The sequence below is a fragment of the aff. Roholtiella sp. LEGE 12411 genome (assembly GCF_015206995.1).
Lineage (GTDB): Bacteria > Cyanobacteriota > Cyanobacteriia > Cyanobacteriales > Nostocaceae > Komarekiella.
In genome coordinates, this window is the sequence record NZ_JADEXR010000028.1 from 1 (window position 1) to 55,580 (window position 55,580).

Genomic DNA, 55,580 nt, shown 5'->3' on the forward strand with positions numbered 1-55,580 from the left:
CCTAGGTGCGCTATTACCACACCTACTAGCTAATCAGACGCGAGCTCATCTTCAGGCAGCAAGCCTTTCACCTCTCGGCACATTCGGTATTAGCCACCGTTTCCAGTGGTTGTCCCGAACCTGAAGCTAGATTCTCACGCGTTACTCACCCGTCCGCCACTCACCCCGAAAGGTGCGTTCGACTTGCATGTGTTAAGCATACCGCCAGCGTTCATCCTGAGCCAGGATCAAACTCTCCGTTTTGAACTGGAAAGCTTTTTAGCTCTATATCATTAGCTGCTCTTTTTTAACTTCAGCTTAGTTATCTGATTTTCTTGACGCACGCCACTTGCTCTATAATGGCTTTCAAACTATAATGTTTTCAAGGTTCGGCGTCCTTATCACGTCGCTCTTGGCGCTCGCTTTTCAGGCACTTATTCAATATAGCGAGCGCACATCACTTTGTCAACTACTTTCTCCTTTTTTTCTTACACACTCTTTTCAGCCTCTAAAAATGCTCACAGTGCTAGGTTTAAGCAACAATGGTTTATGCACTGTGCTGACTAAGGAAGGGTAAAGCGTGAATTTTCAGTCGGTAATAGCCATATTGCATCAGTTTTGGAGCGATCGCGGTTGCCTTATTGCCCAGCCCTATGACATGGAAAAAGGGGCTGGAACTAAGAACCCCCATACTTTTTTAAGAGCACTGGGACTGGAACCCTGGGCTGTAGCTTATGTTGAACCTTGCCGTCGCCCTACAGACGGGCGCTACGGTGAAAACCCCAATCGCTTTCAACACTATTATCAGTATCAAGTTTTAATTAAACCTTCACCAGATAATATCCAGGAGATTTATCTCGATTCGTTGAGGGCTTTAGGTATTCGTCCCGAAGACCACGATATTCGCTTTGTTGAGGACAACTGGGAAGATGCGACTGTGGGAGCTTGGGGTACTGGCTGGGAAGTATGGTTAGACGGGATGGAAATTACTCAATTTACTTACTTTCAACAATGCGGAGGCATTGATTGCCGTCCTGTGTCGATTGAGATGACTTATGGACTGGAGCGACTGACAATGTATCTCCAGCAAGTGGAGGCAATTACTAAGATTCATTGGACAGACAATATTACTTATGGTGATGTTCACCTCCAGGGAGAGATTGAACAGTGTACGTATAACTTTGAAGCGTCTAATCCTGAATTGTTGCTGACGCTATTTAATTTGTATGAGCAGGAAGCTACGCAATTAACGGAGCGCGGACTGGTGTTACCCAGCTTGGACTATGTAATTAAGTGTTCGCATACGTTTAATTTGCTGGATGCTAGAGGTGTGATTTCAGTCACGGAGCGAACTCGTTATATTGCCAGGATTAGGCATTTAGCACGGAAAGTTGCTCATTTATATGTTGAGCAAAGGGAGAAGTTGGGTTTTCCGTTGCTCAAAAACACCGTAGTTTGAACGGTAAAGACTAGCGTTGAATATCAATAAGACTTGATTTGATTCCCTTAACCCCCTAAAAAAGGGGGTTAAACGTAAGTATATCTAGCAAATTTATTGATGGTGTGTGAGAGATGGTGAATTGGAGTGAAGTTTTAGAACCGATCGCAGATTGGTTTCGTTTTATGGGAATTCCCGAACCGATTGTACATTGGGGACATCCGTTAATGATGGCCATCGTTGTTTTTGTAATGGGCAGCTATGTGGGACTAACAGGTTGGAGAGGAAGACTGACTAAAGATAAAGATTCTGTAATTAAAAGTCGAAGCGACCATCGTCAACTAGCACCGTGGCTATTTGTTTTTATGGCGGCTGGTTACACTGGCGGGGTGTTGTCTTTGGTGATGCAGCATCAGCCAATTCTTAAAAGTCCTCATTTTTGGACTGGTTCGCTGGTGCTCTTACTATTACTTATTAATGGTGCAATTGCGCTGAGTGGATTTGCAGGGAATAAAACAGTGTTACGTGCAGTTCATGCTTACATGGGTAGCATTGGACTTGGTATCCTATTTCTCCATGCTGCACTTGGGTTGAAATTGGGAACAGCTTTCTGATGCAGCTGTTGGCGAGGGTGATAAATGTAGTTAGCAATTCATCCTAGATAAGCTAAGCCTATAAGAATAAAGCCCGGTTCTATGGGTTTTGTTTGTATAAAGTTGATGAACTATACTTCACCACAAGCATGAAAATTTTTCTTTCGTGTTCCTCTAGCTATTTTTTAAGTCAGCTGCGAATTCTATTCGCTAGGTGCTTTTACAAGAAGTCTTATGATTCAAACGAGTGGTGTAATTATTTGTCTTGGCTACATTCTGGGTTTGCTATTTACAGCAATTCCTTGGGGTGGAGTATGGATTTTGGTTCTAGGGGTAGTAGGAGCGATTCTATTTAGAAAACGCTACACTACTCCACAACAAGTTGCTCAAAAACCAGAAAACACTCGAAGCAAAATCAAGTTCGTATTTAATACCTGGCAAGCTGTTCCCCATCCAAGAATATGGATAGTTGCTGGCTTGGTGGGGCTTTTGGCAACTTTGTATTTTCAATTACGAGTGCCACAACCAGGGGTAAAAGACATCAGTCAGTTCGTCCCCCTTGGAAATAACAGCAATCAAGAACAACTTGTAATTGTTCGTGGTGAAGTCGCCAGTACTCCCCGTTTAACTCGCAGTCAGCGAGGACAGTTTTGGTTAGAAGCGATTCAGGTAGATGAGGTCAAAAATGAAAAGGGATCAGCAGGTGTACCGAAAGGGGTGACAGGTAAATTGTATGTGACTGTACCTTTACTTCAGGTTACTGGATTATATCCAAGTCAACAAATCGCTGTAACTGGGGTTTTGTACAAACCGAAAGGGGCGTCAAATCCTGGTGCTTTTGACTTTCAGAAGTTTCTTAAGCAAGAAGGAGCATTTGCTGGTTTGATTGGGCGACAGGTAAATATTCTAGATGTAAATGCAAAACGGAAATGGGGATGGTGGCAAGTTAGAGAGCGAATTGTGCGATCGCAAGTTCGTTGGTTAGGTGTTCCAGAAGGGCCACTTGTAAGTGCAATGGTTCTAGGCAGCAAAGCTATTGATTTACCTTATGATATCCGCGACTTGTTTGTACAGGCGGGATTAGCTCATGCTTTGGCAGCTTCCGGGTTTCAAACTTCTTTGATTTTGGGTGTGATCTTACAGCTAACAAAACGTTTCAAAAAGCGAACACAATTTACTTGTGGGTTGTTAGCTTTAATTATTTTCCTAAGTTTAACAGGTTTCCAGGCTGCGGTACTAAGAGCTGTAATTATGGGTTTTGCAGCATTAGTTGGTCTGGTATTAAAGAGGAAAGTAAAACAGTTAGGTTCACTGCTGTTAGCGGCAACTGTGTTGTTGCTGTTTAATCCTCTATGGATTTGGGATTTAGGTTTTCAACTAAGTTTTTTAGCAACACTAGGGTTAATCGTTACAGTACCCCCGATAGTTGAGCGTTTGGGTTGGTTACCGCCTGCGATCGCTTCTTTAATTGCTGTTCCTTTTGCTGCTACTATTTGGACTTTACCTGTACAACTGTTTGTCTTTGGAGTTGTGCCATCTTACAGCCTGCTACTGAATATCCTTAGCACTCCATTAATCTCTATCATTAGTATAGGTGGAATTATTAGTGCGATCGCAGCATTAATTTGGACTGATGCGGGAACCTTTTTGGCTGGAATATTATATTTTCCTACTGATTGGCTAGTAGAGTTAGTAGAATTTTTTAGCAAGCTGCCGGGAAACTCCGTTGCTGTGGGTAGTATATCTGGTTGGCAAATACTAACAATTTATGCGCTGATTATATTAGTTTGGTTGGTGCGTTGGTGGCAACAGCGATGGTGGTTTGCTAGTTTAATTGCGGTTAGCTTGGTACTAATTCCAGTTTGGCATTCTGCAAATACGTTATTTAGGATAACTATACTAGCAGCAGATACGGAACCAATTGTAGTTATTCAAGATCGAGGAAAAGTAACTTTAATTAATAGTGGAGATGAGGGTACAGGACGCTTCACAATCCTACCGTTTTTGCAACAGCAGGGTGTGAATCAAATAAATTGGGCGATCGCTAATAATTTCCAAGGCAATCATAGTAATGCTTGGCTGGAACTGCTACAACGTTTACCCATTAAAAATTTTTATGTATATTCCTCTAAGCCAGAAAATTCCATTGCTATTCAGGCTATTCAACAAGAGCTACAGAAGCATCAAGGTATCTACCAGCCTTTGGCAATTGGTCAAATTGTGAATACTGGTTCGATGGTGACGCAATTAATTAATGAGCAATTGCCTATCTTACAATTACAAGTTTTCGAGCAGAATTGGTTATTAGTAGGTAATATCAAGTCGAAGGAAGTGCAACAGCTAGTTAAGAATGGAAATTTACCTCACCCACAAGTGCTGTGGTGTTCCTCTGAGTCCTTAAAAGATTTAGTTTTAGCTCTGCAACCAAAAGTGGCGATCGCTTCTTCTGACAATTTTGATGAAAAAACTTTGTCTCAACTTGATAAAAGCTCAACACAACTTTTTTTTACAGGACGAGATGGAGCAATTCAATGGACACCCAATGGTCAATTTGAGACGTTTATTCAAGCAACAGAAAATAAATCTTCTGTCCTATAAATAACTCATAAAAAAGAAATAAAAGGCAGAATTTTTAATTTCCTGCCTTTGGAAATGACCAGATGAATAGGTCTGTAGCCAGATCAAGTATCACACATCTGTTTGACAGAGATATGAAGAAGTTGTGACGAAAGTATTACTAGTGAATATTTTTTAAATCATGGTAATTTGTGCAACATAAAAATTATCAGTATTACTAAAATTACCCTAGAAATAAAAAGATCTTCAGAATGATAACTCTGCAATCAGTCTTATTACAATTATTGTTGCGTGCAATATATTCTAAGACGATCGCTTTATTGCTCAAAATGGTATGATGGCTAAAAGAAGGATGCGATCGCAATTTCCTTAAACTCACGAGATTTGTGCATACTGAATGTATAGTCAAATTCGCGAATGAATAGCTGGAGAGGTGGCAGAGTGGTTGAATGCGACGCACTCGAAATGCGTTTTGGGGCAACTCAACGGGGGTTCGAATCCCCCCCTCTCCGTTTTAAGAACATTGTAGTAATTCATATAGCAATTATATGCTCATCATTACGTAGTATACTTTTTTTACATAATACTAAAATACACACTTAGAAGAGTGATTTTTGGGATAAACTAATGCCATCGTGTAAGGAGTGAACGATGGCAAATCAAAGATTAGTACAATTATTATCATTAAGTTTTATCAGTTGTTGTTTTTGTCTAGGCATTGGTATTGGAATCTTCATTCGCTTTGGACAATTGCAACCATCAGATGCCGCTACCACATCCACTGAGCCTGAGTCATTTCCGTTTGCTTTTCCAGAACCCACGCCACCGCCAGGAAAAGAAGAATCCTTTGCAGACACCATTACCATCAAAGCAGTTGGAGATATTATTCCTGGTACCAATTTTCCTAACTATAGATTGCCACGCTTAGGTAACAATCTGTTGCCAAAGTCTGTGAGAGCATACTTGCAAGGATCTGATATTTTATTTGGTAACTTTGAAAGTAGCTTAACTAATTATCCATATACGACTAAAGACATCAGTCGAGAACAAGTTTTTGCCTTTCGCTCCCCACCTGCCTATGCTCAGGTGTTTGCTAAAGCTGGGTTTAATGTGTTCAATATGGCTAATAATCATGCAATGGATTTTGGTAAGGTGGGGTTTCAAGATACAAAGAACAATCTTGCAGCTGTAGGCATTGCAACGTTAGGTCATAAGAATCAAATTCTTTATCTAGAAGCTAATAATATTCCAATTGCAATGATTGGGTTTTCTCCTTATAACATTTATAATTCTATTCACGATTTAGCAGCAGCCCAAGCACTCATAACACAAGCCAAAAACAACGCCAACATTGTAGTTATATCAATGCACGCTGGAGCCGAAGGAACAGAGGCGCTACACCTAAAGAATCAGACGGAGTTCTTCTATGGAGAAAACCGAGGTAATTCGATCAAGTTTGCTCGGACAATGATTGATGCAGGAGCAGACTTAGTTCTGGGACATGGCCCTCACGTTCCCAGAGCTATGGAAATCTATAAGGGAAAACTCATAGCCTATTCTTTAGGAAACTTTTTAGGATATCGGACTTTATCCACAAATGCCCAAACTGGTGACTCGATGATTTTAGAAGTCAAACTTAATTCAGCAGGAGATTTAGTATCGAGTAAAATTATTTCCATTCGCATGGATAAGCAAGGAATTCCTCACATCGATCAAAGTTTCCATACTGTTAAACTTATGCGTTATTTGAATAATCAAGCTTTTCCTAAAAATCCGGTGAAAATTAATAACAAAGGAGAAATTATTGTGCTTAATAGCAAACAGGAAATTTAGCTAAAAGATAAAAAAAAAAATAAAAAGTTGTTATACTCGCAAAAATTAAAAGCGGTAATTGACTTAATTAATCGTTATCATCTAGTGGCTTTTCCTGTAACTTCTCATCCTTATAGGGTTGACTCTCAATAGGCAAATTTTGCTTTTCCTCCAAGGTTGGCACTACCACATCAGAAGGCGCTGACTGCTTGGATTCCCCAGGTGACGACGGCGCTGCTGGTATAATCACAGGATTTGACGGGCTAACAGGTTGGGGCAAGGCAGAATCCTTATTCAAAGAGGGGAAATTACTGCGTGGTGATGAGATGGGTGAAGCGTTACGAGACGATCGCAATGCTCGCAATGCCCGCTCTGCCCGTAACTTATCCACTACCGAAGGCGAAGAGGAAACTTTAGGCGAAGGTATAGATTGGTCAAGGTCGCGGCGTTGCGATTTTTGTGTAGAACTGTTACTGTTACTCGGAGATTCTTCTTGGGAGACACGACGGCGCTGACGCCGCTTGGAAGTAGAGACAGGTGCAGATTCAGCTTGGGAAGTGGTATTCGTCTGTTTATCTGAAGATTTACTATCGATATTGGGTACTTCTGTAGCAGATTCTTGAAGTGGTTGCTCAAAAATTGGCTTTGAGGTAGATGGCGGCTGAGATTTGGGGAGCATACTAGTGATGCCAAAACCTGCTGTAGCAGCAACAAAGGCTATACATACGCCAATAAATACTTTAGACGATCGCAATTTCTTAGCCAGTACAGTTCTATTCTGTGCTGATGCTTGATGAATATAATTTTGGGCAGTTTTCCTAGACAACTTCGCTGACTGCTGGATAGATAAATCAATAGTAGGTAAAACTTGCGGTGTCGCATCCTGCTGAATTTCAGGCAGCAGTTGCAGCCACTCAGCAACTGTCGCTGGACGAAAGCGAGACTCAACAGCCATGCCATGCATCACTGCTTGATTGACAGCAGCACTCAAATGTGGTTGTAGTTCACGGGGTGAGGGCATTTTTTCGCGATCGCGCAGTAGTGCTGGCATGGGAACTTGAGCTGTCAACAGCGCATACAAAGTTGCTGCCAAACCATAAACATCCGTTGCGGGTGTGCGCGGTGCTTGCGACAGATACTGCTCAATTGGGGAATAGCCCTCAGTAACTAAACCCGTGTGAGTCTGCCTGACGCCGCCATTAAATTCCCTGGCTATGCCAAAATCAATCAGCACTACCTCCTGAGTTCCCTGGCGGAGGATGATATTATCTGGTTTGATATCCCGGTGCAGCAAACCATTGTTGTGTACTACCTGCAACGCTGCCCCAATTTGGCGGATGTAATGAATTGCTTTGATTTCTGGTAAAGCTATCCCTGGCAATACAAATGCGTCTCCCAAGGTTTCGCCAGGAATGTATTCCATCACCATGTAAGGCAGCCCAGCTTCAATAAAAAAGTCGCTGACTCGGACAATATTTGGGTGGATACAAGTGGCTAATCGTCTAGCCTCATCTTGGAATTGGCGCTCGAACTTAGCAAAATCGGGATTCTGCCGCAGCCGTTCATTGATGGTTTTCATTACCACCTCATGGCCTAAATACTGATGAGTAGCCTTAAACGTAATGCCAAAGCCACCCCGCCCTATTTCTTGAATTAGGGTATATTTTCCACCTTGCAAAATTGTGCCTGCTAACATAGAAAATTTTCAGTCGTGAGTTCTTAGTGAGCAGATAAGCTGATGCGCGTCTAGATCGAATATTTTCGCGCTTAGGCTGTCCCAGGTCAAGAGTCAAAAGTACAAGCTAGCCTTTGACTGTGGACTTTTGACTTTTGACAACCTAAGTGCGAAATATACAAGTTTATTTGCGTAACAGCTTAAATACTGAAGTCCTGAGTCTTAAGGGATTTCTAAAAAAGTTTTCCCAGATTTATTTTAAGCAGGAGCCTCGCCCGCTAGAGACTAAGCTGGCTTGCCTATGCTACGGGATAATTTTAGTTGTTCAATTACTCTAAATGATAAAAACCTCCCCATAAGCGCAACAGCTTTGCCTTTTTCATAGGATAGCGCGGACGTGCCGAAAACCAAAGTGAGGACAAGCTTCGGCTGTCTATACTGAGTTGCACGATTGTTAGGGAGAAAACATGGCTTGGCACGCTACCTGTTACCTTTGTAGATCAAGCAGATTTAGAAGCGATCGCTTTCAAGCCATACCACTAGGAAATGTAATATTACTTAAGTGAATGTTAAAAATGTTAAATTTACTGCCCTCTGCCTAAATGCACTCGACCAGTATTCTGCGTAAGTCCTGACATAAGTGCGACCACTACTTACATTCCTAGCGTCATAAGTACATAGTGAGTTGGAACCACCTAAATTAAAGTAGGACTTACCCACACTCTACAAATTCTTCTAAGGGTGAAAAAACCTTTTTTTGAATTTTGACACTTGACTATGGACGACCCTGACGAATTAGTGTGTTTTAATGCGTTACAGCTTAGAATACCTACCACGAGGTTTTATGAGTGATTTATTCCAGTCATCCTTAACTTCTCATCCGCAAGCCGAAAGTTATCGTCTGCGGTTGCTTGTTTTGAGCAATGGTCATGGGGAGGATATAATTGCAATCCGCATTTTGCAGGAACTCCTGCGACAACCAAACCCACCAGATATCTTTGCTTTACCTTTGGTGGGTGAAGGACATGCTTACCAACAGTTGGATATTCCACTTATAGGTTCAGTACGCACTATGCCTTCTGGTGGCTTTGTTTATATGGATGGACGCCAACTGATACGAGATGTGCGTGGCGGTTTACTGCAACTTACTTTCACCCAGATTAACGCTATCCGCCGCTGGGTGAGTTTACAAAAAAAATTAGGTAATAACAGAGCTATCTTAGCTGTAGGAGATATTGTACCACTGCTATTTGCAACTTTGAGTGGCGCTAAGTATGCTTTTGTCGGTACAGCAAAATCAGAATATTACGTACGGGATGAAGTCGGATTATTACCACGAAAATCAAAAGCTGCGCGTTGGGAAAACTTTTCCGGCTCAGTTTACCATCCTTGGGAACGTTGGCTGATGAGTCGCCGCCGTTGTAAGGCGGTGTTTCCTAGGGATGCGCTGACGACGGAAACATTAAAACAATGGCCAATTCCAGCTTTTAATTTGGGTAATCCAATGATGGATGGTTTAGAACCAACGTTTTCATCCCAACAATTTTATAGTAATGACACGCAGCAGCAAGAGAAAGTGCGACCCCTAGTTGTGACTCTTCTCCCAGGTTCTCGTCCACCAGAGGCATATACTAACTGGGAGAAAATCATGATTGCGGTATCTGCGTTGATGGGAAGTTTTCGGGATAAAGATTCAGTATTCTATACTTCTGGTACAGTAGTATTTTTAGGTGCGATCGCACCTGGTTTAGACTGCAATATTCTTGCCCAAAATGTTAAGTCTCAAGGTTGGCAATCTGAGTTGCAATCTCCGATCCAACTTCCTGATTCTAGTGTTTTAATCTTTAAGCAAAGAAACGCATATTTACTACTGACCCAACAAGCATATAACGATTGCTTACATTTGGGGGATTTTGCGATCGCAATGGCAGGTACAGCTACAGAACAATTTATTGGTTTAGGAAAACCTGCGATCGCTATTCCCGGTGATGGGCCTCAATACAACTCTACTTTTGCTGAAGCTCAAAGTCGTCTTTTAGGATCTTCTTTGATTGTAGTTGAACAGCCAGAACAAGTTGCAAAGGTAGTACCTTCTCTATTTAAATATCCCGACAGCTTGCAAACTATTGCTGAAAATGGTATTCAACGGATGGGGAAGCCTGGAGCAGCACAACGTATTGCTGATTGTTTACAACAGCTATTTGGTTAAGCTCATACCTCAATTCAAGTATAGGGGATAGCATTTTGTGCAGTTGACCCTAACGTCACCATAGTATTTGTTACTATGCCCAATTCCCAGATTTCTGTCTTTTATCTTCACCACTCAATATAAGCTAAACGGATGTCAGCTTAATTATGCTACTAACCCAGAACGTAGAGCGCGAACAGCAGCTTGGGTACGGTCATCAGCACATAGTTTATTCAGAATGTTGCGAACATGAGTCTTGACTGTACCAACCGTAATGTAGAGTTTCTCAGCAATCTGCCCGTTGCTACATCCAGCTACAATTAACTCAAGGATTTCCAGTTCTCGTTGAGTCAGAGGGTATGTTTCTAAAACTTGCTCGTATTCGGTCGCTAGTGCTTCAATTTTGACAGTCTTTGGCTTATCAGATGATTGGGTTTCTCCTGGAAAACCTTGTCGCATTTTTTGCAATACCACATTGGCAATTGCCGGATCAATCCAAGAGTTACCGCCGTGAGTTGCTTGAATCGCCTCCGTTAATTTACTGATACTTGTCTCTTTCATGTAATAAGAATCTGCCCCTGCTGCGAAAGCAGCAAGTACTGCGTCCTCTGTATGATCCATTGTGAGGATGAGAATTTTCGTTGTTGATTGCCCAGTTTCTGCTTGGTAGCGCTTAAACTTACGAGTGAGTTCAATGCCATCCATGTCAGGCAAGCCAATATCTACAACCGCCACGTCCGGCTTAGCCGTTTCTAAAAGTTTTAGTCCCTGAGTGGCATTTGCTGCTTCACCAATCACCTTTAATCCGCTGTGAGACTGTAATGCAGCTCGTAGTCCCATTCTTGTTAAGTCATGATCTTCAATTAAAAGAATGCTAATCTCGCTCATTGCTACACTCACTCTTACGCTGTTTGCATCTCTCAAAGTATGACCTTTTGTAAGCGCTACTTCTTATTTTCCCAAACCAAAGATAGATGATAATTTAACAACCTTGCATCCACCAATAGAAAGAAGAAATCTATATCTTTTTTTATATTTAGATAGAGCATAAATCTAGCTGAAGGTATATAGATACTTACACAAAAACTATGAAATATTTAGACGAACGCCAAATTTCTATCGTTTACCCCAATTTAGCCGTCATTTACCATGTTTCATTAGTTGTTTTCTATTATTCTGTACGAAGCTTTGAAAAAGGCTTATAAAAATGGATACATTAGCACAGGTCGAAGTTACCTTCAGAAAAAGTGAGCGATGCTTTCAAACAGTTTTTGACCAAACCTGTGAATTCATTGGACTCATCGAATCGACTTGCACCCTAATTGAACTTAATCAAACGGCGTTAAACTTTAGTAAACTCACCGATAGTGAGGTTATTAGTCATTCGTTATGTGAAGCTCGGTGGTGGAAAATTTTAAAAAAGACCCAGGTGCAACTAATAGGGGCGATCGCTGATGATGTTTTAGGAGTTGATAATACAATCGCGACGAGCAAATTTTCTATTAAATCGGTCTAAGTATAACTAGAAAATAATTGTAGTCTTTCAAACTTTATAAGCCAATGATCGCAATGAAAACACCAGACCTCTTGCATAAATCAAAAATAATAACCTCACCCCGCCTTTGACTTACATCAAAGTCTCCTCTTCCCAAGAGCGCTTAGGGTTGGGGGTGGGGTGTTAGGGACTTTTGCAAGAGGTCTACTGATAGTTATCTGATGAGCGCTAAGAAAATTGTTAAGACCAAGGAGGTACGATTACTTTGGATTCACAAAGTAAACACAGACAGGATTTTTTTCCTTACCTAGTCTAAGCAATGTGGAGGGTAAAACTGCTCAAGCTTATGGTACACGATGTTTGTGTGCAACTCTCACTAATGACTGAGGACGAGTGCGTACTCACTCATTTACAATTGTGTTGAAGCTCAATAAAGTATTCTATTCTACTTTATATTAGCTCTGTGTGCTTTAGCAGATAAATCATTTTCAGTTTGTTAGTTGCTAACTATTTTAGACATCTTGGTTATCAGCCATGATGTGATCACAATTTGAATTTAGAAAGGAGCAAAACCAAGCAGAAGATTACAACTGAAATATTGCTTAATATATACTCAAGACTTTGATCTTTTTTTACTTTGTTGAGATTATAGCAGTGCTAAAAAAAGGTAGAATATTCTATAAAAATACTTTAGTCAATGAAAGTCCAAATTTGAGATGTCCGAAATCCGAGATTCTTTAGTTAGATTATCTGAAAAGAGAAATGTTATACATCAACATATTTTTGGCAGCGAAAATAAAAACCGATGGAACAAACGCTGAGAATTCTGGTTATAGACGATGACGAAGTAGACCGCATGGCAGTACGTCGTGCCCTGATTAAAGCAGGTGTTCAGATGGAACTATCTGAGGTTGGCGATGGACATGATGCGATCGCTGCCCTAAAAAATGCTGCCTACGACTGCGTTTTTCTCGACTACCGCTTACCAGACCAAGATGGATTAACTCTAATCCAACAGATACGTTCTTCGGAAATTAAAGTTCCTTTAGTAGTTCTGACTGGTCAAGGAGATGAGCAAATTGCTGTGCAATTGATGAAAGCTGGTGCTACAGATTATCTATCTAAATCCAGAGTATCTTCAGAAACATTAGCACAGGTTTTGCGGAATGCTATTCGAGTTTATCGTGCTGAAATGCAGGCAGATCTGGCAAACCAGCATCTACGAGAAAGTCATGAACAACTTATTCGTAAAAATCAAGAACTAGAAAGACAACGACAACAAATTCAATTGCAAAATTTGAAGATATTGGAGGCATCACGGCTAAAATCACAGTTTTTGGCTACCATCTCTCACGAATTGAGAACTCCAATGAATGCGATCATTGGTTTTTCGCAGATATTATTGCGCCCCAAGTTTGGTCAATTGACAAATCAGCAAACAGACATGATAGAGCGTATTTTGAATAATGGTAAGCATTTGCTGATGCTGCTCAATGAAGTTCTCGACTTTTCCAAACTAGAGGCAGGACGATTAGATTTCAGACCGGAAATATTTGATGTATTAAAAGTCATCAATACCACTGTATCTGAAATGCGTTCCCTGGCTGACGTAAAAAAGTTATCTTTACTAGTGCAAACAAATTTGCAAAACCCTTTGCTCTTTAATGATCCAGCTCGTGTCAGACAGATTTTAATTAACCTGCTCTCCAATGCAATTAAATTCACAGATTCTGGTAGTATTTGGGTTGAGATTAAAGAAATTACTGGGGATAGAGTGGTAATTTCTGTTCGAGATACAGGTATTGGTATAGCTCCCAGAGATTTCACCCATATTTTTGAAGCATTCCGGCAAGTCGATCAAACTATCACGCGCAAATATCCTGGCACTGGTTTGGGTTTGGCAATTATAGATTCGCTGGTGCGAATGATGAGCGGCAAAATCATTCTCGAAAGTCAATTGGGGGTTGGTTCAATGTTTAAAATTGAATTGCCACGTCAAGTAAGATTAGGAACAGCAACAGTGGATCCTCTGGCTTTAAACTTGGATAGTAACGAGATTCTTTGCTCAGTTCAAAATCCTCATCAGTCACCTTCTCAATTTAGAAAAACACCAATGGGATATCCGAATCTCAAATTATAAATTACTATCAAAAAGTTGATAAAAGTTGATAAATCATGTCTGTTGTGGAAAATTCTAAAATAGATCGTATCCTCGCCGTTGATGATACTCGAGATAATCTCATTTTAGTTCAAACAATTTTAGAGAGTGAAGGGTATGAAATTGACTTAGTTACAGATGGTATAAAAGCTCTACAGCAAGTTGAAAAATCTCCACCCGATCTAATTCTGCTAGATGTGATGATGCCGGGGATGGATGGTTATGAAGTAACACGTCGTATTCGTAAGAACCCTGCTCTCAGCTATATTCCAATTCTATTAATCACTGCTTTTCATGAATCCAGCGTTGTCGAAGGCTTAGATGCTGGAGCTGACGATTTTATTCGTAAACCATTTGATACAGATGAACTACTGGCAAGAGTGCGATCGCTGTTACGCCTCAAGCACAGTCTTGACGAACAACAAAAAATGGCACGTCAGCGTGAAGACTTTGTTTCCCGTCTAACTCATGATTTGCGGACTCCCTTGGTAGCCGCCGATCGCATGTTGAATTTGTTTGAATTGGAAACCTTCTGCAAGATTTCGCCAGAAATGAAACAGGCGATCGCAGTCATGATTCGTAGTAATCAAAACTTAATGCAGATGGTGAATACCTTGCTAGAAGTTTATCGCTTCGAGGCAGGCAAAAAAACATTAAATTACGAAAGTTGCAATCTGCGCGAGATAGCTCAAGAAGTTGTTAGCGAACTAAGTCCTCTGACTAGCGAAAAAGGTTTAACTCTGAAAATAGACATTCGTGAGTTAGATTCACTAAGCAAGAATGCTGGTGTAGTTATGGGTGATCAGTTAGAACTGCGGCGGGTATTAAACAACTTAATTGCAAATGCCATCAAATTCACAGATACAGGAGGCATAACAATCCGCATTTCTGAAATATCAGCTGCTAATAATAAACAAGATTTGGTAAAAATTGAAGTAGAAGACACGGGATATGGTATAGCACCCGAAGACCAAGCAACAGTTTTCGAGCGATTTCGCCAAGGTAGAAATAAACGCTCAGGTAGTGGCTTAGGGTTGCATCTCTCACGCCGAATTGTAGAAGCACATGATGGAACAATCGAAGTCACTTCTGAACTAGGTAAAGGCAGTTTATTCACTGTGCAGATACCTAAGCGCACTTAAATTCTGATTTTTCATAAGTGATATCTTTGTCGGATTTACTAATCCTGACAAAGCTCAAAAACCGAGTGAAAATCAAATTTTCCGCAAAGCACACGGCGAATTATAGCCTCTAAGTCTTCAATCATGTATGGTTTGCTGATGTAGTCATCGAAACCTGCTTTAAGAATACGTTCTCGATCCTCCCTGCTAGCTAATGCTGTGACTGCAATTACTGGAATTTTACAAGTTAGGGGTTCTTCTTTGAGATAACGTACAACATCAATACCACTGTAACCTGGTAACAAAATATCCAACAGGATCAAGTCTGGCTGATATTCTTTAGCCACCAGTACAGTTGCTAAGCTGTCTGCTTGACAAATGAATCTACAGCCCAGTGATTCAAGGGCATAACCAATCAGCAGTAGACTATCATCATGATCTTCCACTGCCAAAATTAAAGGCTGCTGAAAGCTTTGCTTCTTTTCATCACTCATGAATGAATTTGTCAGATACATCTCTTCTCCAGAAGATTATATTGGGATTCATCGTTTTTCTTCATAAAACAGACGAAACATCCCGCTAGAGGTGGGATAGCGCTCACTCAAGATTAGCTCGTGTTTTGCTTTCACCCAGTTGATAATCCTTACCCACGCAAAAAGCGTTGAGGGAAGAAAACCTTAACCTGAGAGGTTTAGCAGATACTTTTTGATTATACGCAAAATTACAGAATATTTTCTCAATAACTTCATATTAACTTTATGGATAAAAATCCGATTATTGGGACAGTGTATCTTCGTAGGAGTTGAAGATACATTGTACTACGTGTTAAAAACTAGATAATGTGAAATTCTGTACTTTTGTTTGCGTACTAAATAGACTTTTAGCAGAATCTTGATTGGTTGTACAAAGGCAATTAAATTTATTTGTACTCTTATCAAATGCGTGGAATACAAATCATTGTAGGGGATATATTATGCCTCTAGGTGTATGGTCTATCCGATTGAAAAGGCGTGTAAACCAAGAGACTAATCTTGTATAGTAATCCGATTTGATTCGTGAACTGACTCGTAGAGACACCGAATGGAGAAGGTGGGGCCCCCTTTGGGGATTAGGGGCGAAGAGGCAATGGGGAATGGGGCATGGAGGAATGGCACTAAGAAAAGCTCTAAGCTTTGCCCTAACTGGTTCCTAGCCTGGAGGCTAGGAACCCATTTTCGGAGGCTCCGCCTCCAGTGGCTTGAGCAGAGGCAGCAGCCCTCTCGGAATACATTCCCAGCCTGGAGGCTGGGAACGAGGCGACACAAGCCTTGGGGCTTTTCTTAGTGCCATTCGGGCATGGAGAAGAAGTAATAAAGATGTACTGAATTTTTTTCAGAAATCAAATATGATTCCTATATATTAATATTTTTTAGTAAATATACTCAGCGATTAGAAATCGCGGCTACACAAACGTCGTAGGTAAAGTCTTGCCGCAGGGTAGTCCGTCTAAGCAGATTTAAAGAATTTAAAATCCGCGTAGTGCGCGTAGCGCAACAGACTTCATTCTTCTAAAAATCGGGTTTTAGAAAAATCTAATCTGATGTTGTTGCAGTTGCAACACTTTCTGGGAACTATAGGGTTGTAAAACCTGAAATTTGTTAGGAAATCCACACTCTTGCTTTCAAAGTTTATGACTGCATCCCAGGCAATCCATCAACCTTCAAAGTTGCTAAAATTAACCCAATAGTGTCAAAGTCGGAATGAAAAAGAGCGCACACCTCAAAATTTAAGCATAATATATTCACTCTCAACGATAGTTGATGTCTGTCAACGCTAGAAAAACCTAGACTCATTTTACTAAAGATAAAAGACTGTAATCTAGCTGCGATCGCCCCGTGGTCGATTACAATTGATGGCGTTTATAAGTATACATTTTTGTTCTCACTCAAGAAACAAATTGGTCAGTCAATTTCAGCAGTTTCTTGGCAAATAATTCAAGTTAAATTCAAATCACTGGCTCTCATCATATTACTAAGAAAACCACAAATAACGATGATTTAATTACTATAAATTCCAAAAAACTTGAAATCTTAATTATAAGATTAATAAAATTTAAATAAGTAATGTAAATGTTTAGTCTTCAAAAAGATAGCTTGATTTTAGTAGTAGATGATACAACTACAAATATAGAAATTGTTTCTGAAATGTTGACTGATGCTGGTTTTGGAGTTTCCATAGCATTTGATGGAGAAATTGCGCTTAAGCAAGTTCAACATAAAATCCCTGATTTAATTTTGTTAGATGTAATGATGCCGAGAATAGATGGATTTGAAACCTGCAAAAGGTTAAAGGAAAATCCATCAACTCGTGATATTCCCATAATTTTCATGACTGCTAATTGTGATACAGATAGTAAGGTAGAGGGTCTAAGTATAGGAGCAGTTGATTACATTACTAAACCATTTCATGAGAAAGAATTACTAGCTAGGATAAAAACCCATCTTCAATTACGGAATTTAACAAAAACTCTAGAAAAACGAGTAGCAGAAAGAACAGCAGACCTTTCAAAAGCATTACGAGATTTACAAGAATCTCAACTCCAACTTGTACAACAAGAAAAAATGTCTGCTCTTGGTCAATTAGTAGCAGGAGTTGCTCATGAAATTAATAATCCAGTTAGTTTTATTCATGGTAATCTTGGTCACGCTTCAGCATATTTCCAAGACATCATTAACCTTATTGACCTCTATCAACAGCATTATCCTAAGCCTGTTCTAGAAATTCAAGAGGAAATTACGGCGATAGATCTAAAATATGTGCGTTCGGATCTACCTAACTTAATTTCCTCGATGAAAGAGGGTGTTCAGCGTATTCGCAACATTAGCACCAGTCTCCGAACATTTTCTAGAGCAGATAGCGATCGCAAAGTTTCCTGCAATATTCATGATGGCATCGACAGTACAATTATGATTCTTAAACATCGTTTAAAAGCATCTGAGAATCGTCCTGATATTCAAGTAATTAAAAATTACGATAATTTACCAGAAGTAGAATGCTTCAGCGGACAACTAAATCAGGTATTTATGAATTTGTTAGCTAACGCTATAGATGCTTTAGAAGAGTCTAATATAGGACGCAACTATATTGAAATTGAGACAAACCCCAATCAGCTTTTGATTCAAACTATTCTCAGCAAAGAAAAAAATAATGTTTTAATCCATATTAAAGATAATGGAGTAGGGATGTCAGATGATGTCCAGCAAAAAATATTCGACCACTTATTTACCACTAAGCCAGTCGGTCGAGGTACGGGATTAGGATTATCAATTGCTCGTCAAATTGTGGTCGAGAAACATGGAGGAAGTCTGGAGGTCTATTCAGCGTACGGACAAGGATCAGAGTTTGTAATTACTCTTCCAACTCATTAGAGGAGGGCACACACATCAAACTCCACAAAAAAATAATATTAGTTAGGCATGGAACAGTTAATTATAAGCAATTTTAGGGAATTCTAAAACTGTATTCAAAAACTACATTTCTAAAATTTATTTATGAACAACCCCCTTAACCACTCAATAGACTCTATCAATATCCCTTTAGAACGTGATCTATTCTTGCGTACATTAATTAGGGAATTATCTGGCACTTTGCAGGACGTAGTTGGATTAGAGGAAGCCTCTGGATTTATCAGCGTAGTTGGTGGAAGAATGGGTAGGCAGCTAAACCAAGATTATAAGTCTGCTTTGGTAGTCTCCCATCTTTCCCATCAACAAGTTGCTGATGTCTTAGTTGATTTAAAAAGACGAATTAAAGGCGATTTTTATGTTATTGAACAGAATGATGAAAAGATTGTATTTGGTAATCGCGCCTGCCCATTTGGTGAGAAAGTGCTTGGTCGCCCTGCTATGTGTATGATGACTTCAAACATCTTTGGGACTGTAACGGCTGACAATTTGGGATATGCCAAAGTCGAACTGCAAGAAACTATAGCAAGGGGTGCTCCTGGATGTGGAGTTGTGATTTACCTAAAACCCACAGCTGAGTCGGAGGATGCAGAAGGTCGAGAATACTTTAGGGGAATAGAAGAGGAGACTTTTCAGCACTAAGCCAACTAGAGGTTATGAGCTTAGTGCAGCTATGTAAAGTATAGTCAAACTCTGAAATTAAAAGCCACATGACTCCCGAACAATTTCTTGAATTTGCCAGAATTTTACCAGAACCTCTACTCCTGGTGAGCAGTGAGGGTCATCTGCTAACTACCAATCAAGCAGTAGCAGATATGCTGGGGTTACGCCGTCAGGAATTACAAGGCAAAATGCTCTTTGATTTGGTAACTGAGTCTTCTCACGAGATTTTAAAGTACTTACAAGCTTGTTCAAGTAGTAGAAAAATGGTTTTGGGTTGCTTGACTTTACGTAAGAATGATCAACAAACGTTAATATGTCGTAGTCAAGGAGCGGTTATTCAACCCTGGTCTACTGAGTCTTCGGCTCTAATTCTCCTACGCTTAGAAAAGAGGGTTATAGCTAATAATAATTTTGTTCTACTTAACAAAAAAATAGACGAATTAGCAAAAGAAGTCCAGAAACGCAAACAGGCAGAGGAAGCACTTTGGAAAGCGAATCAAGATTTGGAAATTCGTGTTGAGAAGCGGACAACTGCTTTACAAGAAACACTAAATGAACTGCAACTTACTCAATCTCAGCTAATTCAAGCTGAGAAAATGTCTAGTTTGGGTCAAATGGTTGCTGGTGTCGCCCATGAAATTAATAATCCTGTAAACTTTATTTATGCTAATCTTCACCACGCAGGAAAATATGCTGAAGATTTAGTAAAATTAATACAACTTTATCAACATACATATCCAAGCAGTTCTTTAGAAATACAAGAGCGAATAGAAGTAATAGATTTGGATTTTTTAATCCAAGATTTAACTAAAATTTTCCAGTCAATGCGAATAGGAACAGAGCGCATTCAGGAAGTTGTTAAATCGCTGCGAAACTTCTCTAGACTTGATGAGGCAGCAGTTAAGTCAGTCAATATCCACGAAGGAATTGACAGTACTTTAATGATTCTGGAACACCGCTTAAAAGCTATACATGAGTATCCAATTACAATTATCAAAAAATATGGTCAACTGCCCAATGTAACTTGCTATCCTTGTCAACTCAATCAGGTATTTATGAATATTATTGCCAATGCGATCGATGCACTTGAGGAATCAGCGATAATAATCAAAAAGCAAAAATTACCAACATATAACCCCCAAATTCAAATTCATACCAAAGTACTTGATGATCAATGGGTAACTATTACTATTACTGATAATGGAGTGGGAATAAATGAACAAGTAAAATCCAAATTATTTGACCCATTTTTCACTACTAAAGCTGTAGGTAAAGGTACTGGGTTAGGATTATCTGTTAGCTATCAGATCATAGTTGAAAAACATGCCGGAGAAATTAGCTGTTCTTCTACTCCTGAAAAATGTACAGAATTTGTAATTAAGATTCCTGTTAACCAAGTCTATTAAAAGTAAAGTAATACTTTAACAGATAATAAATGGTTATAATACTAGTTTATTTACAGATTAAAATTTTATTTTAAATATTTCAGGATATGGTTCAAAGTTTTTTATTTAAGAGTAGATAAATGATGATTAATATGATTACCCTTCTACTAAATAAGGTTCTTGCGTTACTTTTATGGAGAATTAATACTAAAGTGCCAGTTTAATAAACTGCGGAGTCTAAAATTGCTAAAGTTACGAAAGCCATATCCAAGTCTTTTAATCAACTTCAGCTTATTATTAATTCCTTCTACAGTACCACTCGTAGTTTTTTCATCAAAATAACCTACTATTTCTCCAAACCATCTAACCATTGTACCAGAAGTGTTGAATGTTAAGAAAAGTCTGATAAAAATAGCCCAAAATATGGTATTTTTGGGCGTAAGCTTAAACTATATTAGTTTGACTGTGATTATAAATTCATTTCCCAAAATTGTCAAAGATATCTTGAAAAGCCTGCCAAAAAACGATTATCCAGTATTGAATAGTCGTCTATTCTTTGAGTGCTGGCTATCGTATGCTTTGGATAACAGTTTAACAAGTATGCGAGATTTATTTAAAAGATTAAATAACACAGGATTTGATGTAGATATTTCTACTTTTTCTCAAGCAAGTTCTCACAGCCCACAAAAACCTTTCCAAGAAATTTATCATAAATTAAATGAGTTAGTACATAATAAAACTCAGAAGAAATTACATGATAAATATGCTATTTGTCCCATTGATTCAACAATTATTACTTTAACAAGTAAATTGTTGTGGGTTTTGGGACATCATCAAGTTAAACTTTTTAGTTCTTTAAATCTAGCTACAGGTAGTCCATCAGATAATTTCATCAACTTTGGGCATGATCATGATTATAATTTTGGTTCAAAAATGATGTCTAATCTGCCAACAAATGCAGTTGGAGTAATGGATAGAGGATTTGCAGGATTAAAATTTATTCAAGAGTTAACACCAGAAAATAAATATTTTGTTTTGCGAATAAAAAATAATTGGAAACTAGAGTTTGAGGACTCAACTGGCTTAGTCAAAGTTGGTGCATCTGATGATGCTCAAGCATATAGAGTGATTAATTTTTGTGATGTATACACAAAAACTGAGTTTCGCTTAGTGACAAATTTGCCTGCATCGGGAGATGCAGCAGTTAGTGATGATGAAATTCGAGATATTTATCGGTTACGTTGGGGAGTTGAATTATTGTGGAAGTTTTTAAAGATGCACTTAAAACTTGACAAATTAATTACCAAAAACGTCAATGGTATCACTATACAAATTTACATTAGTTTAATAGCATATTTGATTTTACAGCTTTTATCGATACCTAAACAATGGGGATATACACTATTAGATAAATTCCGTTATTTACAATCATGTATGTGTCAAAAAATCAGTTATGTTCATTGGCTTGAGGAGATGATGTTATGTTGACTATTTTTGGCTTTTTAGAATTACTCTAACCAAGTATGTAAAGTTTTGTATCAACATTCAACGTTTCTGATTATTATAATATAATCATTACTTAATAAATAATGTTTAAAAGTTTGTAAGCTTATGCTTGGTAAAATTTTTAGACTTCAATATCGTAAAAAGTATAGGCATGAAATTTAAATTATTTTAATTTTCACCATAAAAGTAGCGCAAGAGCCAAAATTCCTTTAAGGTTGACCACAAGGTTTTTTTAACGTATTGACCGCAGCATAAGGGTTTGAGATGAAAAATTGGCTTTTAAGCAAAACGCTTATGCATGGGTAATTTTGCCAGTTTTACCAAAATTTTTCTAGGCTCTGATTTTGGCTAAGGTATTGATTATTAAGAACATTTATTTTCTAGTAATCGAATAAAGTTGAAATTAAATATTTTTCCATAACTAGCCTTTTGAACAATGAATGAAAGCTGGGAAGTTATCGTGTTTAATTTCTTTTTTTTGAAATTTACATAAATGTCAGAGTTATCATTTTTAGCTTTTCCTAAATGTAATCTATTTATACTACTCTTGGAAGTGCGGAATCTGGGTAATATGATAATTTCAGCTTTGTATCGGATTTTTGCTAAGTTTTTGGCATACTAGGTACTGAAGAACCAAGAAAGTTTTAAAATAATTCAGTAAATTTACAGGAAGATAGCAGAAATCTGTGTAATTTATTGTATTTCAGGCTTCCTCTGCCACTTTACCTACTTAACTTCTGTTGTAATTTGTAGAGTATAAGGGAGATACTCGCCTTGGTTATAGGAACCAACCCAAATTTGGTAACTTCCAGGCAGCCATTCACCAATGATACCGGAATTTTTGCCATCAAAATCGTCATTACACCAAGTACCACCGGGGCCCTTAACAATCATGGTGGTGTCTTCAGGACTTTGTACTTGCAGCCTCAAGTATTCAAATTTACTTGTCAGTTCCAAGGTATGGTCTGGTGTTTCATCAACAAATCCATTACAAGGGCCTGTTGCTGTTTCGCTTCTCCCGGCCACTTGGTTCCCAGATACTAAACCACCACTCATACCGCGAACTATCATGGGGTCTGGAGAAAATTGGCGATCAATGGTGACATCTCCAAATATAGTTGGCATTTCCTCAGCATCAGATGTGGTATTAATTGCCGATGTTATGAAGATTATAAGCATCATGAAAGATATTCTCATTCCTCTATTTAGTGCTTTTTTTCGCATTGTAATTAAGTTCGTTTCTAAGTGTTATTAAAGACATTAATTTTACACACTTAGTTCCCCATACGAGGATAATTGACTACTTGTTGAAAATTGTTCTAATTCAACAATAGGGACGCACAATTGTTTGTGCGTCCCTAAAATCTTAAATATTCCTCAAATCTGGAAGCGATCGCTAATTGGCTTCTGTTATGGCTTTATTCAAGCGTGGCTTGTCTAAACCGATTTGATTGAGTAGTAACCAGGATTGAATTAGGTCAGGGCCATGAACATCTCCGGTTAAGGCTGCTCGGAGCGATCGCATTACCAAGCCTTTTTTAACGTTTTGCTCTTTCACCACTTGTTTAATAATGTCTTGAGCTGAGGCTTCCGATAGTTGCGGCTGATTTTCCAAGGCTGTAACTATACTCTTGAGTGTCGCAGCAGAACCTTCTTGCTTAAGTTGGGTACTGGCTTCGTCACTAAATTCAATGTCGCTGAAAAATAGTTGAGCCATTGGTACAGCATCTACCAGACGAGTTAAGCTTTGGCTAATTAAAGCTACTAACTGCTCTAACCAAGGGCGCTCTCGTCCGCCATCAAATTTATACCCTGCTGCTTCCCAAAAAGGTATGAGCAAATCTGTGAGTTTATCTACTGGCGTATTGTGAATATACTGACTGTTTAACCAATCTAGTTTCGCCCAGTCAAACTTTGCGCCTGCTTTATTCACGCGCTCAAAGCTAAACTCTTTGGCTGCTGCTTCTAAAGTAAATATTTCTTGAGTCGAGTCTGGGGGCGACCAACCCAGCAATGTCATGTAATTCACCAAAGCTTCAGCAGTAAAGCCTAATTGCTTAAAGTCGAAAATGGAAGTGACGCCATCCCGTTTAGAAAGCTTGCGCCCATCCATATTCAAAATTAGTGGCGCGTGAGCGAAATCTGGTATTTTTGCACCCAAAGCTTCATACAGCAGAATTTGCTTAGCGGTGTTGGCGATGTGGTCTTCTCCTCGAATTACATGGGTGATTTGCATATCGATGTCATCCACTACAACTACAAAGTTGTATAGTGGTTGGCCACTACCCTCTTCGGAAGCACGCGCGATGACCATATCACCACCTAAATCGCTACCTCGCCAAGACATGTTTCCCCGTACTAGGTCATTCCAGACAATTTCTCGCCCATCTTCGATTTTGAAGCGAATCACATAAGAGCGACCTTCTGCCTCAAAAGCGGTGCGTTGTTCTGGGGTGAGGTTACGGTGACGGTTGTCATAACGGGGCGCTTCGTTTCTAGCTTTCTGAGCGTCTCGGAGAGCTTCTAATTCTTCGGAGGTGGTATAACAGCGATAAGCTAATCCTTGATCTAACAGTTTTTGTACTGCTTCTTTGTAGAGATCTAGGCGTTGAGATTGAAAAAGTGGCCCTTCATCCCAGTTTAGTCCTAGCCAGCGCAGCCCTTCGAGAATATTTTCGGTGTATTCAGGACGCGATCGCTCTAGGTCTGTATCTTCTATTCGCAGGATGAACTTCCCGCCGTGGTGGCGGGCAAATAACCAGTTAAACACAGCCGTTCTGGCTGTACCAATATGTAAATTACCAGTTGGACTTGGAGCAATACGGACTCTAACAGTCACAGTTGATTCTCTCTTTCGCAAAAAATGATAAATTGAGCTTATAACTAAGCCTAAAGTTCTGAGTCCTTAGAGATGCGATTGATCACGTCTGTACTGAGTTTAAGAACTATAGACTTTACGGCATCACCAATTACCGATTTCTAATTCCTATAATACTCAGGACTCAGCACTTATTAATTTAAAACGGGACTGACGGGGCTCGAACCCGCAACTTCCGCCGTGACAGGGCGGTGCTCTAACCAATTGAACTACAGTCCCTTGTTGGGCAACTTTGCTATTATGCCTGTTTTTTTTTCAATTGTCAAGTGGTTTTTAGTTGAAAATAGGGCATGGGGCATGGGGCATTGGGCATGGGGCATTGGGCATTGGGCATGGGGCATGGGGCATGGGGCATTGGGCATAGCAAGAGAGATTTTCATCTTGCGTTTTGAGTGCAACTCATGGAGTCTGTTGCATAAATCCTTGAAGTGTGATGTAGAGCGTTTGCTTTGAGTGAACAGAATGACATTTTCAAAGCTGGACTGCTGATGCTCCTATGTTGCTACCGCTAACACCAACGCATTGGCTCAGCTAGACAGACAAAACCCGCTTGCGCGGGTTGAAAAGTATCTATTTTAGTTAGTTCACGGAGGTGGACTTAGTTTGTGTAGTAGCGAATCATATTCGCTCAATACTTTTAAAACATCCTCTAAGAGCAATCTTTTGTTTTTTCAAACAAGAGCAATGACTAGGAGAAGTTCGAGGCAGTCAGCGTCAGGTTGCCAGTAAGGCCAATCAGTAGATCAGCATTGGTTACAGTACCTGGGGTGGCATCATTACCTAATACATACGTATTACCACTGAATTGGAAAGCACCAAACTTGCTAGCTCCAATTGCATTAGCAGCAGCACTAACCGCCAGGGTTAAGGTTGAAGATGTACCCACAGCTGTCTGCACAGTTGACTGAGCAACCAAATTAGCGGCACTAAATCCAGTTATTTTGATGACATCATCTGCTACCGCAAAATCAGTAATTGTATCAAAGGTAACAGATCCTGCTAGGCTTCCTGCATTGGATTCAGTCAATCCATTATAGTTAAAGATGTCTTTACCAGCACCACCTGTTAATGAGTCAGCACCAGCGGCGCCTGTTAACGTATCATTACCAGCACCACCTGTTAATGAGTCAGAACCACCACCACCTGTTAATGAGTCATTACCATCACCACCTGTTAATGTATTATTGCCAGTAGTACCACCAGTAGCGGTTAAGTCTGCTTTGAAAACACTAGCGTTGATAGTTATACCAGCGGCTGGAGATGCTGTAATAGTTAGGTTTTTGTCACCCGTCAGGTTGAGCGTTAAGGGAGCAGAGCTACCAGATAGATTATTAGTAAACGCTATAGCCGCGATCGAATTATTAGCAGCATTTAGTACTCCAGAACCTTTCTCAGAAGCTAAATTGAGGGTGGGAGAACTAGTTAAGGTAAGTGTGCTAATTGCTGCCGCGTTTTGAAGCGTTAAGTTAACTACACCATTACTGGTGATAGCGAAAGTTCCAGCAGTAGTTGCGGTGTAGATAAATTTGTTATCTCCAGCTGCTCCAGTAACGGTATTATTTTGTGCCTGGAATAGATATTCTTTAAGGGCAGCTGTCTTGCTAACATCGACTGTTGTACCTGCACTAAAGCCCAAGGCATCAAAATTCTTGGCAGTGTTGATAGCATCATATAAGGCTTGGGTAAAAGTGGCATCGGCTAGCACTAATGTATCTTTGCCAAGACCGCCATCAAGCTTATCGCTTGCGTTGAAATCGTTTGCTGAAAACGCAATGCTATCTTCGCCGCTACCACCTGTGAAGGTAACATTTCCTCCAGTACCCGCTTTTAGTTTGACACCGCCTGTGTTTTTGCTCGCATCAATCGTTGTTATGTTGGCATTGAGCAGGTTAGTAATTTCTAGTCCACCAGCACCGCTAAGATTCAGGGTTTTCACCGCCGTTTGTGTTGTTAATGTCGTAACGCTATTCCCTGAACCCTCAGCTATAAGGTTAAGCGTAGCGACTCCAGCACCATTTTGGATAAGTCCACCCAATTTTGAATCTTTGATAGAAAAGGTCGCACTGGTTGCAACAGTACCAAAATCAGCCGTGACACCCAACCCGGTATTGGTAAGACCTTGAACACCAAGGATAATATCCTTGAGTCCACTGAAGGTATAAGAACCTGTAGGGTTATTTACAAGGGTAACTTTTTCAACCCCTTTGCCAGCAAGGGGAGTAAAGTCAATACCTACTGTCCCATTGACCAATTCTATATTTTCAACACTTTCTAGAGTTGGCAAATTAGCTGTTGAATTGAAGTATCTAAAGGTATCGCTACCTGCGCCCCCTTTGATTTGGTCGGCAGATTGGACAGTAGCCGTAGTAGCGCCAGCACCGTCACCGATGAATACGTCATTATTCGCTGTACCTGTGAGGTTGTCAGTGCCAGTGGTCAGGGTAAAGGTTGAACCTGCGGACGCGAAATCAGTGATGGCTTTATCAACTGCTGTATTACCTGCTGTAAGGGATTCAGGGGTTTCTTTAACCGTATTGAGGATACTTGTTGATTGGGCAAATAAATCTGCGGAGAAGTTTTGGATATTACTGTTGAGCAGTCCAGCAGTAAATCTTGCAGAAATGGCAGACTTATTTTGGAAAGCTGTTTTATCTGTACCCCCAGCATTTAGGGTCAATGTAAGGATAAACGTCGGAACTTGAGCCGAGCCTAAAGTTTTTAACCTATTAACCCAAAAATTTAATCCATCGGTTTCAGCTTCCCGACCAAAAGCATTGAGGTAGATAGATTTGACGAATGCAGTCGGATCGGAGATATCAGGAAAAGCTACATAAGGATATTTATCTTTAGTCTCTTTTGCACCAGCAAAACCTGTGGCGATGTCTTCGAGCGATACGCCTTTATTCGCTTGGGAAACCCAAAATTGTAGACCAGTTGGATCGCCTGCGCGACCGAAGTAAGCCACATAAAGCCCATGAATTGAATTTGCATCTGCCTTAGTCATAGTTCAGTTTTACTCCTCATTTCGGTTTACGCTGGTTCAGATTTTGAATAGCTTGTCGTAGTTTGGCAAATAAAGCATAAAACTAGCTCAGTTTTTATACTGAACTAACTGGATAAATACGGAAAATATTTAAGTAGTTTAACGGTTGTTGTTATAACTTTGAATTTTAGTTTTCTGTAGTTTATTCGTAAATTTAAGTAAAAATTAAGACATGTTTTTACCTTTGATGTCATCTGAGACAAGGGAGATCAAGCAATACGTTCTAGAGTAAGATTTAATCTCTCTAACTCCCTTGTATAGAGAGATTAAAGAAGATATATGAAAGATAAATATACTTAAACTAAGCGTATTAAAATAAGTAATAAGCACAAGATAGTTACGGTGCTAAGTTAAGACTTGTAGGGTAGCAAGTCCTGTTTTTTTCCAACTGAATTGATTTGCTCTTTTTATACCTTGGTTGGAAAGGTGCGATCGCAATCCTGAATCCGTAGCGATGGTTTGCATTGCGGCGGTGATTTCTGCTGTGTTGTAGGGGTTAATGAGAATTGCAGCGTCGCCAGCCACTTCTGGGAGAGAAGAAAGGTTAGAGGTGATTACTGGAGTACCACAAGCCATTGCTTCTAAGACAGGGAAACCAAAGCCTTCCCAAAGACTAGGAAAAACAAGAGCGATCGCACTATTTATAATTGTTGGTAATTCGTTATGAGGTACATAGTTGAGAAACTGCACCTGATGAGTAATACCCAGTTCCTCAAGTTGTGCTTGTAATAATGGGGTATAACGCCCATCAGTTGGGCCTGCTAACCATAGTTGATAGTTGCTTTTATGAGGTAGTGCAGCAAAAGCAGTTATAAGCCTGTGCAAGTTTTTGTAAGGGTCGTGTCGCCCAATGTAAAGAAAATAGCACTGACCTTGACTCCATCTTTTCACCTCTCCATCTTCCCATGTTTTCCACAAGGGGCGAAAATGTTGGCGATCGTAAGCCAGAGGAATGGGGGTAATTTTGCTCGCGGGAATTTGGTAAAAGTTGATGATGTCATTAGCTGTAGCGTGGGAGTTACAGATAATGTGTTGTGCTTGTTGGAGAACTCGAGGGACGTAGTAACGATGGTATGGCGTCAAAGGTGAGAAGCGTTTAGGAAAGCGCAGTGGTATCAAATCGTGAGACATGACAACAAAACGGCATTTACTATAAAGTGGTGCTTCTGGTAAGGGGGAAAATAACAGCCGGGATTTTAACTTTTTATAAATTTGTGGTAGTTGAAACTGTGTCCAGAGCAGTCGGTTGAAATGTCCTTTTGTGCCGCGATCGGGGGTAAGATTATCTGGAACTGTGTAGCAGTTAAATTCTGGATATTCTTGGGTTGTTAATAGGGTTGGGTTGAGAGATTTTAAATAAGGAAAAATATTTTTAGCGTAGTTACTTATACCCGTTGGTTGAGAAAACAAAATTGATAAATTAACAATTAATTGATTAGAGTCAAAAGTGTCTATTGTCTTCATCAAACAAAATCTCTATAAGCCTTGAGCGTTTCTTTTGCTGTTCTTTCCCAGGAAAATAATTTTGCTCTTTCTTGACCTTTGTTAATTAGTTCTTGCCTAAATTGACAATCATTAATTATTTTTAATATAGCTTCAGCTAGTTGGATAAAATCATTGGGATCAATTAATATAGCAGCATCTCCCGTTACTTCTGGAAGTGATGAAGTATTAGCAGTGACAACAGGTGCGCCTAGAGTCATTGCTTCTAGTACTGGTAGACCAAAACCTTCGTAATGAGAAGGATAAACGAAAACATCGGCTTTTGAGTAAAATAGTGCTACTAATTTATCTGACAAATAGTCAAGATGGTGAATTTCGTGTTTCCAGGGAGATGTATCAATAGCCATAAATATTGGTTCATAATTCCATCCTTTCTTACCAATTAATATTAGGTGATGTTCAATTTTATATTTTTGTTTTAAGAAGTTGAATGCTTTAATTATATTATTAATATTTTTTCGTGGTTCTATGGTACTAACAAAAAGTAGATAGGGTTTGGAAAAATCGTATTTAGCTTGCTTTTCAAGCTTCTCAACAATTTCTTCAGATAAGTAACTTAGATGGTAACGACTAGCTAGAGGAGTAACATAGATTTTCTGTGGATCTACTTCTAAATACTCAATAATATCTTTTTTAGAGCTTTCTGAAATTGTTAATACTAAATCTGTCCACTGTAAGCAGTGCTTAACTCTTTTTGTATATGTTTTAACAACTGAGTCTATATAATTAGGATATTTAATAAAAGTCAAATCATATATATTCATAACCTTTAAGCTGTTATTACAGGGATAAACTGAATAATTTGTTCCATGTAATATATCTGGGTAATCAAAACATTGTTCTAAGTAATTCTGAAAAGAGTATAGAAATAAACTTGATGCTTGAGTTGATGTCAAGAATAAATCAGAAATTCTGACAGGTATGGGTAGTATATGATGAATAGAAGAATTTTGATTTAAGCAATCAGGTAAAGCTAGTTTGCCTGAAAGCCAATTTTTAAATCCTGGTTGATAGGCAATCTCCAATTGAAATTTCTCTTGGGATTGTAAAGCGTCAAGTGAGCGGATTAAATTAGCAACATAAAAGCCAACTCCACTTGGTTTTGAATCTACTGGAGTGGCATCAACTACAACTTTTAACATTAGATATTTAAGCTCCGCCGTTGCTTAATTTTTTCAGGTCATAATCAACCATTAACTCAACCATTTGCTGAAAGGGATGTTGAGGTTGCCATCCTAACTCGGTCTTAATTTTATTAATGGAGCCAATTAACTGCACAGGTTCATCAGGGCGGTAAAATGCGGGATCAACAGAGACATAATCTTGCCAGTTTAAACCAACACAGTTGAAGGAACACTCAACAAGTTCTTTGACAGAGTGAGTTTCACCACTGGCGATGATGTAGTCTTCAGGTTGTGCCTGTTGCAACATCAGCCACATAGCGTAAACGGCATCTTTGGCGTAGCACCAGTCACGACGAGCATCTAGGTTGCCTAATTTTAGTTCATTTGCCAGGCCCAGTTTGATTTGGGCAGCTGTGTGTGTAATTTTGCGAAATACAAATTCTGTACCGCGTCGAGGGGATTCGTGAGTGTAAGTAATACCACAGCAGGCGTAGAGGTTGTATTTTTGCCGATAGTTGATAGTCATCCAATGAGCATAAGCTTTGGCAACACCGTAGGGGTTACGGGGACGGAAAGCGGTGCGTTCAGTTTGGGGTGATTCGTCTGGTTGACCAAAAACTTCACTACTAGAGGCTTGATAAAATTTAGCATCCGGTTTGCAGCGACGGATAGACTCTAAGAGACGGGAAACACCAAGGGCTGTGTATTCAGCAGTGAGGGCTGGTTGAGTCCAAGAAAGGGGTACGTAGCTTTGAGAGGCAAGATTGTAAATTTCGTCAGGTTGAGCTTCGGCAATTACATCCATTAAGGAAGATTGATCCAAGAGATCACCTGATAATATTTGAACGTTGTCTGAAAGATGGGCGATACGCTCCAGATTGCTGGTACTAGAACGGCGGACTAGACCAAAGACTTGATAGCCTTTAGATAGGAGAAGTTCGGCAAGATAGGAACCGTCTTGTCCAGTTAAACCAGTGATTAGGGCTTTTTTTGTCACGTTTGTCATTAGATTTTATTTTTCCCAAACTAATAATATTACTCCACTCACTATTAAACTCAAACCTACTAGACATGTCACGAAAATAGCTTCATTGCCGACATCAACTCTGCCTAACTTGAGGGTAGCTACTTTAAAAAAAACTGTCCTGCCACACTGGCTAAAACTGACATGAGCAATCAAATAAATTACTGTAGTGTTAAAAAAGTATCTTCTCACTCATTAATCAGTTTTTTATCATACGCTTAATTGAAGTATTAAATATTAAGAATTAGAAGTGATGGTTATTACTGTAGTGTTAACTGTAGTGTTAAAAAAGCATCTTCTCACTCATTAATCAGTTTTTTATCATACGCTTAATTGAAGTATTAAATATTAAGAATTAGAAGTGATAGTTACGTCAATTTGGAGAGATTTCGCTTCTTTATCGATAAACCAAGCCACTGATTCTTGTACCATAGTTAAAACTAAACTGTATTTACCTGGGTTAGTGGGTGTTTTAATCAGTGCATTAATTACTACTGACTCTCCAGGAGATAGATCAAAAGGAAGGGCTGTACGCTTGCCATCCTCGTCAAACATTACCAATTTTCCAGTAGGATCTAGCCAACGATAACTGAAGTTTGTGGGATGTTTACCTATGGTAGACCATAAAAAGTTACTAGTATTTGTAATTATAAGTGGTATTTTTAATAATTCATCTTTGCTGAGAGTTTTTGGAACTGCATAAGCTTCTATTTTTTGTGAGAATACTTTTTGTATAGGCAACTGAATTTCATAAGATATTAAATTTTGAGAAGAGTTAATATCTTCTTTAACTGAATACATCTTAATAAGTTTATCTTTCTCTTTTAGAGACTGCTGAGATATGATGCAAAGTTTCCCTCGGCTATCTTCTCCTAACCAGTTAATAACTTGAGCGGTATTCATTGACTTAGAAACACCACTATAGTTAGGCGGACTATTTCCTGAATAACCATTTACAACAGGGACATTGGCTTTTATACCAGCCCACATAGCTGATAAATGCGATACCCAATACGGCTTTTCAGGATTCAGTGTGACATACGCTAAATTACAATCACTTTGCATTAATTCCTGAATTTGTAGAACTTCTTTTGTAAAAAGTAGTTTTTCAGAGCTAGGTAAATTAATTACAATTTGTTCTAGTAAACATCCAAGGCAAAGTAAGCTTAATATTGACATACGTACCTGCTTTCCAAGCATAGTACGTATCAGAGAGTCCAAGCATAATATTGCGGCAACTATGAGATAAAAATAAACTATTGTCCAAATTCGAGTCACTGCTCTAATTGCCGAAGCGCCAGGTATAACGCTATAAATAATTCTCCAAAGTGACCAACCATTTGGTAGACGTATACAAAGAATAAAAAGAGTGAAAGCAACAAGTAGGCAGACTTTTATAAGAAAACTTCTTTCAGAAGTTAATACAGACTGTCGAAACAGTAACATGTAAACAGATAATCCAATTAACAAAATAACTAAGAACCCTAGAAATAAATGGTGTTCTTGAGTCATTTGTAAGTCTTTAGAAAATACTGAAAGCGAAGACCACCAAAGACTATCAGGTGCTGGTAAAAACCAAGAGGAAAGTCTAGGCAGCATATAGTCTACTTCTGCATAGCTGCGATACGCAAGTATTTCTTTAGCATTTATGTAAGGTCTAAGCAAACCATACATGAGTAATGCCCAAGTTAAAGTAATTGTAATAACTGCTTTGTAGTTATGCTTAAAATATGTAGTTAGACGATAAAAAGTATTTCTATCTAAGATAGATACTATCACTATAAGAATCATTAAACTAAATATCAAGAACCAGCCTAAATAGATACCAGAAAGAACTTGAAGATAAATCAGTATAAGCGATAATGCAAGTTGTTTATTATTGGGCGATTTGATAAAATTCCAGACAAACAGAAATGCAAGTGGTGTAAAAAACTGAGGAAGTAGTTGCTGATGAAGAATTTGAACAAGTCTCGGCATACCGAACGCAAAAAGAAAAGCACCAATTACTGTTGGTACATGACTTGTACGATAATGCCGCATTAATATAGCAAAGCTAATAAAACAGAGGATACATACTAATATCATCCATAATTGATATGATAAGTCTGGATCAAATAAGGCTCTCAATGCCCAGTATATGGGAGCAGAACCAAATAAGTTATCTGAAAAAGTTAAAACATTTTTATAAGGATAAAAGAAAGCTGGTGAGAATAACTCGCCAACATAATTTCTATTAGTTAAGAGTTGAAATGAGTGTTCTAAAAAATAATGATTTAATCTGGTATCTCCAGCATCTGCTTGCATGGAGGAAAATCCTGATAAAATTGTAGGCTTAAATGCATTCAATACACCAAAGAAACAAAAAAATATATATAAAGCTGCTGGGTATATTTTTTTAATTTTCATATATTTTAAGTAAAATTTAATTTATTTTTATCAAAAAAGATTATATTTTAAAATACAAAATATAGCTCTTATCCCATCTTTCCAACCTATTTTTTTACCTTCGTTATAAGTACGACCATAATAAGATATACCTACTTCGTAAATCCGACATCCCATTTTTGCAACTTTTGCGGTTATTTCTGGTTCAAATCCAAAACGATTTTCTTTTATTTTGATAGCTTGAATTACTTCTCGCCGGAACGCTTTATAACAGGTTTCCATGTCTGTAAGGTTGACATTAGTCAACATATTGGACAACATAGTTAGAAATCCATTACCAACTCTGTGCCAATAGTAAACAACTCTATGAGCTCTACCACTTTGAAAACGTGAGCCAAAGACTACATCAGCCTTATTATCAAGAATAGGTTTAATCATTAGAGGATATTCTTGAGGATCATACTCTAAATCTGCATCCTGAACAATTACTATATCTCCAGTCGCCCCTGCAAAACCCGTGCGTAGCGCTGCACCCTTTCCAAGATTACGTTTGTGATAAATAATTATGTCTACTTCTAGTTCTAATTTAGATTGCAATATTTCCCGTGTACCATCTGTTGAGCAGTCATCAACAATAATTATTTCTAAATCTTTGATAGGAGATGACTTAACCGCTTGCACAACTTGCTCAATTGTTTCACATTCATTAAAACAAGGAATAATAACAGAGAGTTTCATAATATTAGTCTTTTGAATTAAAGCATTTACAGGTAATATCGTGAATGAAATTGTTAGCGATCGCCTGCCAATCAAATTTTTCTTGAACAAGGCGTTTAGCAGCTTCGACACGCATCTCTCTAGCTAATAAATCTTCGTATTTTATATTAGCGATCGCTTCAGGAAAGTTTTCTAGCTGTACAACTGTACAATGTTTGCCATCCTCAATTCCTAATCCTCTTGCACCAGTTGGTGTAGAAATTACAGGAATTCCAGATGCAAAGTACTCTAGCATTTTTAAATTAGTCCCTGAACCAAAAGTGACTGGGTTAAGTGCTACATCTGCTAATTCAAAAGCAGTATTTTTCGTTTCTTCATCTACTGCACCCATGAAGCCAACATTTGCAGGACGTGGCTCATCCCGAAACGCCAAACCTACACTGCCGATAACGAGGAAATTAACATCAGGAAGTTCCTGAGCCATCTTAAAAATGTGCCATACTGCCTCTAAATTAGGACTATGCCAACTGCCCATAAATATTGCAGTAAAACTTCCAGATAAACCTAATTTTTGTTTATTTAAATACCGCTTTTCTATATCGACGTAATTAACTGTTTCTAAATCTACACCATTAGGAACTTCAAGAATTTTGCTTATATCTGTACCATATATTTGATGAAGAGTCTTAGCATCATCCATAGAGCAAACCATGATGAGTTCACTTAGACGACAACATTCATCTTCAATTTTGCGAGTGATTTCCAATAACTCATGCCCTATGGGATTATTTGGTAAAATACCTTTTTTTAGTTCAACTTCCACATCCTGAGCTTCATACCAAATTGCTTTGTTAGTCACTGCTTGAATTGCAGGCAAAAGGTAAGGATGGCAAGCAACTACAAAATCTGAGGATTCTACAGATGCTTTTAAAGCTGCCATATATGCAGGAGTTAAATGGTACAGTTGTGGCATAATCACATCTGTAATCGGTACTCCTACCTTTTTTTCAATTAGCCACTCTTGCTCTTGATGCTGTTGTGATTTAGGAATTCGTGTTTCATACAAGTTAGGAGCAATTTCACCTTGAAATGCCTCTTGATCGGCATTTGTAAATGTAACTAGTTCAACATCAAACTGACTAGCTATTTGCCGATACAAGTGAAATACTCGGCTTTGTCCACCACCTCTAGGAGGAAAGACAGGAAATGTTAAAGCTACTGTAATTTTTTGCCGCTTTTTGATGCTTGGACTATTATATGTAGTTGGTTTATCGCCTAATAACCTAGCGACTGTGTTTTCCCAATTAATTCCAGCAACTAGCTTCCTTCCTGTCAAACCCATTTGCTGTGCTTCGTCTCGATGTTCACACAGATAATCAATGCGTTCAGCCAGTGCTTGTGGTTCGGGAGGAACTGAATACCCTGTCTCACTATTAATAACAAACTCATTAGGGCCGCCAGCATCTGTTGTTGTCAATACTGGTTTACCACTCATCATTGCTTCTATGGTAACTAGTCCATAATCTTCATCATAGGGAACGTAAGAAACAGCTAGAGAATCGGCATAAATATTTGTTATTTCTTGGTCATTAACAAATCCTAAAAAAACAATTCTTTCGTCTTCTCCCGCTAATTGTTTTAAATAATCAGCGTCAGGGCCTGTTCCAGCAATCTTTAACTGAATATTTGTTTTCACATACTTCATTGCTTGGATTAATAAGCTGATACGTTTAGCACTATCTAAACGACCAACTGTGAATAAATAGTCACTATTACCTCTACGAAAAGACTCGATATTGGAAGGTGGATATATAACTTCTACAGAACTTTCTAAAGGAAAATAATTTTGCCGCTTGACTACATTTTGAGCAATTGCAGCATACTTGTTAATTGCATTAGAGGCTAAACCTATGCCATCAAGAAAATGAACAAACTCTCGTATTAAAGGCCCAGGAAACTGAAACGCATCTTTTGGGCAATTTGAGTTAGAGCGCAGTCGTTCTAATCTTTCAAAAAATTCTTTTAAGGCATTTCTATTTCCCTGATTGCTTCTGATAAACTTCTGTAAAGCAGTAATATCTTGATTTTTAGAACTATAGATTTCCGGGTATTTAGTAAAATGATATGTATCATATAAGCCGCGTAATCGATGCAGCATATAACAAATATGATTAGGATGCTGTACCATCCATCCCGGATATTTACCAGATATAACTAAATCAAAGTGAGTCAAATCTAATTCAGAAAAACTTTTGTAGCTATCTATGAGTTCCCAGAAATTCCTTTCTGGACTTGGTAACTTAATCAATTCTGCCTGATGATGAGTATTTTGGTTTATAGATTTTAGTAGTCCCCACCAGAGATTTTCAGCCCCACCAATACAAAATGGAACAGGACTAGGAGCAATAATGGCTATTTGCATGATTTTGATAAACTAGCTTTTTATTTCTTTCGCATCCAAAAACTACAGCCATACCTCTCAATATCTTTGAATTTACTATCTGATGTCCAGAGAGGTTCCCCAATTTTCACCAGTTCAGGCTTCGTAGATATATAAAAATTTGGCAGTATATCTGTTTGGTTTCTTTTCAGCAATCATGCAATATAGCGATACACAGTCTAGCCTAAGAATAAAATCATTACTAAAATGTGGAGCTATTGGTTGAACGTTAGGATAAGCATCTATTTCCCTCAATTGAGGAAAATGCTTTTGGAATTGAGTCAGAGTATCATGGTAAGAATCTATAGACGCTGATAGGACGCTGTCAATATAGTTATTTGTATTTCCTAAAGTGGAACGTGGCTGAATTTGACTAGTGGGAGGATAGTCTATTTCAATCGTGAACATTTTCTTGCCCCCTGATAACAACAATCATGAGAGTCTGTAAATATACGAGCTGGTAGATTAAAGCTTAGTATAGGATATTTTGCAGAACATTCTCCCACGATATGTTTAGCGATCGGTATCTTTCTAGTCCTGCCATTCCATTGCAGCGGCACTTTTTTGAGAAAAGTATAAATCATCAATTGCTTGCGCGATCGCCTTAGCCTCTGGTTGAACAATAAAATCTGTTCTTTGGTCAACTACAAACTCTACCGCTTCTCCTGAGTCGATGCAAGTAATGCTGGTTTAGCAGCCAACATTGCTTCTAACCTCACATAAGGGTAATTTTCATCGTAGGAACCAAAAAACACACCTAGACAATGAGCATATAAGTCTGCAAGAGGTCTATTGATTCTACAAATTATTTCTTTTCACAAATCACTTCAAATAACCAATGGTCTTTTGTTTCAAACTTAATGTTGTTAAATCCAGCTTTTTCTAAATAATGCTCTAACAGAATCTGTGTAAAACCAGTTAAATGCCAGTCGCCATCATAAGCTTGTGTTCCATACATGCATTGAACTAATACCTTTTGTTCTTCAGCAGATTGCTTTGATTCCCACAAAAAAAGCTCAAGTAAACCAATCAAGTTAGGAACTCGAAGTTTCAGAATACCTCCTGACTTGAGTAATCTTGACCATTCAGCTAATGCAGGCTCAGTATCGCATCGAGGGAAATGTTCCAGACAATCTTGAGCAATTACTTCTTCATAAAATCCTGACGGGAGTATATCTAGTTTTCTAATATCGGCTACCAAGTCTGGGTTATGAAAATCCTGGAAGTCGACATTTAAGTAACCTGAACGAATATCAAATCCACATCCTAGATTGAGCTTACGTGGATATTGTAAGTAATCAAATTCACTAATAGTTTTATATTCAATTTGGTCTACATTAACTTGATTCAAAGTATTTGAGCGATATACAACTTTATTAATCACACTATTGCTAGCATATAAGTTAGATAATTTCGCAATAATTTTGGAAGTAAGAACCTTCAGATTTCTCATACCATTTGACTGTATTAAGTATTTTTAAGCAATTACTTATATAGAAGATTGTTTATGACATTATCCCACGATATATCTAGCGATCGGTATCTTTCCAGCCCTGCCATTCCCATTGCCGCAGCATTGTTTTGAGAAAAGTATAAATCATCAATTGCTTGAGCGATCGCCTCTGGTTCTGAGTGAACAACAAAACCTGTTTCTTGGTCAATTACAAACTCTACTGCTTCTCCTGAATCATTGCAAGTGATTACCGGTTTAGCAGCTAACATTGCCTCTAAGGTGACATAACCGTAATCTTCATCATAGGAACCAAAAAACACACCAAGACAATGAGCATAGAAACCGAGCATCTCCACATCTGAAAGCCTCCCTATCAGACGCACTCGGTGATTAATATCTAGTTGTTCAACCAGTTTTTGTAAAGCCATCTTCTGCCCTCCATCTCCAGCCAGCAAGGCTACAACTGGAGATTTGACATACTTCATGGCTTGAACTAATAAATGTTGTCTTTTCAGTCCTTCTAACCTACTTGGAAAAAAGATGTAAGGTTCTGCTGGAGCATTATAAAAATGACTATCTAGTTTTGGAGGATGATAAAGAGTAATCGAATTAATTTGATTAAAATATTCAAGGCGCTTGGAAACTGTTTTTCCTATAGTAAAAAGCTGATGAAAACCATTTAATGCTTGCGTATCACGTTGAATAATATCTTGTTTAAGTGCCTGACCATCAGATGTTGTTGATAAGCCCTCAGTAAAAGGGGTGTCCCAAAGGTCATATACGGCACGATGTTGATGAATAATCCAAGCAACTTTATGAGGGTGCTGCAAGTAAAAGGTGGGAAACTTGAGACAGATGACCAAATCCATAGTGTAGCCATTCATATACTCAAAGTTCTCACTAGCCCAAACATCCATACTACGCTTAACTTCGCTCACTGGAGCGAAACGAAAAGGCATGGATATTTCCTCAACTTCATGACCTGCTTCACGAATAGCCTTTACCAGACCATCTGTTAATATTTCTGCCCCACCGCGTATAAAAGGTACTTGAACTGTGGCAACTCCTATTCTCATCCTGAAAATTTGTAACTCCTATTTTCATGCTTTGTAAGCTATTAATACCATATTCCGTGAAACCTTAACGTAATCGTTTAAATCATCAAATCTTATTTCAGATGAGCTAACAAGATTCAACATTCCATGAATTTCTTCCAAGAAATATGCTTCACTTTTTATTAAGCCTCTTGACTTAGCTAGAAAACTAATTGTGTCAGGGTGAATCGGATTTTTATGTGTTGGATCTCTGTAAAAATCTCCAGATCCCACTAATATATTTCTAGTATTTGGTGTCTCGAAAATTACTAATCCACCTGGCTTAAGTACCCTGACAGTTTGATCAAATAACTGAACTAGCGTTTCAAATGAGAGATGCTCAATAATATGAAACCCCGTTACAGCACCCAAACTGCCATCAGGTAAAGTTCGTAAATATTCAATAACATCTGCTTCTACTACCTCAAGTCCTCTATAGCGACACTGTTCTAGCATCACTCTGTTGATATCTATGCCTCTGGCTGTGTATCCAGATTCCCGTAGCAATTCCAACCATTCACCTCGTCCACAGCCCACATCTAAAATTGATGATTCAGGTGTACCAACCTGAGCTTCTTGAATCAAGGGCAGGTATACTTTTAAAGTATTAAAGATATCCTCCCGACTACCTCTAAACTGATCTTCAAAAGCTACATAAAAAGCATCTAATAAATGTTGGTCTTCATTGACAAAGGTTTGCAGATGCTCTTGGCTAAAAGGTTCTGGCAAACATTTTCGCGCCTCTTCCAAAAATATTGTTATCAGACGCTTTTGCTGCATTAGGTCATTTTTAAGATAACTATCGTTTCTGATGTAAAGTTCATCTATTGTTTCGATACGAGTATTTGTAGCAATAAGGTGCTCATCCAGTCTTTGTATGCAAGTGTCTACAGCACTCAGATGCTCATCTATTTCTTGTATATGAGTATCTCCCCCACTCAGATGCTCATCTATTCCTTGTACTCGAATATTCATGGCATCCAAGCGCTCTTGAATACTAGTTAACAAACTACCAACTAAAGTATTAATAGTGTTAAGGCTGTCGTCTATTCTTTGGACGTTTCTATCCAAAGTATCCAGGCGCTCATCCACTTGCAGCTTTAAAGTTGTGATTTGCTCTATTAGCTGGCGATTAATTGCTATAGATTCTTTTAAAGAGTTAATTAAGTTGAAATTGACTTCTCGTTGATCTTTAAAGAAAAAATTAATAGCTTTCAGAATAACCTGTTGTAATTTGTTAAATTTAAAAGGAAACCGATCCAGCTTATCAGGCCACTTTGTCCTGATAAATGTTCGAGATTCTGCATTCTTGAGTAAAGCTTCAATATAGCTAATATTTAACTTTATTTTGGATGTGTCTGCATTAGCTTTTAAACCCGCTGGTTGAGAGTTAACTTGACGTTTAGCTACCTCGTCATGGATTTTCTGCATCAATTCATCAATATTAATTTTAGGATGGTAATTATTTGCTTCAATCATGGTTCAACCATTAAAAATAAATGAAAATATCTTGAGAATCAAGTTATTATAGCTTGATTGACTTGATTTACATGCCTGAATATAATCTTGCCAAATAAGCCATTGTTAGTCCTGAAGTTTTTTTGATTAATTATGCATTTTCCAAGTTAGATGCTATGGAATAAAATTCATTGTTACTAAATTTGACAGTAGACCTTAGATCTATAAAACCATCGCAAACAGTACTATTATTTACTTCAAAAACAACCAGTTCATCAATCCAGTCATAACTTAAACCTTCTTCCGAATGTATTCCTACAGTTACTGTGTGAATACCTTTATTCATGTAACAAATAACTTGAAAACATACTTTTAATTGCTGAAATTTGTCTAATTTTGGTAATTTGATATTTAGTAACTGAGTATTAGTTCCATAAATCACCAATCCCATCAAATTTCTAATAGAAATACCTACAATCAAGTCTGATAGTTCTGCTTGTGCCTCTAGTAAAATGCTAATTTGGATAGGTTTTCCTGTTTCCACTTTTGTTATTTCATTTTCTTCTAAATCATAAATTTTAACATCCTTAATAATAGCTAATTTGTTTCCATGCCTATGCAAAGAATTATCTTGATGATTTATGACTAAACCATCAGGTTCTTCGATACATTTTTTTTTCTCTAATTTTCTATTCTCTATATCACTTTCATTTTGCTCTGAGCTTAATAAAGCAATATAATGATTTACCACTTCTTTCGGCTCACCTATTTCTAGTATTCTGCCATAATTCATCATTACTGCACTATTACACAGCATTTTTACACTTCCAGAATCATGAGAAACGAATAAGATAGTTACTCCTTGTTCTTTTAGTTGACGAATCCGCTTCATGCAGCGAGCTTGAAATTTTGCATCTCCGACAGCCAAGGCTTCATCTACAATTAAAATACTCGGTTCCGTATTAGCAATAACTGCAAATGCTAGTCTTACTACCATGCCGCTAGAATAGGTTTTCACTGGATGTTCAATAAAATCTCCTATTTCAGCGAAAGCAGCAATATCATCAAATTTAGCTTCTACCTCGTCTCGACTTAATCCTAAAATCTGCCCATTAAAAAATACATTTTGTCGTCCGGTAAATTCAGGATTAAACCCGCTACCTAGTTCGAGCAAAGCCGAAACTCGACCGTTAACCCATACCTCTCCTGTGGTTGGTGTCAGTGTTCCAGCAATGATTTGTAGTAGTGTACTTTTACCAGAACCGTTTTGACCAACAATTCCTAAAGTTTCTCCTTTAGAAATTACCAAATTAATATCCTTTAATGCCCAAAACTCCTGAGCGCGATTCTTTCCAGGTAGCAAAATTTCTTTGAGTCGATCTACCGGACGAGCATATCGCTTGTAGCACTTCGAGATATTCTTCAGCGAAATTGCAATCTCTTCACCCATAACACCGCACACTTACTACTAGCACATCCTCGCGCATCGCAAGTTGACATGATTACGATTGTTCTTAAGAATCGTTAACCAGTAATTTGCTACAATACATCAGCAAATGCTGGACGTAAACGCTTATACACTGCAAAACCGCAACAAAATATAATCGCAGAAATTGTAGAAGCCACACCCCATTCGCCCCAATGCTTCACCTCCCCAATTAAAACTAGATCACGATAAACTTCAGCGATCGCTGTCATCGGATTTAGCCAAAAGACCCAAGCTTGCCATGCCTGTGGAATTGCTGATGCTGGATAAATAATCGGTGTCAAATACATCCAGACATTTAAAAGTACATTTAGGGTTTGAGGTATATCCCGTAAAAACACTGTTAGTCCCGCTGCCAAATAACCCAATCCAGCTGTTAATAATAACTGCGTCAACCAGACCAAGGGCAAGAGGGCTAATGTAGGATGTAATGTATGAGAAGTTACCGCCACTAAAACAATCAACGCCATTAAACCAAAAGAACTTTCAATGAACGTTGATAAAATTGGTACTAACGGCAATAAAGCTAAGGGAAACACTACTTTTTTAACCAAGTTAGGTTGCCCAACTACTGAACCAGCAGATTGCATCAAGCCACCTGTAAAAGCAATCCAGGGTAGCAACCCCGCAAATAGCCACAAACCAAAAGTTAAGTTGTTCTCTGGCAAACTTCTGAGACTCAGCTTTACTTTCAGTACAATCGAAAATACATAGGTGTAAATCAGTAGCTGTGATAACTGATTTAGCAAGGGCCACAAATTACCCACGATAGAACCCTTGTATCGTGCATCTAAATCCCGACGCACTAAAGCTTTCAGCAAGTCGAACTTCGCCCACAACTGTTCTTTGACTGGCAAAATGTTCCTTAGCCCTGCTGCTTTATGTACAAAGCCTCGCATTGTTCGCAACAATCCCTGCTTCCTCGCTCACTACTTACAAACCTGATCTGTTTCCATGAAGCTTGAGCGTCCATGAAAGGTTCCTTGGTATCTCTTCTGGAATCCAAGATTAGCAGAAGACTTTATTCAAAATTCGATTAACATACATTATTAATTAAATCTTAAGCTAAGCAGATTTTTACAAATCAAACTTTTGTTAGCATAAAATTCATCTTAAATCTGCCCTGATACTACAACCTGGAGCTTTGATGACAAACGCTGCAACATCTGCGATTGCATTTGCTTGTACTGCTGTTTTAACAACTGTTTGCTTAAATGGGCTTGAGAAGAGGCTGGTAGGTTCTGACTCTGTTTTACCCAAGTTTTCAATGTTTGCCGCTGAGTTGGATCGATGCGACTGCTAAGAACGTTAGTGCAGGTATGTGGTGCTTCCAGAGTAAAGAAAATCAAAGGATAGTGTTCATTTTCAGCCAGAGACTGCACCAGCCTAAGATTTTGGAGATTTTGCATATCTAGATAGCAGGGTAGCCACTTAGGAGCCAATTGCCGATTGTAGAGTAAAGTCACCCACAGTAGCATCGGATGCGGGGCTTGGATGAAGATAAACTGATTGTAAAGGTTACAAAGGGCACGTTTTTTAATTTCTTGTGTGGGCAACATCAGCCATAGTGCGGCTACAAATCCTTGTTTCATATCAAGAAGTTGAGGAAATACAATTTCTTGGATTGGTTTATCTTGGGGCCAGAGAAGTTGCCAACAGGTTTGCTCGATTGTGGTAGTTGAACCAGAAACTAAGGGGCTACTGGGGATAGATTTGGCAGCTAAAGTTTTGAGCAGGCTGAGATAGTTAGGCTGTTCTAAACTTTCTAAGACGCCCAGGATTTGGGCGATATTTTGCGGGCGATCGCTTGCTTTTTTCGCAAGACAAGCCATGATTAAATTATCTAGTTCTTGAGGTAATCTCAGAGCAGGATTAACATCTGCGATCGCTTGTGGTGGTTCAAAGTGATGTGCTTTATACCAAGCACCAAAGTAGTCAGTTTCTGGTTGCCAGGGTTTTTTGCCTGTCAGCATCTCAAACATCATCACACCAAGGCTATAAATATCGGAACGACTATCTAATTTTTCCCCATCTAGTTGTTCAGGTGAGCAGTAAGGTAAAGTGCCATTAAATCCCCTGCTGGTGCTGGCGGTTGATGCCAAATTTAAAAATTTTGCTATGCCAAAATCTAGAATTTTAACTAATTTATCTAATATTTGATCGGGAATAACTAATATATTTGCAGGCTTGATATCTCTATGGACTAAAGGATAAATTTTGCCGCCAATATTAATACCTTGGTGAGCGCATTGCAAACCTAAACAAATCTGGCGGCAGAGTGTTATAAACATTGGCAATGATAGCGGAATTAACTCTTTTAAACTCTTGCCACATAAATATTCCATGACGTAGAACGGTTTACCTTTTTCGCTCACGCCGTAATCATACGCCCGCACAATATGCACACTTCTTTGGCTTAAAGCTGCACTCATTAAAGCTTCACGGGCAAAGTCTTGTTGCATCTTAGTATTAGCAACAGTCTGAGTCAAAAACTTAATAGCAACTGGTGTTCCTCCTAACAAAATATCATCGGCTAAAAAAACTTCACCCATGCCACCACTGCCAATTAACTGCTTAATTTGATAACGATTGGCAAGCAACCCCGTACTACTTGGAGACGCAAATGGGCTTTGATTCATTTATATAACCTCTGCTGCTTACGCAATTTAAAATTATAATTTTATATATAAAAATATAAGTAGATTCAAGTCGCAATAATATTAATTTATCTAGCGAATTTTTAAGAATTTGATAAAAGTTTAAAAAACATCTTCAATAATTTGCTCATCCAACTTTTTAAGTCTAATTTATCTGTTTTTTGATTTACTACTAACTTTCGTAATATATCCAATTTTAACTTTTCATACTCTATTTTTAGGGTCTTCTTAGCTTCCTTGGTAAGAATAAATTGATTTGATTCTTGACTAATGTCTAACCAATCTGCTAGTTGCTGTCGCTGGCTAGCTGTGAGATTTAAAGTTATAACATGAGAGCAATTGTTTGGGTTTTCTATAGTAAAAAATAGCAAATGGTAGTAGCCTACTTCTGCTAGAGAACGCACTAGTTTTTGTCCTTTATTATCTTTCAAATCTAAAAAACAGGATAGCCATCTTGTTAGAGAAAGCGGGACATCATATAGTAGTATTACCCACAATAATATTGGGTATAAATCAATTTTACTAATGAATTCAGTACCATGTGTTTTATCTAAAAACTTTGCAATCTCTTGTTTAGGCAACATTGCCCAAAAAGTTGGTATATTGCCCTGAGAAGTAGGTAATAAATGAGAAAAACCAATTGGTGCAATTGGTTTATTCTTGGGCCAATTCTTCTGCAAGCATTCTTTTTCCGACAATGAAGTTATAGGTACTAATTGCACCGGATATTGAGTTGGAATGCTATCGCTGCTACTAATAATATTATTTTGAAGCTGTCCTTGAACCTTTTCTAGTATGTTTAATACTTCGCTAATATTTTGAGGGCGATCGCTTATTTCTTTAGCTAAACAACTTGTTAATAATTTTTGCAATTCTTCAGGTATTTTTACTTGCGGATTTACTTCTTCAACCGTTGGTGGTGTTTGAAAGCGATGTGCCTGATACCAACTACCAAAAGAGTTAGTTTTGGTCTGAAATGGATGCTTTCCTGCCAGCATCTCAAACATCAGCACTCCCAAACTATAAATATCAGAACGCACATCTAGCAGTTTACGTCCTTCCATGTGTTCTGGAGAACAGTAAGGTAAACTACCAATAAAAGAATCAGTTAGCGTCATCCCACTTCGTTCTGTTAAAAACTTGGCAATACCAAAATCAAGTATTTTAATACTTTTTCCATCTTTGTTATCTTCGCTAATGAATATATTTTCTGGTTTAATATCTCTGTGAACAATTGGGTAAATTTCTCCTTTAAGGCTGATCCCTTGATGAGCGCATTGTAGTCCTAAGCAGATTTGATTACAAATAGTCAAAAAACTCGATATTGTTGAAGGTTGAATTTTTAAAATCTGTTTCAGATTCTTCCCCTGGAGGTATTCCATTATATAAAAGGGGATTTTGTCTTCAGTAACACCGTAACTTAATACGCGAACAATATATTTACTTTTGCGACCTAATTGAGCGCTAATAAAAATTTCTCTGGCAAAGCGTTGGGACATTTGCTGATTCGCCAAACTAAGTGATAAAATTTTTACTGCAATGGGCATACCACCTTTAGCGGCATCTTCTGCTAAGTAAACTCTACCCATCCCACCTTTACCAATTAAATCTCTAATTAAATAACGATTATTTAAAAATTTTCCAAGGTAAATGTCTAATTCGGCTTTTTGCCCTATCATATTTTCCAGTTTGTTTGCGATTCTATATTTAATAAAATCTCATTAATTAATTGTTGATTATATCTAGGAAAAGTTTCAATGATTATAGAGAATTAATCACATAACATAAAAACCGCTACCAAGAAGGTTAGACATTTTCTAAATCATCGTTTGGCTTGATGCAAAAGCTCTTAAACATTATGTAGCATATTCATTAAGGTACGTGGTTGAGAGATTTCACTGAAACGACAAATTGGCTAGGTTTAGTTGTCTCTTTTAGACCGTGAATACACATAAATAAGCAAAAATAACTTAACAAGGTAAAAGACATGTTCACGAAGCGACTCCGCAGTAGTATCATGCCTTTCGCTCAGTATAGTTAGCGGTTAAAATTTGCAAAGAGACGGCGTAATAATCTGATTATGGGTGTTTCAATTTTGAGTCTAAAGGCTAGTATCTGGGTACGTTGTAGGAGATTGAAGTTGTTGTCGCTAACAAGAATTAATGCTTGCTCTCCATCCGGTAGCTTAGAGCCAAGACTTAACCCTTCAATGTTGTCTAGCAGCACATCTAGAGTTCTCAAATCTAACAGTAGTTTTTTCTGAACGGGTTTAATTTTTTGGGATTCAACTGCTAAAAGACTGTCAATATGATGAATATCATCGGCTCCTTCTAAGGAAACCTGAAACAGAAAAATAGCAAATCCCAAGCCAGTAAAAGACCGCTCTAAACTTAGGAAGTGTCCTTGATTATCGAGTGCAAGTAAATCAGGTAATCCACTGGCAAACTTGCCAGTCACATTTAAAAACGGTGTAATTGGTTCAGTTTTGTAAAGAAATTCTTTTTCTGGCTGGTTGGTAAGCAAGTTATATTGCAAAATCCGACAATGAGTACCAATATTGGGTTTAGCTGCTGAGCCATCTTGAATTAGAGCATTTTCGGTAGCTGTGAACAGATGCTTTTTATCAGGTGTAATAGTAAGGCTTTCAAACGCCAAGTTATTGCGAATACCTTGCTGACTACTCTGATCAGGTAAAAACTTGTTTGGTATAGGTAGTGTTGTAATTTCTTTACCAGAAGATAGTAAAAACTCTTTAATAAAAGGATTAATCAATTTTCCGGGAGCACCTTCCGAAGAAATAAATACAGTTGCTTTATTAGTTAAAGCTATACCTTCTGGATCGATGTTTCCAGGAGGGAATGTTTGACTCTTCTCATTTAATAACGTGGTTACACCAACAGGAGCAACTCCACCATTTTTTAGCGCCCCTTTGCTGAGGTCAATTTTCAGAGTGTATAAACGGGCATTAGCTCTTTGTCCACGGTCATCGGATATGGCATAATAAAGTTCATTTATTGTGTCGTAGGTAATTCCAGATAACCCGCCGACTTCAGTTTTTTGGAAAGTTAATCCCTTCGGTAAAGAGGTTTCTCCAATAAACTCTATACCACTAACTTCAATAGCGCCTGTCGTTAATTTTGTGAATAAGAAGCTGATAATTAAAATCGGGATAACAAAGTAGAGAATTTGTGGCAAGGTAAAGATTTTTCTGATTAGCTGCATGGAAAGCTATTGCTAAAATGTGAAAATCACAAATAAGATATCACCGAAACAGTACTGAGTTTCTCAAAGAATAATTACATATAAGACACAAGGGTTTGAAGCTTCTGTCTTGAGATATAGAATACACATTCTGCTATTTGAAGTGACGATTTAAATGCTTGAGCTTAAGCTATGGGGTTTTACTTAGCACTAATATATTCATCCTGAACAAATTTGACGAGCCAGTCTTTCACACTACGGGTGGCGCGGCAGTCGTCTTCGTTGTAGCGTTGGATCACTTCTAGCAAGGTGCGATCGCCTGTTTGCAACCATTGATCATACCAGTAAATACACTTGGCTCCACTAGCTTCTTTATCACGCCACTCAAAGCCTAACCAACGAGCGATCGCTTTCAAGGCATAACTTTCTACTGGTAATGCTACACTTTGGGTTAATTGTTCGTACACATCTACAAATCGACTCAGGACGGGACGCACTGAGGAATACGGAGTGCGGTAAAGCTTTGCTAGCCGTTTGACTGTATCAAATTCGTAGACACAAAAATGATAAATCGGCGCTTCGGGATATCGCCAAACTAAATCCAGAAATTGCTGCCAAATTAATTCTTCGTCTTCTGGTTTGTCTGCTAAGAAAGAATAAAACTGTTCTGTATTGGCTTGCCTATCAACGACCAAAACTCCTAAGAGATAATCTAAATCTAAGTCTGGCTGTGCTTCAATATCAAAGTAAAGCTCTATGGGTGCTGTGAATGTAATATCTGCCGTTGGTAAGGGATAGGGTAAGATAAACGGTCGTCTTTCTAATGCAGATTGAGCTTGTACTACTAACTTGGGTGCTACTTCGCTGTCGAAACCAAGCAGGTTTTGTAGGGTGGTAGGACTAGTATCAGCGAGAGATTCCAGTGTGGTGATGTTGATGGTTTGGAGTTGAGTGTAGCGAATAGGTGTTACACCTGGTAATAGTGAGAGGTGTTGTTGAGTTTGGGCGATCGCATAACAATGACTGTACCAATGGCAAAGATTACACTTTTGACGTGAAATAAACACCTCTGGCGCAGTCGGTAACTCTAAAACTTGAATAAACTCTTCCAGAACCTGCTGCATCGGTGGCGTCCATTTGAACAAATCTACCGCATAACTTCTGTCTTTGGTTCGTAACATCAGCCAAGCCGTTTCGGGTCTACATCCCTGCACTGTTGCTAATACTTGGGCGTGAAATGCAGCAACAACTTGATATTCTTGCTTGGGACGCTTACCTAACTCAATACTCGCCGGAAGGTAGAGCCAATCTCCGAAGCAGGACTGTCCTGGCTGTTTCACAAGTAAATTTGGACGGCTCAGCAGTGTGTATCTCTCAGAATAAGTTGCTAACAGCACTCCTTTGTGAATGTAATCAACACCACGCTGCATTAATTCTAAAGTCGCCGCTGCTCCCGCTTCTGAATTTCCGTATGGACTATCTGGTTGCTGATAAGTCAACTTTGCCAAGACACTCAGTTGGTGAGCTATTTTGTCCTGTTGCAGTTTCCACAGTAACTCATTAGGAGTATCTCGCTGACTTTGGTCAGCGTGAGTATCTAAAAAAGGTCGGCGCTTACAGCGTTGGTATTGTAGTAGGAGTTCGGCATTGATTAACATCCTTTTAAGTTAACAATAATTAGTACTCGCTGGCAGAAGCCCAGACAACTAAAGTTCAGAAGTGGCGATCGCGTCCACACCCAATTTGTCGTTTCTTAGGTCTGTTGCAAAAGTATTTGTGGTTATTTAAAAGGCTAGCCTACTGTCAAACAGTCCGAAATCTACGACAAAAAGCTCAGAAAGCATTTATTGTTACTTATTAGGAGATAAAATTTGGCAGCGATCGCTTAAATTAATCTCATCCCTACTTTTAGCGTTGCTCCTAGGACAAAGTACAAATATCTCTTATATTAATAGCCTGCAAACAGCAGATATCCCTTGTGAATTATGACTAGTATTTCTGCATCGTCAACCGAGCTGCATCGCCATCGAGAGCAATTTCCGGCTTTAGCAAATAAGACTTATTTCAACTATGGGGGACAAGGGCCGATGCCTCAAGGGGCAATGGATGCCATTACCCAAAGTGAAGCTCACATCCAGCACATAGGGCCCTTTGGCAATGAGGCGTATGGCTGGATAGCCCCTCAAATTCAAGCTACCAGAGAAGCGATCGCCTCCGAGTTATATGTACCAACTCAAACAATTACTTTCACTGAGAATGTCACTGTTGGTTGTAATATCGCCATCTGGGGTATCGAGTGGCAGGCTGGCGACAATATCTTGCTTTCTGATTGCGAACACCCAGGTGTAATTGCCACTGCACAGGAAATTGCTCGCAGATTTGCTGTAGAAGTTACCACCTGTCCCTTGATGGCAACTTTAAATGAGGGCGATCCGGTAGAAGTCATTGCCCAATACTTGCGCCCTAATACCCGCCTAGTGGTGTTAAGTCATGTATTCTGGAACACGGGTCAAGTTTTACCTATTGACAAGATTGCTAAAATATGCAATACAAACAATTCTTTATTGCTGATTGATGCTGCTCAATCGGTGGGTGCATTGCCTTTAAACTTAACGGAATTAGGTGTAGATTTTTATGCTTTCACGGGACACAAATGGTTATGTGGCCCGGCTGGCGTGGGCGGTTTATATGTTAGACCAGAAATACGAGAAAGCTTGAAACCCACGTTTATCGGCTTGCGTGGCATTGTTGTAGATAGTGAATCTCAGCCTGTGAGTTGGCTTCCAGATGGGCGACGATACGAAGTGTCTACATTAGCTTATCCGTTATATGTGGGGTTACGGGAGGCGATCGCAATTCATCAACAATGGGGAACTTCACAGGAACGCTATGAGCAAATTTGCTGTAACAGTGAGTACCTCTGGCAAAAGTTGGTAGCGTTGGGCGATGTCAAATGTTTGGGAACTTCTCCACCCCAAAGCGGTATAGTCCCATTTCAACTAACCAAGCAGCCCCAAGCAAGTCTCAAGTTAGTAGAATTCTTAGAGTCGCAAAAGATATTAACTCGGACAATTGCCAACCCTAGCTGTATACGCGCTAGCGTCCATTACTTTACTTTAGAATCTGAAATCGACCTATTGGTTAAGGCAATTCAAAGTTTTTGCCAAACACACGATCAGTAAGGTGTGCTCCAAAGTAATACTGCTGCTGCATTATGCTATCGTACCCATGCTGAGAACCTCCGGCTTTTAGCCGGGGGATGAAAGCTATCTGTCTGAAATATCCAAGCATTTTAGTTTTAGTTGCTTTTTTGATTCTCAATATATTGTCTAACAACCTCGGTACTCGCTGCACCAGTTGAAGCAACAAAGTAGCTAGGACTCCAGAGAGAAGGAAGCTTTTTCAGGTGTGGGAATTCACGTCTTAAATGGTGTGATGCCCTGCCTTTAATCCATCTAGCTACATCAGCAGGAGATTCATGCGTTGGGACATTTAAAAAACAGTGAACATGGTCAGGCATTATTTCTAAGGCGATAAGTCTCCACCCATGCTCAACTACTAACTCTAATATAATTTCTTGTAAACGCTGTGCGACTTCCTTTATTAGCACAGCTTTTCGCCGTTTAGGGACAAATACAAAATGATAATTTAGGGATGAAACTGAGCCACTTGTGCGCCTGTATTCGTAGTCTGATGGTGATAATTTAGCCACTAATTAAATGTTGTTGACTTCGGCTCTAACAACATTTATAGTAAAACATACAGGAGGGAAAAACAAGTGTATAAGACCTGTTCAATTAAAGCTAAATTCAGTGATGAAGAAACCGCTTTTTGGTTAAACCAGTGTGAAAATGCTAATAGCTTGATAAATTGTGCATTGTATGAAACTAAGAAAATTCATTATGCCAAGCTACAAGAAAATGATAATGCTTTCACTACTTATTGGTATAGCGATGACTTGCGGAGTGGTTGGAAAACTTATAGATGCAGCACAACTTACCCAGAATTAGATTTAGTTCTCAAGCAGAATGTGCATTACAAAGCAATGGCTGCACAATCAGCACAACAAACGTTAAAATCAGTTGGTGAGTCTATTACAGCTTACAACGGGCTGGTAAAGGCTTATTACAATGATGAGGTTGATAAACCATCTTTGCCAAAATATCGTAAAAAAGCAGGGCTAGCGGCTGTTACGTTTCCGCGTCAGGCTTTAAATTTTAATGAGGGATATTTCAAGCCTTCAATCAGTAAAGAGAGTAAACCAGAATTACTGACTGAGATTAGATTATATCTCCCGGATTTTATTGATTCATCTTGGGTTAAGGAAGTAACAGTACGACCGAATTTCGGGCAACTATGGATTGATTGGGTAATTGATGATGGCAAAGAATCAATAGAAAACAATCCCCAATTAGATTATACGCAAGCATGGAGTTTTGACCACGGCGGATCTAATTGGTTAACAGGTGTCTCAACCCGTGGGAAGAGTTTGATTATTGATGGTCGTAAACTCAGATCATTGAATCAAGGATACTCGCGTTTAGTCGCTAAATACAAGCAAGGGAAATCAGATTTTTACTGGGATTCCAACCTTGATAGAGTGCAACGCAAGCGGAATAATCAAATGCGAGATGCGATTAACAAAGCAGCGCGATTCATTATTAATCAGTGCCTTAATGACAAAGTGGGGAATATTGTTGTTGGTTGGAATGCTGGGCAGAAGCAAAATTCCAACATGGGTAAACGCAATAACCAGAATTTTATAATTATCCCTACCAGCCGATTAATTGAACGGCTGAAACAGCTTTGCCCGGAATACGGGATTACTTTAACAATTACCGAGGAAGCTTACACTTCTAAGGCATCATTTCTTGATTGCGACTCCCTGCCCAAACATGGTGAGAAACCTCAAGGGTGGAAAGCAAGCGGAAACCGCATAAATAGAGGTCAGTACAAAAGTCGTGATGGTTTCATTATCAACGCAGATTGCAATGGTAGTGCTAACATCATGAGAAAAGTAGCCACACAGCTAGGCTTAGACCTAGCCGAGGTGGGTAGGGCAATTTTGACAGTGCCACAACGAATTGATTTGTTCAAGAGATTAAATAAATCATATCGTAAACGTTGCGAAGTGCGGCTTATAGCCGCCGTAGCAACATCAGTTTAGAATCCTCCGGCTTCTAGCCGGGGGAGATGTCAAAGAGGTCTAAAATCAAAAATCCAATATGGAACGCCCAATTTTATACATAGCTATAACTAACCACGGTTTTGGTCACGCTACCCGCGCAGCATCTGTAGCTGCGACAATTCAAAAGTTATGTCCAGAAATATTGCTAATTCTAGCGACCACTGCCCCACGCTGGTTGCTAGAGTGCTACATAGAAGGCGATTTTATCCATCGTCCCCGTGCATTTGATTTGGGTGTGGTGCAAGCAGATAGCTTGACAATGGATAAAGAAGCGACTTTAGAAAAGTTACTGGATATTAAGCAGAATCAGAATTCGCTGATTGCTTCAGAAGTTAATTTTCTTCGCCAAAATCGTGTCAATCTCATTTTGGCAGATATTCCCTTCCTTACCTCTGGGTTTGCTCAAGCTGCAAACATTCCCTGCTGGATGATGAGTAATTTTGGCTGGGACTTTATTTACCGAGATTGGGGAGGCGAATTTCCAGCAGTTGCTGATTGGATTAGTGATTGGTACTCAAAGTGCGATCGCTTGTTTCGTCTTCCCTTCCACGAACCGATGCAGGCTTTCAAGAATATCACAGATGTTGGCTTAACTGGTGGTTCACCCCGTTACTCTGCGGATGATTTACGCTCTATTTGGGGGATCACTGCACCAATGGAAAAAACCATTTTGCTGACTTTTGGCGGCTTGGGTTTACAGCAAATCCCTTACAATAATCTGCGGAGATTTCCAGATTGGCAATTCATTGTCTTTGATCAATCCGCACCTGATTTACCTAATTTACTGAAAATTAGTAACCGTAAATACCGCCCTGTGGATTTTATGCCCATTTGTGAGCGAGTTATTTCTAAACCTGGTTACAGCACTTTTTCTGAAGCCACACTACTAGGAATACCTGTTGTTACAATCCCGCGGGAGGACTTTGCTGAAGCAACTTTTGTAATAGAAGGCGTATCTAATTACAACCAGCATCAAATTATCACACCATCTGAGTTTTTTCAAGGAAATTGGGATTTTCTCCATGAATCACCCCAACGACCAAAGCAATCCCAACCAATAGCTAAAGATGGTAATGAAGCGATCGCCCGTGCTGTTATCAACTACTTTCGCACTAATTAAAGTTTAATATGTATGACTCACTATCAAAAGCTACTAAAAATTTCTACTACTGGCAAATCTTTTCACAATATCACCGCAAAAGTTGAAGCTATTGTTGCAGAATCGGGAGTAGAAACTGGTCTTTGTACTCTATTTTTGCGCCACACTTCCGCTAGTTTAGTAATACAAGAGAACGCCGATCCTGATGTTCTTGTAGATCTAGCTAACTTTATGGCAAAACTCGTACCAGAATCGGGCAAATATATCCACGATGCGGAAGGGCCTGATGATATGCCTGCACACATCCGTACGGCTTTCACCCACACTTCTGAACATATTCCCATTAATCGCAGTCATTTAGTCTTGGGAACTTGGCAAGGAATTTATGTTTGGGAACATCGCCAGCGTAGTCATACAAGAGAATTGATTGTTCACATTTCTAGCTAATAAGGTTTTAAATTGAGAAATCTTGGTTAGTTTTCTTAAAGCGTTAATCTGTAGGTTTAAATGCTCTATTTATGCTGCGTGTATTTTGTGTATAATCTCGCAAAGTTAGAGTTATGTGCGTAACGTATATTAGCTTATTGATGTCAATTTGTTAACTAATAAGTTAAGTTTTTTATATTAATTTAATATTCGATATATTCTAAATTAAACTATTATTTATAGGGCAATACGGTTCAGTTAAGGCTAAAAGCGTTATTGATGATGTGAAAATTTGGAGCCTCAACTCGCTGTCCAGTACCTCTGTGCTTTGGTTTTTTGGAGCGAAACTTTGATACAGGTTTTTTCACAAC

41 protein-coding genes, 2 tRNA genes, 1 rRNA gene and 1 pseudogene are annotated in these 55,580 nt (G+C 38.8%); 19 read left to right on the forward strand and 26 right to left on the reverse strand.

Annotation, left to right across the window (positions count from 1 at the left end; translation table 11 throughout):
* Positions 1-243: ribosomal RNA gene (locus tag IQ246_RS08860) — 16S ribosomal RNA — on the reverse strand; the annotation flags it as partial.
* A 316-nt stretch (positions 244-559) separates the two neighbouring features.
* Here IQ246_RS08860 and glyQ point away from each other — a divergent pair.
* The 5 genes from glyQ to IQ246_RS08885 all read left to right on the forward strand — a co-directional run bounded on the left by glyQ (position 560) and on the right by IQ246_RS08885 (position 6,420).
* A complete protein-coding gene (glyQ, locus tag IQ246_RS08865) occupies positions 560-1,438 on the forward strand; it encodes a glycine--tRNA ligase subunit alpha (protein ID WP_194002105.1) in 879 nt (292 codons plus the stop codon).
* A gap of 113 nt (positions 1,439-1,551) precedes the next feature.
* Positions 1,552-2,031, forward strand: a complete 480-nt coding sequence (locus IQ246_RS08870) for a DUF4079 domain-containing protein (protein ID WP_194002107.1) — start codon at positions 1,552-1,554, stop codon at positions 2,029-2,031.
* 213 nt (positions 2,032-2,244) lie between these two features.
* Positions 2,245-4,608: a ComEC/Rec2 family competence protein gene (locus IQ246_RS08875; RefSeq protein ID WP_194002109.1), complete on the forward strand. Its 2,364-nt coding sequence runs from the start codon at positions 2,245-2,247 to the stop codon at positions 4,606-4,608.
* Between the two features lie 406 nt (positions 4,609-5,014).
* A tRNA-Ser gene (locus IQ246_RS08880) sits at positions 5,015-5,099 on the forward strand.
* A gap of 139 nt (positions 5,100-5,238) precedes the next feature.
* Positions 5,239-6,420, forward strand: coding sequence for a CapA family protein (locus tag IQ246_RS08885; protein ID WP_194002112.1), 1,182 nt, complete (start codon positions 5,239-5,241; stop codon positions 6,418-6,420).
* A 67-nt stretch (positions 6,421-6,487) separates the two neighbouring features.
* On the opposite strand, the gene IQ246_RS08890 is transcribed toward IQ246_RS08885, so the two are convergent.
* Positions 6,488-8,095 (reverse strand): serine/threonine-protein kinase, encoded by a 1,608-nt coding sequence (locus IQ246_RS08890; protein ID WP_194002114.1) that lies wholly within the window; start codon positions 8,093-8,095, stop codon positions 6,488-6,490.
* 823 nt (positions 8,096-8,918) lie between these two features.
* Here IQ246_RS08890 and IQ246_RS08895 point away from each other — a divergent pair.
* Complete coding sequence (locus IQ246_RS08895) at positions 8,919-10,283, forward strand: lipid-A-disaccharide synthase-related protein (protein ID WP_194002116.1); 1,365 nt, start codon at positions 8,919-8,921, stop codon at positions 10,281-10,283.
* Positions 10,284-10,427: 144 nt separating this feature from the next.
* Here the strand turns inward: IQ246_RS08895 and IQ246_RS08900 are convergent, their stop codons facing one another.
* Positions 10,428-11,150 carry a response regulator transcription factor gene (locus IQ246_RS08900; protein WP_162399050.1) on the reverse strand — a complete coding sequence of 241 codons (723 nt, stop codon included), beginning with the start codon at positions 11,148-11,150 and terminating at the stop codon, positions 10,428-10,430.
* A 319-nt stretch (positions 11,151-11,469) separates the two neighbouring features.
* On the opposite strand from IQ246_RS08900, the gene IQ246_RS08905 reads away from it, so the two are divergent.
* The 3 genes from IQ246_RS08905 to IQ246_RS08915 all read left to right on the forward strand — a co-directional run bounded on the left by IQ246_RS08905 (position 11,470) and on the right by IQ246_RS08915 (position 15,057).
* Entirely contained in the window at positions 11,470-11,778 is a 309-nt protein-coding gene (locus IQ246_RS08905) for a hypothetical protein (protein WP_194002118.1), read from the forward strand.
* 784 nt (positions 11,779-12,562) lie between these two features.
* Positions 12,563-13,897 (forward strand): ATP-binding protein, encoded by a 1,335-nt coding sequence (locus IQ246_RS08910; protein WP_194002120.1) that lies wholly within the window; start codon positions 12,563-12,565, stop codon positions 13,895-13,897.
* A 35-nt stretch (positions 13,898-13,932) separates the two neighbouring features.
* A complete protein-coding gene (locus IQ246_RS08915; RefSeq protein WP_194002122.1) occupies positions 13,933-15,057 on the forward strand; it encodes a hybrid sensor histidine kinase/response regulator in 1,125 nt (374 codons plus the stop codon).
* A gap of 38 nt (positions 15,058-15,095) precedes the next feature.
* On the opposite strand, the gene IQ246_RS08920 is transcribed toward IQ246_RS08915, so the two are convergent.
* Positions 15,096-15,551: a response regulator gene (locus tag IQ246_RS08920; protein WP_194002124.1), complete on the reverse strand. Its 456-nt coding sequence runs from the start codon at positions 15,549-15,551 to the stop codon at positions 15,096-15,098.
* A 533-nt stretch (positions 15,552-16,084) separates the two neighbouring features.
* Between IQ246_RS08920 and IQ246_RS08925 the strand changes: the two genes are divergently transcribed.
* The 4 genes from IQ246_RS08925 to IQ246_RS08940 all read left to right on the forward strand — a co-directional run bounded on the left by IQ246_RS08925 (position 16,085) and on the right by IQ246_RS08940 (position 20,548).
* Positions 16,085-16,228, forward strand: a complete 144-nt coding sequence (locus IQ246_RS08925) for a hypothetical protein (protein WP_194002126.1) — start codon at positions 16,085-16,087, stop codon at positions 16,226-16,228.
* A gap of 916 nt (positions 16,229-17,144) precedes the next feature.
* Positions 17,145-18,443 (forward strand): response regulator, encoded by a 1,299-nt coding sequence (locus IQ246_RS08930; protein ID WP_194002128.1) that lies wholly within the window; start codon positions 17,145-17,147, stop codon positions 18,441-18,443.
* A 123-nt stretch (positions 18,444-18,566) separates the two neighbouring features.
* Positions 18,567-19,121, forward strand: coding sequence for a methanogen output domain 1-containing protein (locus IQ246_RS08935; protein ID WP_194002130.1), 555 nt, complete (start codon positions 18,567-18,569; stop codon positions 19,119-19,121).
* 68 nt (positions 19,122-19,189) lie between these two features.
* Positions 19,190-20,548 carry an ATP-binding protein gene (locus IQ246_RS08940; RefSeq protein ID WP_194002132.1) on the forward strand — a complete coding sequence of 453 codons (1,359 nt, stop codon included), beginning with the start codon at positions 19,190-19,192 and terminating at the stop codon, positions 20,546-20,548.
* Between the two features lie 170 nt (positions 20,549-20,718).
* Here the strand turns inward: IQ246_RS08940 and IQ246_RS08945 are convergent.
* A pseudogene (locus IQ246_RS08945) lies at positions 20,719-20,904 on the reverse strand (transposase); the annotation flags it as partial.
* Between the two features lie 88 nt (positions 20,905-20,992).
* Here IQ246_RS08945 and IQ246_RS08950 point away from each other — a divergent pair.
* Positions 20,993-22,015 (forward strand): IS4 family transposase, encoded by a 1,023-nt coding sequence (locus IQ246_RS08950; RefSeq protein WP_194002178.1) that lies wholly within the window; start codon positions 20,993-20,995, stop codon positions 22,013-22,015.
* Positions 22,016-22,759: 744 nt separating this feature from the next.
* Here the strand turns inward: IQ246_RS08950 and IQ246_RS08955 are convergent.
* From IQ246_RS08955 to IQ246_RS08965, 3 genes are all read right to left on the reverse strand, one after another.
* Positions 22,760-23,257 carry a hypothetical protein gene (locus IQ246_RS08955; RefSeq protein ID WP_194002135.1) on the reverse strand — a complete coding sequence of 166 codons (498 nt, stop codon included), beginning with the start codon at positions 23,255-23,257 and terminating at the stop codon, positions 22,760-22,762.
* A 172-nt stretch (positions 23,258-23,429) separates the two neighbouring features.
* Complete coding sequence (gene gltX, locus IQ246_RS08960; RefSeq protein ID WP_194002137.1) at positions 23,430-24,872, reverse strand: glutamate--tRNA ligase; 1,443 nt, start codon at positions 24,870-24,872, stop codon at positions 23,430-23,432.
* A gap of 184 nt (positions 24,873-25,056) precedes the next feature.
* Positions 25,057-25,130: transfer RNA gene (locus tag IQ246_RS08965), tRNA-Asp, on the reverse strand.
* A 21-nt stretch (positions 25,131-25,151) separates the two neighbouring features.
* On the opposite strand from IQ246_RS08965, the gene IQ246_RS08970 reads away from it, so the two are divergent.
* Positions 25,152-25,364 (forward strand): hypothetical protein, encoded by a 213-nt coding sequence (locus IQ246_RS08970; protein WP_194002183.1) that lies wholly within the window; start codon positions 25,152-25,154, stop codon positions 25,362-25,364.
* A gap of 235 nt (positions 25,365-25,599) precedes the next feature.
* On the opposite strand, the gene IQ246_RS08975 is transcribed toward IQ246_RS08970, so the two are convergent.
* From IQ246_RS08975 to IQ246_RS09055, 17 genes are all read right to left on the reverse strand, one after another.
* Positions 25,600-27,915: a DUF4214 domain-containing protein gene (locus tag IQ246_RS08975; RefSeq protein ID WP_194002139.1), complete on the reverse strand. Its 2,316-nt coding sequence runs from the start codon at positions 27,913-27,915 to the stop codon at positions 25,600-25,602.
* A 384-nt stretch (positions 27,916-28,299) separates the two neighbouring features.
* Positions 28,300-29,418 (reverse strand): glycosyltransferase family 1 protein, encoded by a 1,119-nt coding sequence (locus IQ246_RS08980; protein WP_194002141.1) that lies wholly within the window; start codon positions 29,416-29,418, stop codon positions 28,300-28,302.
* Positions 29,418-30,599 carry a glycosyltransferase family 1 protein gene (locus IQ246_RS08985; protein ID WP_194002143.1) on the reverse strand — a complete coding sequence of 394 codons (1,182 nt, stop codon included), beginning with the start codon at positions 30,597-30,599 and terminating at the stop codon, positions 29,418-29,420. Before IQ246_RS08985 ends, IQ246_RS08980 begins: the two co-directional genes overlap by 1 nt.
* A 7-nt stretch (positions 30,600-30,606) precedes the next feature.
* Positions 30,607-31,578, reverse strand: a complete 972-nt coding sequence (locus IQ246_RS08990) for a GDP-mannose 4,6-dehydratase (protein WP_194002179.1) — start codon at positions 31,576-31,578, stop codon at positions 30,607-30,609.
* A gap of 375 nt (positions 31,579-31,953) precedes the next feature.
* Complete coding sequence (locus IQ246_RS08995) at positions 31,954-34,011, reverse strand: hypothetical protein (protein ID WP_194002145.1); 2,058 nt, start codon at positions 34,009-34,011, stop codon at positions 31,954-31,956.
* Positions 34,012-34,041: 30 nt separating this feature from the next.
* Positions 34,042-34,728 (reverse strand): glycosyltransferase family 2 protein, encoded by a 687-nt coding sequence (locus tag IQ246_RS09000; RefSeq protein WP_194002146.1) that lies wholly within the window; start codon positions 34,726-34,728, stop codon positions 34,042-34,044.
* 4 nt (positions 34,729-34,732) lie between these two features.
* A complete protein-coding gene (locus IQ246_RS09005; RefSeq protein ID WP_194002148.1) occupies positions 34,733-37,129 on the reverse strand; it encodes a glycosyltransferase family 4 protein in 2,397 nt (798 codons plus the stop codon).
* Between the two features lie 114 nt (positions 37,130-37,243).
* A complete protein-coding gene (locus IQ246_RS09010) occupies positions 37,244-37,555 on the reverse strand; it encodes a hypothetical protein (RefSeq protein WP_194002150.1) in 312 nt (103 codons plus the stop codon).
* 397 nt (positions 37,556-37,952) lie between these two features.
* Positions 37,953-38,600 (reverse strand): methyltransferase domain-containing protein, encoded by a 648-nt coding sequence (locus IQ246_RS09015; protein WP_194002152.1) that lies wholly within the window; start codon positions 38,598-38,600, stop codon positions 37,953-37,955.
* A gap of 32 nt (positions 38,601-38,632) precedes the next feature.
* Positions 38,633-39,676 (reverse strand): glycosyltransferase family 4 protein, encoded by a 1,044-nt coding sequence (locus IQ246_RS09020; protein ID WP_194002154.1) that lies wholly within the window; start codon positions 39,674-39,676, stop codon positions 38,633-38,635.
* Between the two features lie 24 nt (positions 39,677-39,700).
* Positions 39,701-41,173 carry a bifunctional 2-polyprenyl-6-hydroxyphenol methylase/3-demethylubiquinol 3-O-methyltransferase UbiG gene (locus tag IQ246_RS09025; protein ID WP_194002156.1) on the reverse strand — a complete coding sequence of 491 codons (1,473 nt, stop codon included), beginning with the start codon at positions 41,171-41,173 and terminating at the stop codon, positions 39,701-39,703.
* Between the two features lie 130 nt (positions 41,174-41,303).
* Positions 41,304-42,602 carry an ABC transporter ATP-binding protein gene (locus tag IQ246_RS09030; RefSeq protein WP_194002158.1) on the reverse strand — a complete coding sequence of 433 codons (1,299 nt, stop codon included), beginning with the start codon at positions 42,600-42,602 and terminating at the stop codon, positions 41,304-41,306.
* Between the two features lie 89 nt (positions 42,603-42,691).
* The gene (locus IQ246_RS09035; protein ID WP_194002181.1) at positions 42,692-43,537 is read right to left on the reverse strand and encodes an ABC transporter permease; all 846 of its coding nucleotides are present in this window, start codon (positions 43,535-43,537) and stop codon (positions 42,692-42,694) included.
* Between the two features lie 213 nt (positions 43,538-43,750).
* Complete coding sequence (locus IQ246_RS09040; protein ID WP_194002160.1) at positions 43,751-45,277, reverse strand: serine/threonine-protein kinase; 1,527 nt, start codon at positions 45,275-45,277, stop codon at positions 43,751-43,753.
* 101 nt (positions 45,278-45,378) lie between these two features.
* Complete coding sequence (locus IQ246_RS09045; RefSeq protein WP_194002162.1) at positions 45,379-46,974, reverse strand: serine/threonine-protein kinase; 1,596 nt, start codon at positions 46,972-46,974, stop codon at positions 45,379-45,381.
* A gap of 358 nt (positions 46,975-47,332) precedes the next feature.
* The gene (locus IQ246_RS09050) at positions 47,333-48,517 is read right to left on the reverse strand and encodes an esterase-like activity of phytase family protein (RefSeq protein ID WP_194002164.1); all 1,185 of its coding nucleotides are present in this window, start codon (positions 48,515-48,517) and stop codon (positions 47,333-47,335) included.
* Positions 48,518-48,696: 179 nt separating this feature from the next.
* Entirely contained in the window at positions 48,697-50,154 is a 1,458-nt protein-coding gene (locus IQ246_RS09055) for a TM0106 family RecB-like putative nuclease (protein WP_194002166.1), read from the reverse strand.
* 327 nt (positions 50,155-50,481) lie between these two features.
* Between IQ246_RS09055 and IQ246_RS09060 the strand changes: the two genes are divergently transcribed.
* Positions 50,482-51,678 carry an aminotransferase class V-fold PLP-dependent enzyme gene (locus IQ246_RS09060; protein ID WP_194002168.1) on the forward strand — a complete coding sequence of 399 codons (1,197 nt, stop codon included), beginning with the start codon at positions 50,482-50,484 and terminating at the stop codon, positions 51,676-51,678.
* A gap of 116 nt (positions 51,679-51,794) precedes the next feature.
* Here the strand turns inward: IQ246_RS09060 and tnpA are convergent, their stop codons facing one another.
* A complete protein-coding gene (tnpA, locus tag IQ246_RS09065) occupies positions 51,795-52,208 on the reverse strand; it encodes an IS200/IS605 family transposase (protein WP_194002170.1) in 414 nt (137 codons plus the stop codon).
* Between the two features lie 66 nt (positions 52,209-52,274).
* On the opposite strand from tnpA, the gene IQ246_RS30220 reads away from it, so the two are divergent.
* From IQ246_RS30220 to IQ246_RS09080, 3 genes are read left to right on the forward strand one after another with little or no spacing between them, the layout of a single operon-like run.
* Positions 52,275-53,663 carry an RNA-guided endonuclease TnpB family protein gene (locus IQ246_RS30220; RefSeq protein WP_194002172.1) on the forward strand — a complete coding sequence of 463 codons (1,389 nt, stop codon included), beginning with the start codon at positions 52,275-52,277 and terminating at the stop codon, positions 53,661-53,663.
* A gap of 58 nt (positions 53,664-53,721) precedes the next feature.
* Positions 53,722-54,804 (forward strand): glycosyl transferase, encoded by a 1,083-nt coding sequence (locus tag IQ246_RS09075; RefSeq protein WP_194002174.1) that lies wholly within the window; start codon positions 53,722-53,724, stop codon positions 54,802-54,804.
* Between the two features lie 12 nt (positions 54,805-54,816).
* Positions 54,817-55,230, forward strand: coding sequence for a secondary thiamine-phosphate synthase enzyme YjbQ (locus IQ246_RS09080; protein ID WP_194002176.1), 414 nt, complete (start codon positions 54,817-54,819; stop codon positions 55,228-55,230).
* Positions 55,231-55,580: the final 350 nt, after the last annotated feature.

Excerpts from the sequence above, each read along its gene's own strand:
- IQ246_RS08995 (WP_194002145.1), bottom strand. The coding sequence starts at position 34,011 with ATGAAAATTAAAAAAATATACCCAGCAGCTTTATATATATTTTTTTGT.
- IQ246_RS08930 (WP_194002128.1), top strand. The coding sequence starts at position 17,145 with ATGTTTAGTCTTCAAAAAGATAGCTTGATTTTAGTAGTAGATGATACA.
- IQ246_RS09045 (WP_194002162.1), bottom strand. The coding sequence starts at position 46,974 with ATGATAGGGCAAAAAGCCGAATTAGACATTTACCTTGGAAAATTTTTA.
- IQ246_RS09055 (WP_194002166.1), bottom strand. The coding sequence starts at position 50,154 with ATGTTAATCAATGCCGAACTCCTACTACAATACCAACGCTGTAAGCGC.
- IQ246_RS08915 (WP_194002122.1), top strand. The coding sequence starts at position 13,933 with ATGTCTGTTGTGGAAAATTCTAAAATAGATCGTATCCTCGCCGTTGAT.
- IQ246_RS09050 (WP_194002164.1), bottom strand. The coding sequence starts at position 48,517 with ATGCAGCTAATCAGAAAAATCTTTACCTTGCCACAAATTCTCTACTTT.
- IQ246_RS08955 (WP_194002135.1), bottom strand. The coding sequence starts at position 23,257 with ATGCGAAAAAAAGCACTAAATAGAGGAATGAGAATATCTTTCATGATG.
- IQ246_RS09005 (WP_194002148.1), bottom strand. The coding sequence starts at position 37,129 with ATGCAAATAGCCATTATTGCTCCTAGTCCTGTTCCATTTTGTATTGGT.
- IQ246_RS09030 (WP_194002158.1), bottom strand. The coding sequence starts at position 42,602 with ATGGGTGAAGAGATTGCAATTTCGCTGAAGAATATCTCGAAGTGCTAC.
- IQ246_RS08870 (WP_194002107.1), top strand. The coding sequence starts at position 1,552 with ATGGTGAATTGGAGTGAAGTTTTAGAACCGATCGCAGATTGGTTTCGT.
- IQ246_RS09020 (WP_194002154.1), bottom strand. The coding sequence starts at position 39,676 with ATGAGAATAGGAGTTGCCACAGTTCAAGTACCTTTTATACGCGGTGGG.
- IQ246_RS08940 (WP_194002132.1), top strand. The coding sequence starts at position 19,190 with ATGACTCCCGAACAATTTCTTGAATTTGCCAGAATTTTACCAGAACCT.
- IQ246_RS09025 (WP_194002156.1), bottom strand. The coding sequence starts at position 41,173 with ATGATTGAAGCAAATAATTACCATCCTAAAATTAATATTGATGAATTG.
- IQ246_RS09035 (WP_194002181.1), bottom strand. The coding sequence starts at position 43,537 with ATGCGAGGCTTTGTACATAAAGCAGCAGGGCTAAGGAACATTTTGCCA.
- IQ246_RS08975 (WP_194002139.1), bottom strand. The coding sequence starts at position 27,915 with ATGACTAAGGCAGATGCAAATTCAATTCATGGGCTTTATGTGGCTTAC.
- IQ246_RS09000 (WP_194002146.1), bottom strand. The coding sequence starts at position 34,728 with ATGAAACTCTCTGTTATTATTCCTTGTTTTAATGAATGTGAAACAATT.
- IQ246_RS09060 (WP_194002168.1), top strand. The coding sequence starts at position 50,482 with ATGACTAGTATTTCTGCATCGTCAACCGAGCTGCATCGCCATCGAGAG.
- IQ246_RS08920 (WP_194002124.1), bottom strand. The coding sequence starts at position 15,551 with ATGTATCTGACAAATTCATTCATGAGTGATGAAAAGAAGCAAAGCTTT.
- IQ246_RS08980 (WP_194002141.1), bottom strand. The coding sequence starts at position 29,418 with ATGAAGACAATAGACACTTTTGACTCTAATCAATTAATTGTTAATTTA.
- IQ246_RS09010 (WP_194002150.1), bottom strand. The coding sequence starts at position 37,555 with ATGTTCACGATTGAAATAGACTATCCTCCCACTAGTCAAATTCAGCCA.
- IQ246_RS08875 (WP_194002109.1), top strand. The coding sequence starts at position 2,245 with ATGATTCAAACGAGTGGTGTAATTATTTGTCTTGGCTACATTCTGGGT.
- IQ246_RS08935 (WP_194002130.1), top strand. The coding sequence starts at position 18,567 with ATGAACAACCCCCTTAACCACTCAATAGACTCTATCAATATCCCTTTA.
- IQ246_RS08890 (WP_194002114.1), bottom strand. The coding sequence starts at position 8,095 with ATGTTAGCAGGCACAATTTTGCAAGGTGGAAAATATACCCTAATTCAA.
- IQ246_RS08895 (WP_194002116.1), top strand. The coding sequence starts at position 8,919 with ATGAGTGATTTATTCCAGTCATCCTTAACTTCTCATCCGCAAGCCGAA.
- IQ246_RS09040 (WP_194002160.1), bottom strand. The coding sequence starts at position 45,277 with ATGAATCAAAGCCCATTTGCGTCTCCAAGTAGTACGGGGTTGCTTGCC.
- IQ246_RS08885 (WP_194002112.1), top strand. The coding sequence starts at position 5,239 with ATGGCAAATCAAAGATTAGTACAATTATTATCATTAAGTTTTATCAGT.
- IQ246_RS08900 (WP_162399050.1), bottom strand. The coding sequence starts at position 11,150 with ATGAGCGAGATTAGCATTCTTTTAATTGAAGATCATGACTTAACAAGA.
- IQ246_RS08985 (WP_194002143.1), bottom strand. The coding sequence starts at position 30,599 with ATGTTAAAAGTTGTAGTTGATGCCACTCCAGTAGATTCAAAACCAAGT.
- IQ246_RS09075 (WP_194002174.1), top strand. The coding sequence starts at position 53,722 with ATGGAACGCCCAATTTTATACATAGCTATAACTAACCACGGTTTTGGT.
- IQ246_RS09080 (WP_194002176.1), top strand. The coding sequence starts at position 54,817 with ATGACTCACTATCAAAAGCTACTAAAAATTTCTACTACTGGCAAATCT.
- IQ246_RS08970 (WP_194002183.1), top strand. The coding sequence starts at position 25,152 with ATGCCTGTTTTTTTTTCAATTGTCAAGTGGTTTTTAGTTGAAAATAGG.
- IQ246_RS09015 (WP_194002152.1), bottom strand. The coding sequence starts at position 38,600 with ATGAGAAATCTGAAGGTTCTTACTTCCAAAATTATTGCGAAATTATCT.
- IQ246_RS08910 (WP_194002120.1), top strand. The coding sequence starts at position 12,563 with ATGGAACAAACGCTGAGAATTCTGGTTATAGACGATGACGAAGTAGAC.
- IQ246_RS08905 (WP_194002118.1), top strand. The coding sequence starts at position 11,470 with ATGGATACATTAGCACAGGTCGAAGTTACCTTCAGAAAAAGTGAGCGA.